Source organism: Cognataquiflexum rubidum (assembly GCF_022538115.1).
Taxonomy (GTDB): domain Bacteria; phylum Bacteroidota; class Bacteroidia; order Cytophagales; family Cyclobacteriaceae; genus Cognataquiflexum; species Cognataquiflexum rubidum.
Map to the genome: position 1 here is coordinate 1 of NZ_JAKZAL010000007.1, position 57,671 is coordinate 57,671.

Below are 57,671 nucleotides of genomic sequence, written 5' to 3' on the forward strand. Positions count from 1 at the left end.
ACCAACTCAGGAACAACAGGAACTAATATCAGCTATCATGAAAAATTAGCTTGGGTGTCCCATCGCACAAAACAGGACAAAGGGTCAGGTTCAGAGAAACTGTCGATCTGGTTTGCAAAATTCTGCCGGTTTCGATGATTTATGTGAGTCATTATGAGGAGGATATTCCGCAATGCGTAGATAAAACTTTTAGATTAAAAGGAGGAAAAGCGGCTTTTTGATCCTCAGAGGAGGTCGCTTGCTTCTGTTGGAATTGAAACAGTCTCTATAAAAGTCCCATCATCTTCTAATCTGATTCCTGTCAGGCAGACACCCCCATAAGCCCCAGTGTCAATGTTCCAGGAATTTGATTCCTTGCTGTATTTGGGGACTCCGTCCCAATTTGGTGTATGCCCGATTACCTGAAGTTTCCCCGTGTTGATCAAAGGCTTTCTGTTCCATAAAAGCCCATTGGTGTTTTTTTGGTCATAGGGATTTCCAATTCCTGAAAACCCTGCATGTGTTACCTGCACAGAGTCGTTTTCCCATATCAAAGGAAGGTCTGTCAACCAAGTCGAGTAGTTGTCCGGATCTATGTGGGATTCTTCAAACTGGCGGAGGGTTTTGTTTCCCCCATTCGACAGCCACACTCCCAACCTGTCTTCCCCTTTCATGTAGTCAATCATCAGCTGCTCGTGGTTGCCTCTCAAAAAATGGGCTTCTTTTCTAAAGTTCATCTGTAGTTCAAAAGCCAGATGGATAACCGAGGGTGATAATGACCCTCTGTCTACCAGATCGCCCAACTGGATCAGGGTTTCAGATTTCGGATCCCAATGGTCCAAAAGATTCAAAAAGGTATTGAGGCATCCGTGTACGTCACCAACAACAAATATTCCCATAAATATTAAAAGTTTGAAAATTAAAGATTTTGTGGAATTGTAAAAAAACCTATAAATGATTCTATTATTTTCTTGTAATGGTCAATAAATTTAACTATAATCACTTCATAATCAATTTTATATAAATAAAACATTCTAGTCGCAAGAGAGTTCTCATTTTAAACAAGTTATATTTCCTCATAGCCATTTACCCTTTGTTCGTTAAACGATTTTAAATCTTTGAAAGGTTATTAATTATGAAAAAATCAGCTCTATTTCTTTTTTCCCTTGCTGTTGCATTTTCTGCCTGCATGAGCCAAAAAGATTACATCGCAGAATATGATTTTAATTATGCGGGTAATTTTAAAAGATACAAAACTTTCGGTTTTGTCAACAACCCATTTCCCGATACGACTACCCATCATTTGGCTATAGAAAGGACAATAACCAATAGATTGGGTTCACAGGGATTTAAATTACAGCCCGAGAAGCCCGATATTTTGATCAATTACAAAGTATTTACCGACGCAGTGAAATACCGGGGATATGAACAACCAAATTTCGATTATTGGGTGCAGAGAAGAAGTGTGGAAGTAGAGTTGACCGAACAGCAGGAAAAAGAAAACCGGGAGAAAGATGAAAATTACAATCAGGTAAAATTCACAGAGAACAGTGGTATGTTAGTAATCTTTGTGATCGACAACAAAAGGGGAAACACCATTTGGCAAGGATATACTCCTGCGAGTTTTGATTTTTATTCCCCTGAAGTCAACACCGAACTCACCAAGGCCACCTATCGGGTAATGGATCAATTTAAGATTTTGACAAGAAATTAATTACGATCAGTCAAGCTTGCCCTCTGCTTCAATTTTCCCCAAGAAGTGGAGGGCAGCTGTTTTTTGGGCAGATTCAAAATTTTGGAAGGCACAGATGACTTTACCAAATTTTTGAAAATCACCGATTTCATTCAGTGAAAGGGGAGACCCGAACAGATAGAGTTGACAATTTTTATTTTCAATACAGATCATAAGCTTCTTGATCATTTCGATGTCCATCCCAAAATGATTCACAGGCTTGGCCGAGGGTACAAAAACTGCGATCAGTAAGTTGTCAAAATCCTTTAATTTTTCCCAGCTAGGGTCGGTGGTAGTTGAAGTCAAGCCTATTGATTGAGACGAAGCGACTTTATCCAATTCTGAAAAGAAAACATTTTCTTTCTCATGAAACAAGGAGACTTTGGCAAACTTGGCATCTGATAAATCAAGGGAGGTTTGCGGGTTTTGGTTGGAAATTTCAGTGATATAATGGCGTGGAAGCTTGTCATTGAAAGTAATATGACCTAACCAGTCGAATCCATTTTCTTTCGGAATATAATCAGAATTGATCCCGAGTTTTTCTTTAAGTAGGATCACTTTTCCAAAACTCTCCAATATCTTTTCTTCTGTTCCATTTTTCAAAATCATTTCAATTCCTTGCTCCACATTTTCAGAAAAACAGAGCAAATCATTTCCTGCAAAGAATGCTTCCCACTCCAACTGTCCCGGTTCGGGAAAAAGGTCAGAGACACTTTTCATATTCAATGCATCGGAAACCACGATTCCTTTGAAACCCATTTCCCCTTTTAATAAATCAGTAATGATTTCTTTGGAAATGGATGCAGGAATGGTTTTTCCGTTGGAAAGCGCCGGTGCAGCCAAGTGCCCCACCATGATCATTTCGATACCCGCTTTGATCCCCTTTGCAAAAGGATAAAGTTCTTCAGAAATCAATTCTTCTTTTGTTTTATTAATCACAGGAAGTCCAAGATGGGAATCAGTGTCTGTATCTCCATGTCCAGGAAAATGCTTGTAACAGGCCCCAATTCCGGCTTTCTCCAAACCTCGATACATGGCCAAAGCAAATCTGCTTACCTTTTCTTTGTTGGGTCCAAATGACCTATATCCGATCACAGGATTTTTGGGATTGGTGTTGATGTCTGCAACCGGGGCAAAATTCAGGTGAATTCCGGTCTGCTTGAGGTCTTTTCCCATCCGGTAACCTGTTTCAAAAACCAAATCCTCATGTTCAAGCGAAAGTGCTCCCAAGGTAATTGCGTAAGGATATTGGGGCGTATTTTCTATCCTCATCGCCAAACCAAACTCCGCATCAATACTCATTAAAAGTGGTTGTTTGGAAATGGATTGGTACCGGACGATCAATGCCCGAAGTTTTTCAAGGGTATTTTCATAGGTTAGCTTTTCCTGTCTTTTCTCAAAATTGGCTGCGGCACTGTGGCGGCTATGGAAAAAAGTAAGGCCACCTATATGTTGGTTTTTGATCAATGACTCGATTTTCAAATAATTTTCTTCCGTATCGTGGATAAATGCCGCCGGCGAAAAAAGCTGACCAATTTTTTCTTTTAAAGTCATTTTTGAGAAAATTTTTGATTCATTATTAAATCCATTTTAAAGACTTCTCTCTGCGTTCGAAGTGACAAGGAGAAATTTTTTCTTCAATTGGGCTTTTTTACTAAGAGTTGCTCACCCCTTCATCCTTCAACCTTTATCCTTCATCCTTTAAAAAGACTTCCCTCTGCGTTCGAAGTGACAAGGAGAAATTTCTTCTTCAATTGGGCTTTTTTACCAAGAGTTGCTCACCCCTTCATCCTTCAACCTTTATCCTTTAAAAAGACTTCTCTCTTGGTTCGAAGTGACAAGGAGAAATTTTTTCTTCAATTGGGCTATTTTACTAAGAGTTGCTCACCCCTTCATCCTTTAACCTTTAGCCTTCATCCTTTAAAAGACTTCTCTCTGCGTTCGAAGTGACAAGGAGAAATTTTTTCTTCAATTGGGCTATTTTACTAAGAGTTGCTCACCCTATTCATCCTTCAACCTTTAGCCTTCATCCTTTAAAAAGACTTCTCTCTGCGTTCGAAGTGACAAGGACAAGTTTTTATTATAACCAACTAAATCACCTCTTTCAACCCCTCTATTCCTCTTACCTTTCACCTCTAACCTTTTACCAACCTTCCACCTCACTACTTCGAACTTCCAACTTCATCCTTCGTCCCTTCTTTTTTCTTCCCATATTCCTTCGGAAATTTCACGTACCTGATCATCAGAATTCCCGGGACTGCAGCCGCGACTACCCAAAGGAAGAACCCTTCATACCCCAACCATTCCTGCACAAAACCACTTGCCATCCCCGGTAGCATCATTCCCATTGCCATAAAACCTGTAGCAATGGCATAATGGGAAGTTTTGGAAGGGCCTTCGGAAACATATATCAGGTACATCATAAAAGCCGCAAACCCAAACCCATAACCCAACTGCTCCACGACTACCACTGCGCCTGCCCAAAAGGCGGATTCAGGTTGGAAATAGGCCAAGAGATAATAGAAGAAGTTGGGCACGTTCAATGCCAAAATCATCGGCAACATCCATTTGCCCAAGCCATCTTTGGATATGACGACACCTCCGATGATGCCTCCAAGAGAAAGTGCAATAATCCCAAATGTCCCATATATCAAACCTACATCTGTGGTGCTGAGTCCGAGTCCGCCATCAGGTCTACTGTCCAAAAGGAAAGGAGAGGCCATTTTCACCAATTGTGATTCTCCCAAACGATAGAAAAGAATAAAGGCCAATGCTGCCCAAATTTCTTTTTTCTTAAAAAAGGAGCTAAAGACTTTCCCAAAAGTCAATTGAACCTCTTTGACATACGCGCTGCTCTTTTCGATATTGGGGGTGGTCCAAAGGTTGATCAGCGTCAATATAAACATCAGACCAGCTACCATGACCATGGTCAGAGACCAAGCTTTGGCATTGTCTCCGTATTTGACTTCAAGATATCCAGCTACGATGACAAACAATCCTTGCCCTGTAACCATCGCCACGCGATAGAATGTGCTTCTCAAACCGATGAAAAACGATTGTTGTTCTTCCTTCAAAGCCAAGAGGTAAAACCCATCCGAAGCAATGTCATTGGTCGCAGAGGCAAAAGAAGCCAACCAGAAAAAAGCCAGAGTCAGTACAAAAAACTGATCTGTAGGTACACTGAGGCCAATGCAAAGAAAGGCAAAAGACAATACCAATTGCATTGCCAAAAACCATTTTCGTTTGGTCCCATAAAGGTCCACCAATGGACTCCAAAGTGGTTTGATGACCCAAGGGAGGTAAAGGAAACTGGTGTAAAGTCCAATATCAGAATTGTCCACCCCCAGTTTTTTATACATGATGACAGAAACCGTAATGATCAATACATAGGGAATTCCTTCGGTTAGGTATAGTGGCGGAATCCAATACCATGGATTGTTTTTGATGTTTTTGCTCATGGTTTCTTTCTGATGAGGTTTTGGTAAATGCTGATTTCAGAACCTTCGATGATACTTGCCCCAACAGTATTTTTATAAAAATCAGCAGGTCCCACACCCCCGATGACGGCATAGGCATATCCCATTTCCTTCATGGATTGAAGGCTTTTGACCAAAAGGACTTTTCCTATTCCTTTTCCCCTCATAGCTTCCAGAGTGCCTGTTGGCCCAAAAAAGTTCTTTGCAGTAGATTCAAAACAGGCAAAACCCAAAATCTCATTTCCTTTTTGCGCAATCCAACAGTTTACAGGAAGATAACTAAAGGCTGACTCCACTTCATTTGCCCAGTAAATACCGAAATTTTCAAACACCCATTCCCTGACAAATGATTTTTCAGGAGGTATCGGTTTTCGAAACACGATATTCTCCTTAGCCAAAATGGCTTCATTCTCCGAAATATCCGGGAGTTCCATCAAGCGGACAAGCATGTCTTTCATGGGATTTGGGTTTTTGGGTTAGCCTGAATTTCGAAAACCTGTGGGTTTGATTCTTTGCCAAAACGGTCCAAGAAACTGATGGCCACGAATTTTTGGTTGATTGAATTCAAAACCGGAAGTAACATCCTGTTGCTTTCATCCAGATAGATCCTTTGGGCGGAAACATTCTCTTTGCGTTTTTGCAGATCAGGGAGGGTCGGCGCGGTGTAGATCAATGCAAACCGAAAATCAGGCTGTATACCCCGCTCAAACTGAAAAGCAAATCCGTCGCCATGTGGGATCAGAACGGGAGTTTGGCCTGTAGGATTGCCATTGGGATTTGGAAGTACATCAGGAGGCAATGCCGTGAAGTGGTAATGGTTTTTGTGAAGCAAATCGGCGACATCCTTATTTTTTACATACATCGATTTGGCGCTGAAGTAAGCGTTGCCGGATATGTTTGGAGTGATCTTGGACAGTCCCACCTGATTAGAGATTTCCATAGGGTTTTCCCAGGCTTTGTCCGCATTGTCCCGGATTTTGTAGGGGCCATTTCCGATATAAATTTTGGTGTTGTAGTGGTTTTTTGACCACCAGTTTACCAATTCCCTGTGTGAAGCAAGGTTATAATCCATGCTCCAGTACAATTGGGGAATGAGGTAGTCAATCCATCCGTTTTTCATCCATGTCAGGACATCGGCAAAAAGATCGTCGAAGTTGGTCTGTCCGGCTCTGGTTTTGGATCCTGATGGGTCTTTGTCGATGTTTCTCCAGACACCGAAAGGACTGATTCCGAATTGAACCCAAGGCTTTTCTGTTTTGATGGTTTCATTTACTTCTTTGACCAAAAGATTGACATTTTCTCTTCGCCAATCATCGAGTTTTTGTCCTGGTTTTCCATACTTTTTGAAGGAAGCGGCATCGTTAAAGACTTCCTTTTCCACTTTGTAAGGATAAAAATAGTCATCAAAGTGGATGGCATCAATATTGTAATTTTGGACTACTTCTTTGATGATTTCTACCAGATGAGCCCTTACTTCGGGCAAGCCGGGATTGTAATAATACTTGATGGCATATTTGATCATCCAATTGGGATGCTTGACAAAATCATGGTTTGGGCTGAGGTCTTTGGTTTCCATGGTCATGGTAGCCCGGTAAGGATTAAACCATGCATGGAATTCCAATCCCCGTTTGTGCGATTCCAATATCATCCAAGAAAGAGGATCTTCCATGGTGTTTGGCTTTTGGCCTTGTTTGCCTGTCAGGTATTTGGACCAAGGGGAATATTTGGATGGATAAAATGCATCGCCGGCTGCCCGAACCTGCACAATCACCGCATTGAAATTGAGTGATTTGTAATAATCCAGAAGCTTGATAAAATCCTCTTTTTGCTTGGAATATAGGTCTGTTGAAGAAGTTGGCCAGTCAATATTGGCGACTGTCGCGATCCAAACTCCTCTGAATTCCCTTGGACTCGGTCCCAATTCAATTTCCAAAGGTTTGTAAAAAGAAGGAGGACTTGGTGTAGTAACGGTTTTGGGAGGATAGTTGCTGTTGCCGTCAGGTTTAGCAGTTACAGGGACTTGCGGACTTGTTTTCGTTCTGGAAGTAGGGATCGGTGTCACTGTCTTGCAGGACTGTATTCCCATGACTATGGCAAGAAGGAAGGCTAAATGAAATATTCGGGATTTATTCAATTTGAAAGGAGGCTTCATGTTTGGTCAAGGATTGCTTTTGAAATTCAGATCTGCTAGTTTTTTTCTTAGCTTTTTCATGAATTTTGGACCTGGATCCTGTTTTTGGGTCAGGTAGTTGGGGTCAGTTTCTTTCCAAATGGGTGTTCCCTGAAAGGCATAATATTCGTGGTGTCCGATGACATAGGTCAGCTTGTATTTTCTGTTGAGGTACCTGATCAATGCTGCATTGGCCTTGACCTGCGCTTTGGTCAGTGGCGCATCCGGGCCCCCGATATTCTCGATACCTATTGCAGTATAGTTGAGTCCAATGGTATGTCTTGCAAAGGTCGTGTCAGGAAGTAACCTGAAGATAGTTCCGTCCCTGTCAACCAAAAAATGCGCCGAAACATTGAGGTTGCTCGCGGCAGTCAGTTCGGGTCGGCCACCAAGATAAACCGGATTGAAAACATCAAAAGTCGATTCCAAGGAATTGATTGCAGTCCAATGCACTACGACCATGGTCGGAACAATTGTCGCGGTTTCCTTTTCAATCCCGTGTCTGTTTTTCAGGTATTCTATAGAGAGCTTTTCTCTTTCTTCGTCAAAAATAATGGGCTTGTCAAAGATCCGAAAAGTCTGCGCTTGGACTGCTGATATCAAAGAAGTAATTAAAATGACCGATAAATAGACCAAAAGACTTTTTTTATTCATGGTTGTTGCTGTAGGGGTGTTTATTCTCAATTTTTACTCAAAATAAAGGAATTTATTGGTAGGTATATTCCAATCATCAAAACTTTGGACAATACAACGATATTCCAAAAACAAAAAGCCCCAGCCTATAAGGCTGAGGACTTGCATACGTAGGAAAAAATCTTAACCTACCGAAATGGCCTTTTTGGGTTTGGCACTTTCAATAACCTTCTTGGGGAGGACTACATTTAAAATGCCGTTGTCATATTTGGCATCAATTTTTTCGTCCATCACATTCTCAGGAAGACTGAATGAACGCCTGATACTAGAGTAGGAGAATTCTTTTTTACGGTAATTTTCTTTTTTCTCCTCTTTCTTCTCTTCTTTTTCGGCGCTGATGTTCAGCATTCCGTCTACTACTTCGACTTTAAAATCTTTTTTGTCAAAGCCCGGTGCAGAAAGTTCAAGTTTGAACTCTTTGTCATTTTCAATCACATTGGTGGAAGGAATTTCCACGCCTTTTTCAGGAAGCCAGAATTTTTCATCTAAATCAAATGGGTTTTCTGTTCCAAAGAAATCCTGGACCAATTTTGGCCAAGCGCTTCCGTTTTGCTTAGTTAGTAATCCCATGGCTATAAGAATTTAGGGTAAATTGGATTTATTTAACAGTACCAAATTAATATTGTTCCAATTAAAACCACATGACAATAGTCACATTACCAACTGATTGTGATCAAAAAATGCAATTCAAGAAAGCTTTCTTACAATATATTCAATACATTTTGAAGCCAATCTTGCTGTGCTGTTGTCTTTATCAAAAATCGGATTGAGTTCGACAATATCCATGCTGATTAGCTTACCTGTTTTGGCCAAATAATCGAATATCCTGAAAGCCAACTCAGGTGAAAATCCCAAAGGAGAAGGCGCACTCACCCCAGGCGCATAGGCTGATGAAAAACCATCAAGGTCAATACTGAGGTATATTTTATTGACCTTTAGACAAAAATCATCTAAAGTTTGTGCAATGGTTTCCCAATTTGCCAATGTGAATTCCTCCATTTCCATCCATCGGACTTTATGTTTTAAGGCAGTTTCAAAAAGGACTTTTGGATTGGATGATTGTTGGATACCAAGGCATAGGTAATGGAATTGGCTTTGGTAACCATTGGCCAACTGAAAAAATGGTGACCCTGAATGTCCTTTGCCGCTGTTCATTTCCCTTAGGTCAAAATGTGCGTCCAGATTGATGATGCCTAATTTTTCTCCTTTGGGAATCAAATACTCCATTATCCCGCGACCATGGGCAAAAGCAAGGTCGTGTCCGCCACCCAATAAAACAGGGAAATAGTGGTTTTGGAGTAATTCGGTGACGGTTTTGGAGATAAGAGAGTGGCTGGATTCCATGTCTTCACCTTCTGTGATAACATTCCCCAAATCATAAATCCCAACTTCCTCAGGCAGGTGAAAGGCCATCGGGCCCATCATTTTTCTGATAGATTCCGGACCTTTGGCTGCACCCGTTCTTCCCTGATTTCTACGTATGCCTTCATCTCCTGCATATCCTAGGATTGCAATCCCTTTTCCATTTGCAGGTTGATCGATGTGCAGATTATCCATACAGGTCACAGTCTGATGCCAATATTGTAAGGAATCTGACGGACGGCCTGTCCAGATATGCGGCGGGGTAGGATGGTGAAGAAGAGTCATTTTTAAGGATTGATACCGGTTTTCTTTTAAAGTTTTACCAAAAAAATCGGTTATGATTTGGCAAGATAAAGGTTGAATTCCAAGGCATTGCCGGCTACAAATTCATCCACGGCGAGGTCTTCCATGATTTCATCATCAAACTCCATTTCGGTTTTTTCCACTTTTCCGTCAGGATGGATAATCAGTTCAGTCCCAGTCCAATCCTCAGGATTGACCTTGACCAATACCTGGTAATCATCAAAGACTCTTTTGAAATATTTGGGCATTTTGCTCATAGCTTAATTTTTATATTCAAAATTACCGATAATTTTTATTCAATTATTTTTTGTTAAGTAAAATGCATTTTTAACTTTGTCCCACTGAAAAAAATGAAAACAACTCAAAACACATATTGGTGGTGGCATTGGACTTCTAAAATAGAAGAACCAGTTGTTGTTGCCTAAATTTTGTGTTTCTATAACATATCGAAAGGGCTTACTGGTTTTTCCAGTGAGCCCTTTTTTTATTTCTTAAACCTATTGTCATGGAAAACTTTAAAATCATTACCCATCATAAAAAGCGCTTGGCTGATACCATCACGCCGGTGAGCATTTACCTTCAGATCAGGGACAGGTTTGCCAATCCCATTTTGTTGGAGAGTTCTGATTACCATGGGCAGGAGGACAGTTTTTCCTATATCTGTTTCAATCCGATCGCGTCATTTTCTTTCAATGCCGGTCTGGTAAAGGAAACACTTCCTTTTGGCGAATCGAAATCTTATGACGTTGGACCAGAATTGAATCTTGTTGATGCGTTGCGAAAGTTCTCTGGTAGATTTCAGGATGACAACGGGAAGTATAAATTCATCAGCAATGGCCTTTTTGGATATATGCAATATGATACTTTGGCTTATTTTGAAGATATCAAGCTGGGCAATTCTTCTCCGGATTCGGTTCCGATGCTGCATTATGCGGTTTACCAAAATGTGATTGTGGTCGACCATTTTAAAAATGAAATGCATCTTTTTGAACATCAGGTGGAGGGAATCGAAACAGAAGTGCAGCTTCCGCTTTTGGAGACTTTGCTCAACAATAAAAACCTTCCATCTTATTCTTTCAAATTGGTAGGAGAGGAGTCTTCCAACTATACCGATTCGGAATTTTTGGATATCCTCAAAAAGGGACAGGAGCATTGCTTCCGTGGCGATGTGTTCCAGATAGTGCTTTCGAGGAACTTTTCCACCCAATTCAAAGGGGATGAGTTCAATGTCTACCGCGCACTCCGCTCCGTCAATCCTTCGCCTTATCTCTTCTATTTTGACTATGGATCCTATAAGGTTTTTGGGAGTTCACCCGAGGCGCAGATTGTGGTAAAAAACAACAAAGCCACGATTTATCCTATTGCCGGGACTTTCAAACGAACAGGGAATGACATGGCTGACGCAGACTTGGCAAGGAAACTCTATGACGATCCTAAGGAGAACTCCGAACATGTCATGTTGGTGGACCTTGCGAGAAATGACCTCAGCCGGTCCTCCGAAAAAGTGGAAGTGGAGGTTTTCAAAGAAATCCAATATTATTCCCACGTCATACATTTGGTGTCCAAAGTGACCGGTATCCTTCCCGAAGGCACCAACCCACTGCAATTGGTGGCCGATACATTTCCTGCTGGTACGCTGTCAGGCGCTCCCAAGTACCGGGCGATGGAACTCATAGATCAGCTGGAAAATACTTCACGAAAATTCTATGGAGGCGCTATCGGATTCCTGGGATTCAACGGAGACTTCAACCATGCCATTTTGATCCGTTCATTTGTCTCCCAAAACAACAGACTGCGGTTCCAAGCCGGTGCCGGAGTCGTAGCCAAATCTTTTATCCAATCAGAATTGCAGGAGGTAACCAATAAACTGGAAGCTTTAAGAGTAGCCCTGAAAGCAGCAGAAGGGATTTAAAAAATTTAAAAGTTGCAAGGTTCAAAAGTTTTAAAGTTGGTTTGATGTTCAATTAAAGAAGATATCGTAATGGCAAAGATTGATTCATTTGAAGACTTGAATGTGTGGAAAGAAGCAGTAAGGATAGCTGTCGAAATCTATCGAATAGCTGACATTGCGCCTATAAAAAATGATTACAAATCTAGAGATCAGCTTATCGGTGCCGCTATTTCTATTTCAAATAACATTGCCGAAGGTTTTGAATACAATAACAACAAGGTATTTGTGAAATTTCTACATTATTCAAAAGGTTCAGCAGGGGAGGTTAGAAGCCAACTTGCCGTATTAGTAAAAGCCGGAAGAGTAAACCAAGAGGAATATTTAAAACTTAAATCAGAATTAATTGTCCTATCAAGTCAAATCAAATCCTTCATCAACTATTTGGTTTCGCTTGAAAAAAAACCAAACCTTAAAACATGAACCCTATAGTCATTAAGGGCCAACCTTTTAACCTTCCAACTTTAAAACTTTCCCAATGCGCATCCTCGTCCTCGATAATTACGATTCATTTACATATAACCTGGTGTACATCATCAGAGCTTTGGGCTATGGTCCACAGATGGATATTTTCCGGAATGATAAAATCAGCCTTGAAGAAGTCTCCAATTATGATAAAATACTCCTTTCACCCGGCCCGGGAGTTCCGGCTGAAGCTGGGATTATGCCCGAATTGCTGAAAAAATATTCCCCTACCAAGGATATCCTCGGCATCTGTCTTGGGCATCAGGCGATCGGTGAGGCATTTGGCGGGACTTTGATCAACCTTTCAGAGGTGGTTCACGGACTTGCTTCTGAAGTGAAAGTCGCCGACGATCTGATCTTCAAAGGCCTTCCCGAAAAATTCAAAATCGGCCGATACCATTCTTGGGTGATCAATGAACAGACAATCTCCTCTGATTTGGAAATCACCGCCAGAACACCCGATGGACAAATCATGGGGGTGAGGCACAAAGAATTCAAAGTCCGCGGTCTTCAGTTCCATCCTGAATCTGTATTGACAGAACATGGCGTAGAGATGATGAAAAATTGGCTGGAAAGCTAGGGGAGGTGGGAAGGTTGGAAGTAGGGAAGTAGGAAGTAAGGAGGTATGGAAGTATGGAGGTCGGGAAGTTTGGAAGTCGGGAGGTAGGAAGTCGAGAGGTAGGAAGTCGAGAGGTAGGAAGTAGGGAAGGAGTACCAAGTATGAAGTGTCCAAAAATTAGACCCGGCCATAACCATTAACCATTAACCTGATAACTTTGACAACCTGACAACAACTAAAACAACTACAACCATTACAACAACTACAACCGCTTCACCAAATAACCTATTAACCATTAACCAACCTCCATGAAAGACATACTCAACCACCTGATAGAACACCGGAGCCTTTCGAAAGACCAGGCAAAGGAAGTTTTGAAAAAAATCACTTCAGGTTCATACAACTCCAGTCAGATAGCGGCTTTCCTGACCGTGTACCTGATGAGAAGCATCACCGTAGAGGAATTGGGTGGATTTAGAGAAGCGATGTTGGAGTTGTGCATTCCGGTGGAGATATCCGAATACGATGCCATGGACCTTTGCGGTACAGGCGGTGACGGAAAGGATACTTTCAATATCTCTACCCTTGCCTCCTTTATCGTAGCAGGTGCAGGACAAAATGTAGCCAAACACGGAAACACCGGAGTGTCCTCGATCTGTGGTTCTTCAAACCTTTTGGCGCACTTTGGATATGAGTTTACAAATGACATCGGCAAGATCAGAAAGAGCCTCGATGAAGCAGGAATCTGTTTTTTGCATGCGCCGCTTTTCCACCCTGCAATGAAAAATGTCGGTCCAATCAGAAAAGAATTGGGTGTAAAGACATTTTTCAATATGTTGGGTCCGATGGTCAATCCAAGTTTTCCTAAAAAACAATTGGTAGGGGTTTTCAGTCTTGAGTTGGCGAGGCTTTATGCCTACCTCTATCAGGAGCACGATGGCAACTTCAGTATTTTACATGCCTTGGACGGATATGATGAAATTTCTCTCACAGGGGATTTCAAGATGATTTCCAATTCGGGTGAAAAACTCCTCAGTCCGGAGAGCATTGGCTTGCCCAAAATATCTCCCGATTCCATTTTAGGGGGAGAAACCGTCGAAGAGTCCGCCAGAATATTTGACAATATATTGAAAGGAAAAGGTACAGTTCCACAAAATTCTGTTGTCCTTGCCAATGCTGCTGCGGCGCTGGTAACGGCAGATCCTGAATTGGGATTTGAATCTGCCCTGGAAAAAGCCAAAGACTCCCTTTATGGAGGAAATGCCCTGAAAGTTTTCAATGCTTTGGTCAATCCAAAAACAACTGTTTCATTTTCAAACTGATCATGATGAATATTTTAGATAAAATTATTGCCCACAAAAAATTAGAAGTTGCAGAGAAAAGCAGCTTGGTACCTGTTAAGTTGCTTGAACAAAGTGTCTACTTTGACAGCAGTGTCGTGTCGATGAAAAAGTATATCAAACACGAAGACAAAACAGGCATCATCGCAGAATTCAAAAGGAAATCCCCTTCCAAAGGAGCCATCAATACCAATGCCTCGGTGGAGACTGTCAGTATTGGTTACATGCAGGCAGGAGCTTCTGCATTGTCCATTTTGACTGACAAAGAGTTTTTTGGTGGAAAAAATGAGGACCTGACTACTGCTAGAAAATTTAATTTCTGTCCCATCCTTCGAAAGGATTTTATCATCGATGAATACCAGATCATCGAAGCCAAATCCATCGGAGCAGATTGTATTTTGTTGATAGCGGCCGCATTGGAACCAAAAAAACTTAAAGAATTGGCAGTTTTTGCGCATTCTTTGGGGTTGGAAGTGTTGATGGAAGTACATGATGGCGATGAATTGGAATCTTCACTCAACGAGCATTTGGATCTGATCGGAGTCAACAATAGGAGCCTGAAGACTTTCGAAGTTTCTTTGGAAACTTCCTTTGGACTTGTGGATAGGATTCCTAAAGATTTTATCAAAATCTCAGAATCGGGCATTTCCCAGCCCGAGACCTTGATATCGCTGAAAAATGCGGGATTTGATGGATTTCTTATTGGGGAAAATTTCATGAAATCCGCGCGTCCTGAGCAGGCGGCTTATAACTTTATGACGGAATACAGAAGGTTATTGGTAGAAAATCAAGCAATTTCTCAATAAAATGAAGCTAAAAGTCTGTGGCATGCGAGAATCCGCCAACGTCAGAAATCTGTTGGGCCAAGTCCAACCGGATTGGATGGGGCTGATTTTCTATCCGGCTTCGCCAAGGTTTGTGGACGATATCCAATCTGATTGGATCAGAGACACAGACATCAGGAAAGTAGGCGTATTTGTTGATGCCTCTCTTTCAAATATTGCAGACAAGGTCCAAAAGTTTGGACTTTCCACTGTACAGCTTCACGGAGATGAAAGTGTCGAGGAAGTAAGAGAAATCAAGGAAAAAACCGGTCTGGAAGTTTTCAAGGTATTCTCCATCGACAAAAACATCGATTGGAAGCATTTGGAGGGTTATCTTCCACACGTGGATTATTTCCTCTTCGATACTTTCACCCATGCCTACGGTGGTAGTGGCAAAACCTTTAATTGGCAAATTCTATTAGATTATCCTTTTGACAAACCCTTTTTGCTTAGCGGTGGTTTAACCTTAGGACACTTGGATGCCATCAGGGATCTGAAGTCCAAAGTTCCCCAATTGACAGGCTTGGATATCAACTCCAAATTTGAAATTGAACCCGGACTCAAGGACATTGACTTAGTCTCTGAATTCAAAAAGTCATTTACAAAAACCCTATTTAAATAAGGTTTAAAAAACCAAAATAACGAAGTCTCAAATCTCAAATCTCACGTCTCATATCTATCTATAAAAATGATCAAAATCGACGAAAAAGGCTTTTATGGAAAATTCGGCGGGGCGTATATTCCCGAGATGCTCCATCCCAATATTGAGGAACTCAGAGAAAACTATGAGCAAATTATTGCCACTCCGGAATTTCAAAAGGAATTCAGAGGTTTGCTCAAAGACTTTGTCGGAAGACCGACTCCATTGTATTTTGCCTCCAGGCTCTCCGAAAAGTATGGTGCCAAAATTTATCTCAAAAGAGAAGATCTTTGCCACACCGGTGCACATAAAGTGAACAATACTGTGGGTCAAATTATCATGGCCAAAAAACTCGGAAAGAAGCGCATCATTGCAGAAACCGGTGCCGGACAACATGGTGTGGCTACCGCTACAGTCTGTGCGTTGATGGGGATGGACTGTACGATCTATATGGGTGCAGTGGATATCCAAAGACAGCGGCCCAATGTCGAGCGTATGAAAATCCTTGGTGCTAAGGTTGTTCCTGCGACTTCCGGCAGCCAAACCCTCAAGGACGCCACCAATGAAGCGATGCGTCAATGGATCAACAATCCTGTCGATACACATTATATTATCGGTTCGGTGGTAGGTCCACATCCATACCCTGAGATGGTGGCAAGGTTTCAGTCAGTGATTTCAGAAGAAATCAAATGGCAATTGAAAGAAAAAGAGGGAACCGAAAATCCTGATATTGTCATCGCCTGTGTAGGTGGTGGGAGCAATGCTGCAGGAGCATTTTTCCATTATTATAATGTTCCCCAAGTAAGGTTGGTGGCTGCAGAAGCTGCAGGCTTGGGAGTGACTTCAGGAAAATCCGCAGCTACGACTGTTTTGGGAACATCAGGAATCCTGCACGGCAGCAAGACTTTGTTGATGCAGACAGAAGATGGACAGGTGGTAGAGCCACATTCCATTTCTGCGGGCTTGGATTACCCCGGAATCGGACCTGTACATGCGCACCTTTTTGATATCGGAAGGGCCGAATTCGTAGCCGTGGAGGATGAGGATGCCATGAAGGCCGGAATCGAACTCAGCCGTACCGAAGGAATCATTCCCGCTATAGAAACTGCACATGCGATCCATGCTTTGAACCTCATAGAATACAGCAAAGATGATATCATCGTCATCAACCTATCAGGAAGAGGAGACAAGGATTTGGATACTTATATCAAGTGGGGAGGTTATTAGGAAGGAAGAAGGGGGAAGTAAGAAGTATGAAGTTCGGAAGACGAATAGTCATAAGTTCTTCATCCCTCATCCCTCATCCTTCCTCCTTTTCAAGTCTCATGTCTCAAATCTCACGTCTCACGTCTTAACTATGAATCGGATAGATAATTTATTTCAAACCAAAAAAGAGCGAGTGCTCTCTATATATTTTACTGCAGGTTTTCCAAAACTCAAGGATACACTTCCTATCATGCAAGCCATTGAGTCGGCCGGTGCTGACATTATCGAAGTGGGAGTTCCCTATTCCGATCCGATTGCCGATGGCCCTACCATTCAGGACAGTAATCAGATTGCCTTGGACAATGGCATGAGTCTGAAAAAGCTTTTTGAGCAATTGCAGGACATGCGCCAAACTGTTTCTTTGCCGGTGGTCTTGATGGGCTATCTGAACCCCATCATCCAATACGGGATGGAAGCTTTTTGTAAAAAATGTCAGGAAATTGGCGTGGATGGACTGATTCTCCCTGATCTGCCTATGCAGCAATACTTGGATGAATTCAAGGAGGTTTTTGACAAGTATGACCTTCGCAACACATTTTTGATTTCTCCGCAAACAAGTGAAAAGAGAATCCGGGAAATTGATACCCATTCCAATGGGTTCATTTATATGGTTTCTGCGCATAGTATCACTGGTGCAAGGACAGGGATTTCCGAGGAGCAGATTGCTTATTTTCAAAGAGTGGAGGCCATGAACCTTAAGAATCCGAGATTGATCGGGTTTGGGATTTCCGATTCAGAAACTTTCACCACCGCTTCCAAATATGGAAACGGAGCCATCATTGGCAGTGCTTTTATCAAAAAAATCAAAGAAAGTCAGAACTTGAAATCCGACATTGAATCTTACATACAGTCCGTAATCCATTGAAATTATGATTGTCCAGTTAAAAGAAGAAATTACCGATTTGCAAAAAGACAAACTGATCAACGAGATCAGTCAGATCGGCTACAAGATCACCGAAGTCAAAACCCAATTGGGAGATTATCTGATCGGGATCGGTAAGAATGATTTTGACATCCGCAAAATCGGTCAGCAGGAAGGTATCAAAGACATTCATATCGTTTCGGATGAATACAAATTGGTCTCCAAAAAGTGGAAAGTCAAACCGACTTCGATTGACCTTGGCGATGGCATATTCATCAAAGATGGCGATATGGCGATCATGGCCGGACCTTGTTCCATTGAGTCGGAGGACCAAATCGTCAAAATCATCAACCACCTCAAGGCCACCGGCATCACCATGATGCGTGGCGGTGTCTTCAAACCACGTTCAAGTCCTTATGCCTTTCGGGGACTGGGAATTGACGGCTTGAAATTATGGTATGGTTTGGCCAAAGAAGCCGGAATCAAAATCGTCACCGAAGTCATGCAGGTTTCACAGATCGAGGAAATGTACCCTTATGTGGATGTGTATCAGGTAGGGGCGAGAAATACCCAAAATTTCAATCTCTTGGATGAATTGGGGAAAGTGGACAAAGCCGTAATGATCAAAAGGGGGATTTCAGGTACCATTGAGGAATTGCTTCAATCTGCAGAGTATGTTTTTTCGGGAGGAAATGAAAAGCTGATTCTCTGCGAAAGAGGAATCCGTACCTACGAAAGGGCAAGCCGGAATACCTTGGACCTGAATGCAGTTCCGATTTTGAAAGCTAAATCTCATCTTCCGGTGATCGTGGATCCTTCGCACGGGATTGGGATCAGGGAATATGTACCCCAAATGGCACTTGCGGGTGTGATGGCAGGAGCAGACGGGATCATCTATGAAACCCATGAGATTCCTGAAAAAGCCTATTCAGATGGCCAACAGACTTTGGATTTTGCACAAAGTGCCTTGTTGGCAGATTGGATCAGGAAGACTTTTGCTATGCGGAAATCCTTTACCTTAATTTGATTGGTAATAATTTTCGATTTTGGGTAAGGTTACAGGTTTTGTTAATTTTGAAAAATTGGAATCAAATAGACGGATCTTTGAATGGGAGAATTGAAATTTTGAATTCAAAAAAACGCTTCCTTCATGACTCAAACAGAGGTTTTGAATCTCATAAAGACGGGCAGTCGACTGTGGACTATGGACTATTGACATAATGCCTCTGAACCACAATCAGGTTAAGAATTAAAATATACAACCCAAATATAGAATAATGAATAAACCCAAAGACTGGGTCTTTTCAGACCCGAGATTGCAAAAGTTGGAGCAGGATTATGCTGCTTACAGAAAGGAGGATTATGAAGTATGGCGGATTCTTTTCGAAAGACAGATCGTCAACCTTCCCAAAGCGGCTTCGATAGCCTATTTGGAAGGAATCAAAGAAATCAACTTCACTGCAGACAAAATTGCGGATTTTGAAGACGTCAACAGAAGATTGGCCAACACCACAGGCTGGCAAATCCAAGTGGTTCCGGGTTTGATTGACGATGACCTTTTCTTCGGCCTGATGAACAACAGAAGATTTTGTTCGTCCACATGGCTGAGAAAAATGGAACAGCTCGATTACCTCGAAGAGCCTGATATGTTTCATGATTCCTTTGCCCACATGCCGATGTTGACCAACCAACCTTATGTGGATTTTCTTGAAAATCTTAGTGGATTGGCACTGAAGCATATCGATAACAAATGGGCGATCGAATTGCTTTCGAGAATCTATTGGTTTACAATAGAGTTTGGATTGATCCGAGAGGAAGGCCAAATCAAAATCTATGGTGCAGGAATATTGAGTTCTGCAGGCGAAACCAAATACAGCCTTTCGGATGTACCCGCCCACTATGAGTATGATGTCAAAAGGATTTTGAACACCCCTTATTGGAAAGACAAATTCCAGGACAAATACTTTATCATTGAAAGCTATGAGCAGTTGTTCGAATCATTGCCTGAGATTGAAGAAGTCTTAGAGGAAATGGTGGCTGAGGAAGCGGGAAAATAAGGATGAAGGCGGAAGGATGAGGGTTGGTAAAAGGTAAGTGGTGAAAGGTAAGAGGAATGGAGAGGTTGGGTGTATAGATTTGGCTGGTTACAGGAAAAAATTATCCTTGTTACTTCGAGTGTTTAAAATGGCGAATGGTTTTCCCGTCATCCTGAAGGAGGTACTGCCTGTCCCGTTTTTACGGGAACTGAAGGATCTGTTTATATTAGGAGAGACTCTTCGCTTCACTCAGAGTGACGGCTCCGACAATTTCTTCATCGGTAACGTAGAGAAAAGTCTTTTGCATTTTTACCTCAAGAATATAAATCTGTTAAATTAAAATTTAGGCTCAGTTTAGGGATGTCTCACATCTCAAATCTCCTGTCTCAAATCTAAAATATGAAAGTAGCAGTCATCAAGTACAATGCCGGTAATGTGCAGTCCGTCCTTTATGCTTTGGAGCGGTTAGGGGCGGAGGCAGTGCTTACCGATAATTTGGAAGAAATAGCCAAAGCTGACAAAGTCATTTTCCCCGGACAGGGAGAGGCGAGTACCGCCATGCGCTACCTGAAGGAAAAGCAGTTAGACAAACTTATCCCAAAACTTACCCAACCATTCTTTGGCGTTTGTCTTGGCCAACAGCTGCTTTGTGACTATTCAGAAGAGAATGACACAACTTGTTTGGGTGTATTTCCTGTCAAAGTCAAAAAGTTTATACCCGAAAGCTATGTAGACTTTAAAGTTCCTCATGTGGGTTGGAACAATCTTTTTGATTTGAAAACCCCATTGTTGGAGGGACTGAGTGACGAATCCTTTGTCTATTATGTCCACAGCTATTACTGCGAATTGAGCGATTTTACCATTGCCAAAACCCACTATGTGCTTGATTTTGCGGGATTGATGCACAAGGATAATTTCTACGCCATGCAAGCCCACCCCGAGAAAAGCGGTAAAGTAGGGGAAAGGATATTGGAGAATTTCTTGAGGATTTGAAAATTGAAAAATTGTAAGATTTGAAAATTGAAAAATTGAACACACTCATACCCTTTACCTTTTACTTCCAACTTCCATACTTTCTACTTCCCAACTTCCCAACTTCCTAACTTCCCACTTCCCGACTTCCCAACTTCCCCCTTCCCCATGAAAATCATCCCAGCCATAGACATCATCGGAGGCAAGTGCGTCCGGTTAACTCAAGGAGATTACAGCCAAAAAAAAGAATACCATGATAGTCCTTTGGAGATGGCAAAGCGTTTTGAGGGAGTCGGAATAGAACGTCTTCATTTGGTTGATTTGGATGGAGCGAAAGCAAAAAAAATCGTCAACCTTGAAGTCTTGAAAAGTATTGCCGAAGGAACTTCCCTGAAAGTGGATTTCGGTGGGGGTATCCAATCCGATTTTGATATCAATCTGGCATTTGAATCCGGTGCACATCAGGTCACAGGTGGAAGCATAGCTGTCAAAAATCCTACTTTGTTCGAATCCTGGATAGCAAACTTTGGTGGAGAAAAAATCATTTTGGGAGCAGATGCCAAAGACCGAAAAATAGCAATCTCAGGTTGGGAGGAAACCACAGCGATGGACCTGATCGAGTTTATCAAATCTTACCACGCCAAAGGAATCCAATATGTAATCTGCACTGACGTGGCAAAAGACGGATTATTACAGGGTCCCTCAGTGGAATTGTATCAGGATATTTTGGCTGAAATTCCAAGTATTAAATTGATTGCAAGCGGGGGAGTGGCAGGATTAAGGGATTTGGAAGAACTTCAGAAAATTGGGGTTTACGGGGCGATTGTAGGAAAGGCATATTATGAAGGGAGGATTTCTTTGGAAGAGTTGGGAATTTTAGCAAATAAATAGTGGTTGTTTTTGATTTTTTTTCTCAAATTAGGTTTAAAGTTATTGACCAATTTTTAAAAAAAATATCTTTGCCCTTCTAAACTCCAAAACAAAAACTATGAAAAACAGACTTACGATTTTAGTGTTTGTTCTCTCTTTACACTTCGCTTTTGGCCAAACTGACACGAGTTTTCATGCAAAAGGAATTGAGGGATGTTATACAGATTATTATATTGCCTTCACCGAAAGAGGCGCCAATCCCGTAACAGACGGCCAACATGATGTGGTCATATCGGTTATCCACCAAGGAAAAAGTGAATGTTATTTCGGAAAAGCTACTGTAAAAGATGGCAAATTCGTCAACCCTGTCACTATTCAAAAAGACGATATGTCTTTCGTTCCTCTAAATACAATGTTTAAAAGCCTTGATCAAAACTGGCTAGAAGAACAAGATATGTCTACAATCAATGACATTAACGATGGAATGACCAATGTCTTTTTGACCAAAGATAAATATGAGTTGAGGATGTTTTTTTACACTTTTGTACATCCAAAACCAAGGGCAAACAGGAAAGCGCCTCCTGCTGATGTATTGCTGAAAAAATAAATTTGGGAGTCTCACAAACCAAAAATTCCCTGCCTCAAAAAATAGGATTGAGAGGCAGGGAATTTTTGTTTTTAGTTCTTTTCTATTTTTTCATAAGAAGCCAACACGCCCCGCACCATGGCTGCAGAAAAACCCTGATGCTCCATTTCATTGAGTCCGACGATGGTACAGCCTTTTGGAGTTGTGACTTTGTCGATGGCTTCTTCGGGATGGATGTTTTTTTGGATCATCAATTCCGCTGCACCTTTTACTGTTTGGTTTACGATTTTGCTTGCAGTCTTGGCATCAAATCCAATTTGGATTCCCCCTTGAATCATCGCCCTCATAAATCTCAGTACATAAGCAATTCCGCAGGCACCAAGGACAGTAGCCGCTTCCATCAGACTTTCATCAATGGTGATACTGAACCCGACACTGTTGAATAAATCCTTCACTTGTGTTTCAGTCGATTCGGTGATATTCCTTCCGCAGATGCAGGTTACGGATTCACGGATATCGGCAGCGATATTGGGCATGGCCCTAAATGCAGTCGTCTTCGGGTCTATTTCCTGAAATATTTCATCCAAAGTGATACCTGTCGCGACGGATACGATAATCTGTTTTTTGGGGTCGAGTGCCGGTTTGATTTCTTTCAAAATAGCCGAGACATTATATGGTTTCACGCCAAGAATAACGATGTCCGATTCCTTGGCAGCTATCAAATTGTCCGAATGAACCCGTACACCTTTGTCTTGGAGATAAAGGAGATTGGCAGGATTTCTTTTGGTGACGTGGAGATTTTGTGGCAAAAAATCATCCTGTTCCAGCAAGCCGTTGGCGATGGAGGTCCCGAGATTTCCGCAACCTAAGATTGCGATTCTGATATCTTTCAGCATGTGGTGTTTTCGGTGTTTTAGGTTTGAGCCTCAAAGGTAACTAGGAATACGTGTTTTTTTGGTGTTTTCCTTTCAATTAAAACAGACGATCGGCAAATAGCCTACTTGATTTTTTTTTGTTTAAATAATTTCATTTAAAAATATTTATCAAATTTGTTTGACTATATGTAAAACAAACCTTACATTTGGTAAAAATATCTTTACAATTATGAAAAATGATGATTTAATGTATGTGCCGATGTTGGAAAGGAAGTGGAGGCCTTTGTCGTTTCTGTTTTTTCCATTGCCGGTGGTTATCGTGATTGTCTTGGCTTTATTGCAAGTGGGATTGAGTCCTGACAATGCAGCCGAAATTATCTATGGAAGTTGGGCGGTGGGTTTTACGCTGTTGAACCTTAGCAAAGAAAAAATAGAGGATGAGATGGTCAAGACCTTTCGGTTGCAGGCATTTCAGACCGGATTTTTTTGGTTGATGTGTGGCTTGGTCGCTATCATGGTGGTCAATTACCTTCGGTTTGGAGAATTCAGACAGGAGATATTTTCCGCACCCCTGGTATTGTTTCTACTCAATGCCTATGTATTTGCCGCCTTCGAATATCAAAAATGGAGATCAAATCAATAAAATGTAAATCAAAACTATATGCTGACTAAATTACTTTTGCCTTATCGTTTAAAATTTATCGGTTTGGCGCTTTTACTTCCAATGACGCTTTTGCTCATTCTTTCGGGTGTTTATGAATATGAATTATCATGGTTGACCTGGGATGGTTTCAGAAAAACAGGTGATTTGTTTTATGGTTCAGATGAAAATTTTACCTACGAGTTTGCGTATATAGGGACATTTTTGTCTATGTTTTTGATTGCTTTTTCAAAAGAGAAAATTGAAGATGAATACATTCAAAAACTCAGACTTGACAGTCTTCTGTTGGCTTTTTATTTGTATTCCTTGATTTCCATTTTGGGGACATTGGTCTTTTACAGTTTTGATTATTTGCTGTTTATGGGTTACAATACATTTTCTCTGCAGCTGGTGTTTATCATCAGGTTCAGATGGGTGATGTATAGACAACAGAAAACCCTTACTTTGATTTAAACTTGGCAATATGAAAAACACAGTCAAAGTAGAACGTGCCAAGAAAGACATGACCCAACAGGACCTTGCGGATAAGATCGGAGTCTCCCGGCAGACGATCAATTCTATAGAAGCGGGGAAATATGTCCCCTCAACTGTCCTTGCGCTCAAAATTGGCCGGGTATTCCAGACGCCTTTGGAATTGATTTTTGAATTGGAGGAAGGGGATTGAGGATCAGTTCACAGTTAGAAGTCTGCAGCGTGCGGAAAATAGCATAGGAACTTTTCTCCTTATGTATTAGTGTTTCGAATAAAAGGGAATGTTTCTATTGTGGATTTAGGTGATTTTTATAATTTAGTTTTATGAAAGAAAACAAAGCCATAATTTTTATCCTATTGACCTTCCTGCTGATTCCGATCGTGATTTCATGTGAATCAAAAACCAAAGGGGATGCTAAGATTATAAAGGTGGATGTGGATGCCGCTAAAAAGGGAAAAATATCAGATCATTTCGAATCCATTGAATACATCCTTTTGGACTATCCGGATAGTCTTCCGATTGTTGGTCCCTATAAAATGATATTGACCGATGATCGAATTTTGGTCGAAAGCAGGGAAACCGCTGCGGTTTTTTTTTTTGACAGGAAAGGGAATCTTCAAAATGTAATCCGGGATTATGGTGATGGTCCAGGCCAGTTCCGGTTGATTGATGACATGTTTTTGGAAGGGCATCTCCTACGGATCCATTCTACTTATTTGAAAAAGTACATGATTTTCAGTCTTAAGGGGAAATTGATCGAGGAAGGGAAAATGGATATAATTGCCGACCGGAGTTTTCTTGGAAAAGACTTTTCCCTTTTCCAAATTCAAAAAGGTTACGGAACTGAGAAATTTACAATTATCAGAAAAGGAAACGAAAGTGAGATTCAGGGATTTTTACCGCTAAGCAAGGATCTTGAGGATTTTTATAGTTTTAATAATATCCACGGATTTCAATATGATCCATACCGCGATTCATTTTATCTCACAAGTATGCTTGATTATAAAATTCCAATATTTGATGGCAAAGGATTTTTGAAACAAACAATTGAATTTGACTTTGGGAATAAAAATTTCCACATCAATAAATGGAAGGAAATGCGTGAAAATCCTCGTGGATTGAACACTTGGATTTCTGATAATGGAATAGTTCAATCTATCAGTTCCTTTTTTCCATTTAAAAATAAAATTCTAGTCAAGTTTAATGAAGGGATCAAGACACCCCATTTTTTGTTTTTGGATAACAATTTTGACATCATTTACCATGTCGATGAACTTGAAAATGATTTTGATGGAATGAAGCTTAAAATGTGGTCTTGGGCCTATTCAGAAAATGAGATCGTTTATGCCTTGGATTCTAAGCAGTTTTATAACGATTACGTCGAAACCTTCAATGATAAGAAAGTCACAGTAAAAAAAGGCGATATTCATGATTTTTTTAGGAACAATAAAGAAAAACTGAAGGAGGAAAAATATGTGTTGGTGGTAATGAAAGTCAAAGAATAAACACTTTGATTTTGAAACAATCCTTTTGACTTTTTTGAGATTTTTTCCTGTCCCAAAGCAATAAAAAGTTATCTTTGGCATTTTAAACGCAAAAAACTGAATGTCAAAAATCATCCGAATCACCACAGTACCTATTTCATTAAAGCTTTTACTTTCAGGACAAATGAAGTTCATGAAGGATGCAGGGTGGGAGGTAATTATGGTAAGTGCTGATGGCAAAGAAATAAATGAGGTAGTCAAAAAGGAAGGATGCCAGCATGTTATGATTCCTTTTACCCGAAAAATCACCCCCTTTCATGACCTCACCTGCTTGTGGCAGCTATATAACCTGATCAAAAGAGAAAAGCCTGATATCGTCCATACCCATACTCCAAAAGCCGGGTTGTTGGGAATGTTGGCAGCTAAAATGGCAGGGGTCAAAACAAGGATTCATACTGTGGCAGGTCTACCTTATATGGTGGCCGAAAAGCAGAAAAAGAGCCTTCTGGTCAATATCGAAAAGCTTACCTACTCATGGGCTACCCAAGTATGGCCCAATTCGCCTTCTTTGAAAAAATTCATTGTCGAGGAAGAATTGGTTGGACAGGAAAAATTGAAGGTAATTGGCTTTGGTTCCTCTAATGGGATTGATTTGGAGAAATTTAACCGTGGGATTCTCAAAGAAAACCACCTTGTGGCCGCCACCATGAGAATCATGCCCGGAGACAATGATTACATTATCCTTGCCGTTGGAAGGCTGGTGAAAGACAAAGGGATAGAGGAACTCGTAACTGCGTTTTTGGAATCCAAAATCTCCGATAGGTCTAAGCTTGTATTGCTCGGTTCTTTTGAACAGGAACTAAATCCGATAGATGAGGAAATAGTCCGAAAGATCAAAGACCATCCAAGGATTGTCCAAATCGAATGGACGGATCATGTCGCGCATTATCTCGCATTGGCCGATGTTTTGGTTCACCCGTCGCACAGAGAAGGATTTCCCAATGTGCTCTTGGAAGCAGGCGCTATGCAGGTTCCGATTATTTGTTCGGACATCATCGGAAATACAGACATCGTGACCAACAAAAAAACTGGGTTGGTGTTTCCTGTTAAAAACAAGGAGTTTCTAAAAGATGCCTTGGAATTTGCTTATATCAAAAGGGATTTTATGCAAGAATTGGCAGATAATCTATATAAGGAAGTGGAAGGAAAATACCAAAGAGGAAAAATACATCAATTGATTTTGGAGGAATATAAAAACTCTTTACGCTCAGTTGAAGGAAATTAAATTTGCCCAAAGTAAAAATTCTTAGAAATAAGGAGGGTTTAGGTAAATTAATTTAAATTTTATTCGTTTTTTAGCAAATTATTAAAAAAAGAAAATGAAATATCTCGTTACAGGTACTGCAGGTTTTATCGGCTTTCATGTCGCATTGTATCTTCTCAATAGGGGAGAATCTGTAGTAGGGGTTGACAATATCAATGATTACTATGATGTCAATCTTAAGTATCAAAGGCTTGCTGAATGCGGCATAGTCCGTGAAAGTATTTCAGACAATAATAAATCGGTTTCTACGAAATTTCCCGATCATTCCTTTTACAAGATGGACCTTTCTAACAAGGCTGTTTTGATGGAAATTTTTGAGAAGGAAAAAATAGATGTTGTGATCAATCTTGCTGCCCAAGCAGGAGTAAGGTATTCACTGACAAACCCTGATGCCTATATCACAGCCAACATTCAGTCATTTTTGAATATTCTGGAAGCCTGTAGGGCGTATCCTGTCAAACATTTGGTTTATGCTTCTTCCAGTTCGGTATATGGCGCCAATACCAAAATGCCTTTTTCAACTTCTGACAACATTGACCATCCGGTAAGTCTGTATGCCGCCACCAAAAAATCAAACGAATTGATGGCGCATACCTATAGCCATTTGTTCAATATTCCGACTACAGGACTGAGGTTCTTCACGGTTTATGGACCTTGGGGCAGACCTGATATGGCTTTGTTTTTGTTTATCCAAGCCATTGAAAAAGGCGAACCCATTCAGGTTTTTAACCATGGGAAAATGAAAAGGGACTTCACCTACATAGATGATATTGTAGAAGGCATCATCAGAGTAGCTGATAGACCTGCCAAGCCAAATCCTGCATGGACAGGCCAAGATCCTGATCCGGGATCTTCTTATGCCCCTTTTAAAGTATATAATATTGGCAATTCCCAACCTGTGGAATTGATGGATTACATCGCAGCTTTGGAAAAAGCGATGGGTAAGGAAGCTATCAAAAACATGTTGCCTTTGCAGCCCGGAGATGTACCTTCCACTTATGCCGATGTGACTGACCTCAAAAGGGATACCGGCTATCAACCCCAAACCTCAGTGGAAGAGGGCGTTGCCAAATTTGTGGCTTGGTATAAGGAATCCTACGGAAAATAATCTGAACCAAAATTTCATTCCAAAAACGAACTTGGTGAATTTTAATTTATTCATCCAATTTCTCAATCTTTCTAATTCGCAATTATGAAAAAGAACATCCTCATTACAGGAGGCGCAGGATTCATAGGCTGTCACGTCGTACAGCTTTTTGTGCAGAAATATCCCCATTACCATATTATCAATCTGGATTGTCTGACTTATGCAGGCAATCTTGAGAATCTCAGCGAGATTGAAAATGCCAAAAATTACACTTTTGAGAAAGTGAATATTTTGGATGTGGAAGCTTTGACTTCTGTTTTTGAAAAACATCAAATCACAGATGTGATCCATTTGGCAGCAGAATCCCACGTGGACAGGTCTATTACCGATCCTTTGGCTTTTGTCAAAACAAATATCATCGGTACCGTCAATCTACTGAATGTCGCCAAGTCTTATTGGAAAGATCTGGAAAACCATCTTTTCTACCATGTATCAACAGATGAGGTTTACGGATCCTTGGATCATGGAGGATTCTTTACAGAAACTACACCTTACGATCCGCAATCTCCTTATTCTGCTTCAAAAGCGGCTTCCGATCATTTTGTAAGGGCTTACAGCAATACTTACAAATTAAAAACCGTCATTACCAACTGTTCCAATAATTACGGGCCAAACCAATTTCCTGAAAAGTTGATTCCGCTTTGTATCAACAATATCAAAAATAACCGACCGCTTCCTGTGTATGGAAAAGGAGAAAATATCAGGGATTGGTTGTATGTCGTGGACCACGCAAGGGCCATTGACATGGTGTTTCACAAAGGAAAAAGCGGAGAGACATACAACATTGGCGGTTTCAATGAGTGGATGAACATTGACATTGTGAAGCTGCTATGTCAAAAGATGGATGAAAAGCTCGGAAGGGAAATAGGAACATCTGAAAAATTGATCACCTATGTCAAAGACCGGGCAGGACATGACCTGAGATATGCCATAGATGCTTCCAAAATCCAGAAAGAATTAGGGTGGGAGCCAAGTCTTCAGTTTGAGGAAGGAATCAGTAAAACCATAGATTGGTATTTGGAGAATGAAACTTGGCTTGATAATGTGACTTCGGGGAATTACCAAAAATATTATCAGGACCATTATGGCAAATGATTTTCCCATTTGACGATAAACGAAAAACACCCGACCAAATGGCCGGGTGTTTTTCGTTTTATAGATAAGTTGCAATTATTTTACCTCTACTTTTTCTATTTCCTTGAAGATATCAATTTGGGTTGCTTTTGCTTTTTCCTCAAATTGTTTCCAATCATTTTCGAAGAAATCAGTCCAGACTTTCATTGCAGATTCTGCACTTTCTTTTGCATGCTGCAATAACCTCATTTCAGTTGGTCCAGGTGCGGAGTTTGAAGAATTGGCATAGCTTCTAGGTGCAAATAGCCTTGTCATGGTGCTTGGATAAAGGTTTCGCACAATTCCCTGACCTTCTCTCGTTGGCCCGTAGAATGCCTCTCTCGTTATATCCACCTTCTTTTTGGTCTCATTGGCTAATTTGACCAAAGCTTTCACTTCCTCATTGTCCACATCTTTGGCATAAGCCAATAGCTTGTCTATTGTCTTTTTGGCATCATCCAATTGTCTGGTTGCTTTCATGACATCACCTGAAAGGGCTTCAGTCTGTTTGATAAATTCTTCTCTGGCTTTCAGGTCGGTCAAATTTGTTTTGATTCTCGGGTCTGAATAAACCATAATGGAAGTTTCAGCAGTGTTTTCTCCATATTTGAGTACCACCTTGTATTTACCCGGAAGTGCATCACCGCCGCTTGCTTCATAGAATCCTCTAGCTCTTGCACCTTGGCCACCGCCACCACCTCCACCACCAAATGATGGGGTTTCCACAGAAGATTTTCTGTCAAGGTTCCAAGTAAATTTATTAACACCTTGAGTAGGGAGTCTCTTGATGGTTCTTATCTGTTCTCCTTGTTCATTGAAGATAGAAACTACCACAGAATCCATTTTTTCTTTTCCCGGATCATTGAGAATAAAACTCAGTCTTCCACCAAAATCCCTGTTTTCAGCTGCGTACTTACCGCTTGCAGGAAACCTTTCTCCATGTGGCTGATGGATTTCTGCCTGATAAGCATCAGGTGCAGTAACTGCTGTTAACTTTTCAATTGGCGTTTTACCTGCATTCTTAGCAAAGATTCTCAATGGCCTGATATCGTCAAGGACATAAATAGACCGGCCAAAAGTCCCAATTACCAAGTCAGCTTCTCTTTCTTGTATGACCATATCATAGGTGGATACAGCATTAGGATAGCCATGTCTCCATTGATTCCATGTTTTGGCATTGTCAAAACTCACATAAAGGCCATACTCCGTACCCAAGAAAACCAGATTCGGTTCTACAGGGTCCTGAACAATGGATAATGTATAACCCCATACTTTGCTGTCATCAGCAATCCTTTCATAAGACGTACCATAGTTTTTGGTTATATAGGCATATGCGGAGAAATCATTGTTCCTGTAGTTATTCGCAATGATCCAAGCTTCACCCGCATCATATTTGGATGCTTGGATTTGTGGGATCCAACTTGCTTTTGGAAGGCCGGTCAGCTTAGCAGCGGTATTGGTCCAGGTTTTTCCTCCGTCTTTGGTTATTTGGACATTGCCGTCATCTGTACCTACCCAAATCACATTGGGATCTACGGGACTCGGTGCGATGGCGATAATGGTAGTATGATTTTCTGCACCGGTGACATCAAAGGTCAAGCCCCCTGTTTCTTGTTGCTTTTGTTTTTCAGGGTCATTGGAAGTCAGATCGGGAGAAATTACCTCCCAGGTTTCACCACGGTCCGTACTTTTATGCAAAAACTGACTTCCATAATAAATCGTGGTTTTGCTATGGGGATCTTGCGCAATTGCCGCATTCCAGTTGAATCTTAGGAAGACATCTTTATCAGGATGGGTCGGTCTGACAATTCTTTTATGTCCGGTTTCTTTGTCATATCTGGCGACATTTCCTCCCTGAGACATGGCATAGCCATACCTGGAATCAGCAGGGTCAGGTACTACATCAAATCCATCACCGAACATGATTTCTTGCCAATAGGTGTTCCTGACGCCATCTTGTCTCCAAACATATGCTGGACCAACCCAGCTACCGTTGTCCTGAAGACCTCCATAAATATTATAAGGTACTTCATTGTCTACATTGATATGGTACCATTGTCCTACAGGGATGTTTTCGGCAAAATACCAGGTCTTTCCACCATCACGGGTAATGTTTAATCCTCCGTCATTTCCGTCAATCATTAATTTTGGATCATTAGGATTGATATACCAAGCATGGTGGTCAGGGTGTACGCCTTCATAGGATAGCAACTGCGAAAACGATCGTCCGCCATCTTCACTCATTCCAACTCTTGAATAAAGTGTGTAGAGACGGTCAGCATTTTTTGGATCGGCGTAGATCTCAAAATAATAAAAAGGCCTGTCTCCGATCTCGGCTTTGTCGTTGACCAACTTGAAGTTGCTTCCACCATCCTCAGATACATATAATGCATTTTTGGAAGACTCAATCAAAGCATAAACCTTTTGACTGTTGGCTTTGGACATGGCCAATCCCATCCTTCCAAGATCTCCTTTAGGCAAACCGTTTTTGTCATCCAGTTTTTTCCAGGTTTCTCCCCCATCAATGGTCACATGAAGTCCTGAAGAAGGACCTCCTGATTTGAAAAACCAAGGATACCTTCTGTGTTCCCACATGTTGACAAAAATCTTGTTGGGATTATTGGGATCCATGATCATTTCACCGACGCCTGTTTTGGTATCGATGTAAAGGATTTTTTTCCAGGTTTTGCCACCATCTGTGGTTTTGTATACGCCACGGTCCTCTTGCTCTCCCCAAGGAGAACCGATGGCACCGACATAGACTGTATTGGGGTCATCAGGGTGTACAATTATCCTGTGGATGGCCTTGGTTTTTTCCAATCCCATTGATTGCCAAGTCTGACCTGCATCCATGGATCTATATACACCGAGACCCATGTTGAGCGAGTTTCTAGGATTTCCTTCACCTGTACCTACCCAAATTATATTAGGATTTTTTTGATAAATGGATATTGCGCCGATTGAGTGTACTTTTTCTTCATCAAAAATCGGGGTCCAGGTTATTCCTCCTGAGGTTGACTTCCACAAGCCACCGGACGCAGAACCTGCATAGATGATCTGAGGATTGTCATGAATGGCATCTATTGCAGTGATCCTTCCGCTCATGGCTGCAGGTCCAACACTTCTTGCTTTCATGGATTTAAATTGTTCCATGTCAACTTTCTGTGCAAACAATGCTGATGTTGGGGCAAACATTATCAGCATTAACAAGCAGAGAAAGCTCATTTGGGTAAGTATTCTTTTTTTCATAAGGACATATTTTGTTTCTAACATATCAAATAAATTCAAATTAGTCGGGTAAAATATTCTTTTGATATAAGGGGGTTAATGATTTGATGGATGGAGTATTTGGTTTTTCCATTTTCAAAACCGAAATTTTTCCGATAAATATACCTACCGGGATATAGAGGAAGTATACTTTTAGTGAGAGGGATTAGGTATAAAGTTTGAAAAGTGAGACCATAAAATTCCTGTTTCTTATTTTTTTTTAAGCCTTTACCGTTATAATAAACCTACTTTTACCCGTTGGTAGTTTGGGCGAAAGATTGTCCTAGGCAAGTGTAAGTTTCCTTGCAAATGAAAAAATAAATCTGAACTTTGTACGCAAATACGTAGGTTACATATACATGAAAAAGATTGCAATTTTAGGATTTTGTCTGGCTTTTGGGTTTCAGGTCAATGCAAAAGAATTAGTATCAAGGGATTCGGTAGGGATAGAAAAAGTGGGTAACAAGACTTTCATCATCCACCAAGTTGATGAAAAGGAAACACTTTTTGGGATATCAAGAAGGTATCAGGTTGCGGTCAGCGATATTATTGAAAACAATCCTTTGCTTTCGGAGGGAATAAAAATCGGGCAGCGCATCAGAATCCCTTTTATACCCAAAACTGCTGTACCGTCAGGGTCAACTCTCCATAAAGTTCTTCCGGGTGAAACGATGTTTTCCATTTCTAAAAAATATGGCGTAACAGTAAGCGATATTTTGGGATGGAATACCCTCGAAGGCACTGACATCAGTGTCGGTCAATCCTTGATCATCAAAGGTGTAGAACCAAAAGCTGCTCCCGTTCAATCCGAGGTTCAACCTGTCGTCCAACCTAAAGAGGAAAAAGCAGCACCAATTATTACCCCGCCTGCTACTGTGAAAACTGTTCCGGAACCTAAAAAAGAAATTGCCAAAGCTTCAACTCCCGCTCCTGTAGCCGCAAGTCCCGCAAAGACTGCTACACCTTCAAACCTTCCGGGTGATTGGATCACACATACTGTAGCTCAAGGCGAGACGCTTTTTTCTATTTCTCAAAAGTACAATGCAAAAGTGAATGACATCCAATCTTGGAATGGATTGGGATCAAACAATATTTCCGTAGGACAGAAACTTAAAGTGGGTCGGGAGTCTAACTCCAATGTTCCTGTGGTTACTTCCACCGTGCCTGTCATCATCAACAACGAAAAAACAAATGCAACCTTAAGCACTACAAAACCCGAGTTGGGCGATACCGATGCAAGTACTGCCTACAAAAACATCAAGGAAACAGGTCTGGCAGAGGTAATCGAAGGTACATCAAACCACAAAAAATACCTTGTTCTTCACAAAGAAGCCCCCGTTGGGACAATCATGAGGGTAAGGAATGAAGAAAATGACATTACCATATTTGCCCGTGTGGTAGGCAAACTTCCGGATACCGGGGACAACAGCAAGCTAGTGGTCAAGCTGTCAAAAGCTGCCTATGACCAACTTAGGGCTGTCAATCCAAGGTTTCCCGTAGAAATTTCTTATTGATTTCCAATGAATAAAGCCCAACTGATATTTCATCACTTTTTCAGATTTATCTGGAATTCCATCTTCGTGTTGACATATCCGATCTTGGCGACATTTGGATTGTTGTTCGTTGGGATTACTTACCTCTTTTCTCTATTGTCCAGGGTTTTTGCAAGCTTAAGAAAAGGGAAAACCGCCGAAGTAATCCTAGACTCAGATTGGCTGACATTGCCACAGACAGAAGGGTTGTTGGAGGCCAAAATGTATAAGCAGATCATGTTTGGTCCTTCCTGCTTTCAGCTGAGGAGGACTGACGGTGTGCCTTCGGTGATTCAGGATCATTATTTTGGAAACAAGGTAAGGTTTATCGAAGAGGGGATTTTGCTCGAAAAATGGAACAGTACTGATTCAAAGGAATTGCCTGATTTTGATATTTGCCTTTATAATCCTGACACGGACAGCCTTACTTCTCTGACCAATATTAAATGCTTTGATTGGCATCTTTCGGAAAAAGAGAACAAAAACCTGTCTTTCAAATGGTTTGACGGCATTCAGGGCGGAGAGGTCAAAGTGGCCATTTGAGATGGATTTAAAAGAATTTTTGGATCAAAAAGTAGCGCACTTCAATCAGCCTGATTTTATAACGCTGGACCCTATTTCTATCCCCCATCGGTTTTCTATCAAGCAGGACATTGAAATTGCCGGTTTTTTTGCGGCCACCCTTGCTTGGGGTCAACGAAAAACCATCATCAGCAAATGCCTGCAATTGTTGGAAATGATGGATAATGCTCCCTACCAATTCATGCTGCACCATTCCGAATCTGATTTGAAACCGTTCTTGAATTTCAAACACCGAACTTTCAATGACCTTGACACGCTGTATTTTATTCAGTTTTTCTCCACGTTTTACAGGGAACATCAATCTTTAGAAAGTGCATTTGTTATTGGTTGGAATGAGGAGGAAGACATCATGGCTACACTCCTGAAAAATTTTCACCACTATTTTTTTCAATTCCCCTTTGCTCCAAACAGGACAAAAAAGCATGTCGCCACTCCTGACCGAAATTCTGCCTGTAAGCGGTTGAATATGTTTTTGAGATGGATGGTGAGAAAAGATGCCAAAGGAGTGGATTTCGGTATTTGGGAGACCATTAAGCCTTCTCAGCTGGTATGTCCCTGTGACCTGCATGTGGACAGGGTTGCGAGAAAATTGGGATTGATCACGAGGAAGCAGACAGATTGGGGTACTGCTATGGAACTGACCCAAAGACTACGGGAATTTGATCCCGTGGATCCTGTCAAATATGATTTTGCTTTGTTTGGGTTAGGAGTTGAGGAGAAGTTTTAAATCACTTCTCCTAACAGACATCCTTATTTCGGCCATTCTGCCGGATTTTTTCTCCATTCTACAAGGGAGGCCAGGGTATAATCGTCAATGAAATCATGCGCAAGCGCCTGTGGAAGCATGGAGGAATAATCACTCAGACAAATCAATTTGACACCGGCTTCTTCAAAGTTTTGATTGGCAATCTCGAAACCGTACGTAAAAATAGCGACCATTCCCAACACCTCGAAACCTGATGCCCTAAGGTCTGCCACTGCCTTCAGGGAACTTCCTCCGGTGGATACCAAATCTTCAATAACTACGACTTTTTGGCCGGGAGTGACTTTTCCCTCGATCATATTTTCCATGCCATGTCCTTTGGCTTTGGACCTGACATATATAAATGGCAATTCCATATGATCTGCGATAAGTGCCCCTTGGGGAATGCCCGCGGTAGCAACTCCGGCTATTGCTTCCACATCATGGAAGTTATTTTGGATGGCCTCAATGAGTTTCTTTTTGATGAATTTTCTAACCTTGGGATAGGATAAGGAAAGTCTGTTGTCACAATAGATTGGGGATTTCCAGCCTGATGCCCAAGTAAATGGATTGTTGGGCTGAAGCCTGATCGCCTCAATTTCCAAAAGCTTTGCAGCCACCTCAGAGGCAGTTTTTTTGTCGAATATTTCCATGGTCTAAAATTAAGGTATAAAATCCAAGCGGGGATTGTGCAGGCTTAAAAATTTTATGCATTTTTGACCATCTTACTATCAAAACCACGGAATAGAATTTTCATCCAATGAAGATTTTTATCAACGACAAACCTCTTGAGCTCTTTACGCCCGAGGAACTGCCGAAAGACAGAACTTTTGAAGTGGTCTATGACCATCCCGTAGACATTCCGGCGACCGGTGAATTTCATGATGATGTCCTGATCATCGAGCCTTCAAAGGATGTGATCATCAAATTACTCTATCTGCTAAGGACCCGAAAGCTTAAAAACCTTGACTCCGTAAGTATTGTATGCAAAGAAAAAACTGACCTTAAATCCTTTATTAAAAGTAGGTTTACTGTCATCAAAGCAGCCGGTGGCATTGTGGTCAAAGATGAAAAGGTACTTTTTATATATAGGTTGGGAAAATGGGATTTGCCTAAAGGGAAATTTGATAAGGGAGAATCCCCCGCCCAATGTGCATTAAGGGAAGTGGAGGAGGAGTGTGGTATCAAAGTCAAAATTGGACCAAAAATCACCAATACCTGGCATACTTATACCCAAGACAGAAAAAGTATCCTCAAAAAGACATATTGGTATGTCATGGAAAGCACCAATGATGCCGGGATGAAGCCACAAAAGGAAGAAGGAATCGTGGATATCAGATGGATGGGACATCAGGAAGCCAAAACAGCCTTGGTTAATTCCTATCCTTCGATGCGGTATTTATACAAGCAATTTTTAAAAATTATTCCTAAAATTCATAATTGATACGGAAGGTATTCTGATACATCACCGTTGTACCGGTGCACTTCACGGATGATGGTCGAACTCACCGCCGCATACTTGGATGAGGTAATCAGGAAAACCGTCTCCAAATCAGGATTAAGGTTACGGTTCATCTGACTGATGGTATTTTCGTATTCGAAATCAATGATATTCCTCAATCCTCTGACCAAAAAATTTGCCCCTTGTGTTTTTGCCAAAGAAGAGGTCAATTCATTATATACCAAAACTTTGACCCTGTCATCCCCAAGATAAAGGCTGCTGATTTTTTCAACCATCATTTCAATTTCGAAATACCGGTTTTTTTTTGCTGAATTATATCCAATAGCTACTATCACTTCATCAAAAAGTTTTAGACTTCGTAGTACGATGTCATGATGACCTTTGGTGAAAGGGTCAAAAGAACCCGGAAACAGCGCAATTTTTTTCATCTTGGTTATTTTTAGGGAAGTACCCAGAAGGATTCAAATATCTCGGGTTTTTGAAATACCTCAGTACCTTCTTGATATTGGATGTTCGAAAAAGGAATTGAAATTCTGAAATTTTTAAAATAAAGATTTCCCCATTCTTCTTCGATACGGTAAAAAGAGGTGTCACCAAATACCGAAATCCTACAAAACATCCTGTTGAAGTTAAGTTGATGGATCATACCTAGGGTATATTTCAAAAAATCTTCTTTGTTTTCAATCTCAAACTTATTGAACAAAGTCAATTCTTGATTGGTAAATGCGATTAAATAGAAAAAGCCTTTTTGGATCAAAACCATGACCTCTTGATTCAGCAGATTGAATTTTTCTTTCAAGGCAAAAGAAAGAAAGGAGGAGCCACCATGGTGAAATGTAATATCAGATTTATCTTCTGACAATAATTCGGCGAGTTCTTTTCTGATACTGCCGACCAAATGCAGGTTGTTACTGGCTAATGTTGTGTCGAAAACATGCATGTTTTCTTTTGGTTTCTCTGCAAAAAACAGAAAAATCGGGGACAATGGACTTTCAAACAACATACCAGGAACCAATGAAAATGGGGAAGCATGGTTGAAAACCCGTATCGGGATATCGAGTTTCAGAAGTTTTTCATCCTTAAGTTTGAAAGCCAACAATCTTGGGCTTTCATAGGATTGGCTGTGAATGGCTAAGATTTTCCCGTTTTGGTCTTTAGCATAATAAAAATAAAAACCATCAAATAAGAAAAGCGATAAATTTGACACCGCGTGGATGTCAAACTTATCGCATTGAATTTTTTGTAGGGTATTATTTTCTGTCTGGCTAGCCAAAATTACTCCCAGTTACCTGAAGTCGAAGAATCGGTTCTTGATCCAACTCTAAGAGCTTTCTCGTTGTTATTCGCCCTTCTTTTTGGATTCATTGGTTCCGGATCCCTGATTTCAAATACAGGAATCTCTCTTTGGGTTCTTTCGACTTTGTCAGCAAAAAACTCAAACTGCTTGCCACCGGATCCTGGGACAATGTGCATGTTGTCAATATTAAAATTCGGATACTTCCTTTCGTTAAACAGGGAATCAATCACATTGACGGAACCGAGTGTATCGTATTGTACCGAAATCTCTTCTTTGCCATATTCAAGAAGTTTGGTAGTCTCTGTTCTTTGAACCAACCAGATTTTTCCATCTTGGATAAATTTCTTTAAATCATTCCAATTGCCGGCGTATACCCCGTTGGAAGCCAAATATGCACTTTGAGCATCTCTCAGCATTTGGAGTTTTTCAATAATCCTAGCTTCGGTTGCTATGATCAGTTTTTCTTGCTGCATTACATCGTCCACACTTTTGTAGAGGAAATACCCAAGGGCAAGTGCGAACATTAAGAAGACAATCGATAAAATTCTGGATAGTGTCATTTTTTGGATTGATTAGAACTTTTAATTAGGTTGATGGTGTATAATCAAGATGCTATTTTATAGAATTATTTTCAAAATTAAAATAACCTTTCCATAATCTCGCATCATTCACGGATTTTATTCCCCAAAAAAGGCGGTGTTTCTCCTCATTTTTGATGGATGACAATATATCGATGTCGAGAAACTGTATTTCGGTGATCAGCTGTTTGTCATCTGGCAATTCTGGATCCTGTCCCATGGTCATATTCCCTCCAATTTTCCTTACCTCAAAGTATAATTCAACAGCATGTAGAGGCGGATTCAAATATTCATAATTGCAGAGGAATTTTTCTACCTCAATTTCTAATCCTGTCTCTTCCATGAACTCACGCTTGAGGTTTTCTGAACTTGAGCTTCCGTATTTCATTCCCCCACCGGGTACATTCCAAAAGTATTTGCCGTTTCCCATGTTGTGCTTGATCATGAGGATTTTTTCATCCTGGATCAAAACCCCATTTACTCTTGTCCTCAGCCTTCCTCCGAATTTCTCATGAAGTTCCTTTTCCGAAATTGTCATATTAGCCTTAGCTTCGTCAAGATGATTGGTAAAGATAGTCAAGACAGCTTAAAGCCTTCCGCCTTATTGAAAAGAAATTTCCCTTTTGAACCTACTTCGGGTCAAATGGATTTTTTTTTGCACATGGATGGATTTTTAACCCAAAAATCAACGGGAAGCAAGGCTTTTTTGCTCAGGGGTTATGCCGGTACCGGCAAGACATCCCTTATATCTGCCTTGGTCAAAACCCTGCCCAAGGTTAAATTCAAATCCCTTCTACTGGCACCGACAGGACGTGCAGCAAAAGTCATGGGCAATTATAGCAATAAAGCTGCTTTTACCATCCATAAAATCATTTATAAGCCAAAAGGGGAGGCTGGGGATTTGGGTCAGGGTTTCGTACTTCAAAAGAACTATTTCAAAGACACTTTATTCATAGTCGATGAAGCTTCGATGCTTTCTGATGATACGACATCTGGTAGAAGTTTACTAAGGGACTTGATCCAGTTTGTATTCCAGGAATCGACCAACCAACTGATCTTGGTGGGTGATATGGCCCAATTGCCTCCTGTAGGGAGTTCATCCAGTCCGGGATTGGACAAGAACTACCTGATCCGGAATTTCAGACTGGAGGTAGATGGCGTAGAATTGAAGGAAGTGATGAGGCAGCAGTTGGCTTCAGGCATTTTGTACAATGCCACACAACTGAGACAAACACTTACCAAAGAAACCCCGACTGTGGAGATGGTGACTTCCGGGTTTCGGGACTTTTTTAGAATGACTGGGGAAAGACTGGAAGATGGGCTGCGCTATGCCTATGAAAAATATGGTATCGAAAATACCACAATCATCACAAGATCAAATAAGTCCGCTGTCCAATACAACCAATACATAAGAAGAACAATCCACTTCTTTGAAGATGAGATCTCAGCCGGGGATATGCTGATGATTGTCAAAAACAATTATGTATATATGGCCGAGTCAGAGAAAGTAAACTTTCTTGCAAACGGTGATTTTGCGGAAGTGGTCAAGATCAGGTCATTTGAAGAAATGTATGGTCTGAGATTTGCAACCTTGGAACTCAGGCTGATCGACTATCCCGATGAACCTTATTTTGAAGCAAAAGTAATCTTGGATACACTCTACAGTCCTTTTCCGGCATTGAGTCCGGAACAATACAAGGATCTATACCGACAAGTATCGGAAGATTATGCCGATGTGGCAAACAAGACTGAAAGAATGGAATTGATAAAAAAAGATTCTTATCTTTCGGCTTTGCAGGTCAAGTTTGCGTATGCATTGACGTGTCATAAAGCTCAGGGTGGACAATGGGACGCCGTATTTGTAGATCAGGGATACCTGACTGACGAAATGGTAAACCAAGATTATATCCGATGGCTTTATACCGCAATGACCAGGGCAAAGAAAGAACTCTTTATGGTGAACTTTCATCCCAAATTTTACCTTAAAGGAAATGATTTAGAAGTTTAACACCTAAATACAATTAAAAATGAAAAAAACCCTTTTATTCGTGGTAGCTGTCCTGATGGCATTTACCGTTTACTCGCAAGATCAAAAAGGACCGGTAATCGAGTTCCAAGTGAAAGAAAGAGACTTTGGCACCATTACCCAAGGTGAAAAAGTAGAACACGTCTTTACTTTCAAAAACACGGGTGATACACCGCTCAAAATCCAAAACGTGGCAGTCACTTGTGGTTGTACTGCTCCCAATTGGCCAAAAGATGCGATCGCTCCAGGTGCAACAGGAGAGTTGAAAGTAGTGTATAACTCTGCAGGCAAAATGGGCACCCAAAACCCAATTATCAGGATTTATTCCAACGCCTCTGAGCCGATCGAAAAAGTATCTTTGAAAGTAAATGTGGTGCCCAAAGGGCAGTAAAGAAAAAAATAAATAATAAAGCCGATAGCATTCAGTGTTATCGGCTTTTTTTTTACATTTTTTTTTAATCCATCTTGAGCAATATCATCAACGGAGTGCCGTCAAGTGTGGCCAAATAAAGCCTGTTGTTTTCAATCTTGTATTTTTTGATTTCTTTCAAAGCCTGCGTCACTCCCCTTTCCAAAATCATTTCAGCTTGGGGACAGGCCATCATCGTACTCATCAGATTTCCAAATTCGATCTCTGTTTCTGTCAGTTTTGTGATGGGTCCCCTTACCGTGTTACAACCCGAAAACCCAAAAATACCTCTTTCTGCAGCATTGAATTCGAAAATCAAGGGTTTGTCCATTCCAGTGGGATTTTTCATTTCACCAATACTTTCCAACCTCCAAATATCCGTTATCCGCAAGGTCAAGTCTGGTTTTTGAGAAATTACCTCAAGCAAACTGTATTTGAGGCTTGAAGCATCTGCAGGAACCGGGGGAGGGAGTTGAGTCACATTGACTTTGATGCGGTAAATGTTTCCGGGTTTGTAATCAAATCCTTCGATATTACTGAAAAAATTCAACCATTTTCCTTCCTCGATTTCTGCACCTTCCTGGATCTGAAGGCAAGTCACCGGACCCACTCCCTGACAGGGAAGTTTGGTGCTGTTTATCCAAAATACTTTTTCTTCCATATTCTGGTTTTCAGATAATTTAGTTGATTTGCAGGAATACATTGTAATAAGAAATATTCCAAAAGAGAAGATCAGAAGACGTTTCATTTTTATGCTATTTGGTTTGTTCTTGATCCAAGACGAAGGTTACCCCTCTTTTGATTGGAGATTTTACCCTTCAGAAAGTTAAAAAGTCCTAAATGCGATTTTCCTTAGAAGGTCATATCAGTGAGAATCACATTTGCCAGTTTCTCTGCCCAGGATTTGTAAACCAATTCACTTGGATGGAGTTTGTCTTCGACGACCATTTCGGGCAAAGCGCCGATTTTTCTGTATTCTTCCGTGATATCGATGTAATACACGCCCAATTCTTTGGAAATTCGTTCCTTGGCCATATTGTAAGCATCAATTTCCTTGGCAACTTTTCCCCTGTCTGTACCCCTGTCAGTTGCAAAAGGAGTAACTCCCCAATCGGGAATGGAAATAACCACTACATGCTTTGGGTTTCCTTTGGCAAATCGAATTGCTTTGGTCAGCATTTTCCTGAATTCAGTCTCGTAATCAGAGACTGGTCGCCCCCTGTATTGGTTGTTGACTCCGATCAAAAGCGTGACCAAATCATAGGTTTTTCCTTGGATTCCTGCTGCCTCAATACCTTGGTCCAGTTCGTCGGTCGTCCACCCGGTTTTTGCTATGATAGTTGGTTTTTCAAAAATCATACCTTTTGATTTCAGGATTTCTACAGCTTGGTTTGGGTATCTTCCTGATTCTTCGACTCCCTCACCGATTGTATAGGAATCCCCCAAAGCCAGATAGGTGTATGTTTTTTCTTCCATTATGTCTGTTTTTTCTTTTTCTATGCAGCCTAGATAAAGGCCTGAAATCATCAAAATGATGAATACAACTGGTTTCATGTTAAGATTATTAAGATTTAAAAATACTTTCTGTCAAGGTAAAAGTCCCTTCATCAGCATCCATTTCTACATTTGCGCCGCAGGGAACAATAAACTGCTTCGCAACATGCCCGATCATCGCACCCCGGTAGGATGGGATATTCAGCGGAAGAATGTAATCATCCATGATATCATCCAAAGTCAAGGATCCATAACCTCCACCGGGATTGCAATCCGTACATTGCCCAAAAATAAATCCTTTGATCTTGGCCAATGTCCCATTGAGTTTCAATGTGCTAAACATCCTGTCGATCTTATATGGATCTTCTCCGATATCTTCCACAAAGAGGATTGCATCTTTGAAATCAGGATAATAAGGTGTCCCGGATAAGGAACTCAACACGGTCAGGTTTCCTCCCAAGATCTTTCCTGAAGCTTTTCCACCTATTAATGTCTGGATCCGGTTTTGCTTCACTATCAAATCATCTCCTTTGACTTGTTCATTCTGAAATACAGGCAATGTTTTGTCAAAGAACAGTTTTTGAAATTGGCTTACATTGAAATTGTTCCAGCTACCCGTACCGTTAGGTCCGTGGAAAGTGATCAAACCTGTCTGTGAATGGATGGCACAGTGTAAAGCGGTAATATCCGAATAACCCAAAATGGGTTTTGGGTTCTTTTTGATCACGTTGTAATCGATCAGATCCAGGATTCTCGCAGCACCTGAACCTCCCCGAATGCATATTACGGCTTTGACTTCAGGATCGGCAAACATTCCGTTGAGATCATCTGCGCGCTCCTGATCTGAACCTGCAAGGTGGCCTCTCCGGTTTTTGAGGTTTTCACCCAGTTTGACCTGAAGGCCCAAAGTTTCCAAAGACTCTTTTGCAAATTCAAACTGAATACGCTCTGAGGTAGCGGCAGAAGGACTGACCAAACCAACCATATCACCTTTTTCAAAAGGATTAGGGAAAAGTCTCTTTTTTGGGTCTTCTGATTTGGGTAGGAATGAAACAAGAGGTAAAGTACCGACACCAAGGAGGGCTGATTTTATAAAATCGCGTTTGTTCATAATTTTCGAGGTAATCATTTACTTAAATATTCTATTATTTTTAATCATTAGTGTGGTATATCAAAAAAACCAAAAATAATTTCACTTTGGACTATAAAACTTACAAAAAATTTAATATTTTACACAATTAAATAAGTAGACCTTTAATGCAATTATATTTTTCACTTGGATTTAAATGTAATGAGACATCCTGACCAATTATACATTTATGGACTACTTGCTAATGATAAAAACGTAATCGAAAAGATTTATCAAAATTTTTTTAGCAAAATAAAGGGGATGATAATTAAAAATAATGGTTCTTCAGATGATGCTTCGGATATTTTTCAAGAAGCATTGATTACTATTTATAATAAAGCTAAAAAGACTGATTTCGAGTTAACTTGTCCATTTGAAGCGTTCCTTTGGCTGATCTGTAGGAAAAAGTGGATTAATGTTCTAAATAAAAATAAAAACTTTAGGGTAACAAATATTGACGAAGAGGGATATAACTTTAAAGAAGATAGTCTTCAATTAGCAGAAGAAACTATTTTACAAGAAGAAAGGTTGAAGCTATTATCAGATAAATTAGCCTTGCTTGGAGATGCTTGTCGTCAGTTGCTCGAATATAGTTGGCAAGGATTTTCAATGCAAGAAGTTGCAGATCATTTTGGCTATTCATTTGGTTATGCAAGGAAAAAAAAGTCTATATGTGTTGCAAAATTGATTTCTGAAATAAAACAGTCACCCGATTATAATATTCTTAAATGGTAATTTCATGGAAAGTAAATGGAAAGAAAGATTTGAAAGTAAATGTATAGAAGTATTTGAAGAATATTTAAATGATAAACTCAATGAACAAGAACGCCGCAATTTTGAGGCGGAACTTAAATTAGATAAGGATTTAGAAAATTCCTTTTTGATATATAAGGCTATAGAGCAGGATTTGGGAAATAACATAAAGAATAAGTCAAAAGAAAACGAATTAAGAAAAACGCTTGAATCACTTTCAAAGCAATATTCAGAAGCACCAATAAAAACCTCATTTAAAAAACAAAACAGGGTTATCAAGTTTATTGGTTTTGTTTCTGCCGTTGCAGCTTCTTTTCTTTTGATATTTTTTGTTTACGAGAATTTTTATTTGGATAAGTATGATTCTCAAAGAATTGCTCAGAATTATTTTCAGTCAGAATTAGGTCAGCTCGGACAAACGATGGGTAACGTTGAAGATTCTTTACAATTAGGCATTGTTTCATATAACCAGAAGGATTTTTTTCAAGCAATTATAATTTTCGAAAGCATACTTGAATCTGACCCGGATAACTCTGAAGCCATTAAAAACCTCGGATTGTCGTATTTAGGTTTGGAGGAATTCGATAAAGCTATCCAACAATTTCAAAGATTAAGCCAATTAGAGAATTTGTATGCTAACCCCGGATTGTTTTATCAGGCCTTAGCATTACTTTTGAGAAATGAAATAAGGGATAATGATCAAGCCAAATTATTGCTAGAAATAGTAATTGATCAAAACCAGGAAGGAACTAAAAAAGCAAAGGAATGGCTTGAGAAATTGTAAGAAATTAATTTGGATAAATAATTAGCGGCATGGCCGCTTTTTTTGTTTTAAAGAGGGTAACATTTTTTGAAATCTCTGATATATGAGCAATAATCGAAAATTGCTATGAAATCAACGAGACCTTTTTTCCTAAAAATGGACACCCGAGTATTTTTATTTATGGGTATAATTTCCATGTTTTTCATAATTGTTCTTTCCCTACGATTTAAACAATACCAACCATGTATTGGCCCCACTATTTCAACTAAAAAAGACAAGCTGTATGCGGGAGATATAATACAATTTAAAACTCAGGAAAATGAAAAAGGAACAAATTTAGAATGGGATTTTGGCGATAATTCTCCAATTACAAAACTTGGATCTGCAGTAAGTCATGTCTATCAAAACCCAGGCAGATATCAAATCAGTGTTAAAATATCTGATAATTGCATGGCGTTTTCGACAGTAATAATCGAAAATCATCCCCCTGTGGTAAATGAAAAATTGCAAGCCAATTTCTCGGGACCAGAAACCATTGAAGTAGGCAAGCCTGCCAATTTTATTGATCATACCGAAAATGCCACAACATGGGAATGGAGGTTTGGTGAATCCAACAAGGTGGATGCTACAAGTCAAAAGCCAAAATATACATTTAAGAAGGCTGGTACCAAAAAAATTATTCTGACTGTTAATGGAAATATTACAGGTGAGAAAATCATCCTAGTTACAGAAAAGGCAATTGTAAAACCAAAACCAAAGAATGAACCCGTAGCTCGTGAGAAACCATCTTTAAAAATTGAGCATCCAAGTGTTGCCAAAATAGAAAAACCAAGCGACGTTGAGAAAACCCCTGAAACTATCAGTGTTACAAAAACAGCAGATGATGAAGAGATAAATGAATTCTTGAAACAGCTAGCAACCCAAGGGCAAAGTGTAATCAGTCTTTCTAAATATTTTTGCGATCCCAAAAAACTTAAATTCTTTTTTAAAAATGAATCTATAAAAGAAGCTCAATTGGATAAAGAATTAAAAAAAGTCATGAAGAGTGGTAAAATTCAAAATTTAAAAATACAAACAAATAGAAGCGGTGAAAACAATTGTGTCAACGTACTTCAAATAACTCTTGATAAGTAACGAAATATTTAAGAAAAAGCTAAAAACATCATGGAAACGATAGAAATTCAATGGAAAATGTCTGATGAAATTAAAGGAATAATCCGGATAGCCCAAGCTTTGGCCAAAGAGAACATGAATGTAACATTTGGCCCCCCACATTTGCTGAAGGCTACCTTACACAAAGAATCAGGGTTGAGATTTCTGTTGGATGAATTAGGCCAGGATATTTTTTATCTAGAGGATTGGGCGGATGTAAGGATTGAAAACTGTCCAAAAGGATTTCCAATACCAAACATCATAGAATCCTCCAATAACAATTCTGAAATTTTTCAGGAGGCAGAAGACCTAAGATTAAAATTTGGACTTGAGGAAATAACCCCAATGATTTTACTTATCGCATTGGTCACTCCTGGAGTTGCTTTTTCATTTGAACAACTAAAAACACTCCCTCTTCAAAGGGAAGTATTGATGGATTCATATAGGAAAAATGTCGAAATCAACTCAATTGTTGCTCCAAAAACCAATTCTCCCAAAAATGAAAATCAAGTAAAATCCAGTCAGGCATTGTTAAAATATTGTATCGATAAATCCTCATTGGCAAAACAGGGAAAGTTGGAATCGATTGTGGGAAGGGAAAGTGAAGTTAGAACTATATCTGAGATTATTTGCCGTAGATCTAAACCGAATGTGATGCTGGTAGGTGAGCCCGGAGTAGGAAAATCTGCTTTGATAGATGGCTTCGTTTTATCCTTGGAAACAGGAAATTCACCCGGCATCCTTAAAAATTCCAAGGTTTTTGAACTTGATCTAGGATCGTTGGTGGCCGGTGCCTCCTATAAAGGTGAAATTGAGGAAAGACTCAAGCAAATTTTAAGTGAAATTAAGCAATATGACAAAACAATTTTGTTTATAGATGAAATCCATGTTTTACTTGACAGGCAGAGCAATGCAGCAGGTAGTGCTAATTTTTTAAAACCCGAATTGGCAAGGGGTGAACTCACAGTTATAGGGGCTACAACTCCGGAAGAATACAGAAAATTCATTGAATGCGATGAGGCATTTAACAGAAGGTTTGAAATGCTTACAGTAGAAGAACCTTCCAAAGAATCATGCTTCCATATGATAAAGGCGATCATACCAAGGTATGAAAAGCATCATGGTTTGACAGTACCGGACGATTGCATTTTAGAATCAATCAGCCTCGCAAAAAGATATACTAAAGAAAGAAAACTTCCTGATGTAGCCATAGATCTTTTGGATCGGTCTCTTGCTGCTCTCAAAATGATAAATGAAACAGGTGAAAAAACTATTCATGTCATTAATGAACAATTTTTAAAACACACTCAAAAAGTTGATGAGAGCCTGGATTTTGGTATTGAGGATTGGAAATGGTTTTTAGAGCAAATCAAACAACAGATAAGCCCAATCTTATGGAGTACGGCTTTATCTACTCAGCCAAATGAAAATTTGAATGATAAAGATTCAATAATTCAAAAAATTCGGGAAAACTTGGATGAACTTCAAAAAACGGTTTCCCTGCCAACCCACACTTTGTCAATTTCAAATCTGAAAGCTTTGATGTCTGCAAAAACTGGAATTCCATTAGGTAAGCTCCAGACTGAGGAAAAAGATAGACTGTTAAATATGGAAGAAAAGCTCAAAGAAAGGGTAATTGGTCAGGACCATGCAATAAGTTCAATTTCTGATGCTGTATTAGAATCCCGAGCAGGACTTGGGAAACCTGGTCAACCCATTGGATCTTTTTTCTTTCTGGGACCTACAGGCACAGGAAAGACAGAACTGGCGAAATCCTTGGCAGAATTTCTATTTCAGGAAGAGTCAGCGATTTTAAGGTTTGACATGTCAGAGTTTAAAGAGGAACATTCAGCAGCTTTGCTTTACGGCGCCCCTCCTGGATATGTCGGCTATGAGGAAGGTGGATTGTTGGTCAACAAAATCCGACAAAAGCCATACTCTGTGGTATTGTTTGATGAAATTGAAAAAGCTCATTCATCTGTCTTTGATATTTTCCTCCAGATTTTGGATGAAGGCAAATTACATGACAAATTGGGTAAAGAAGGTGATTTTTCGAATGCACTGATCATTTTCACATCCAATATAGGGAGCCAGTTTGTAGTCCAAAAATTTAGTGAAGGTGAAATTCCCAAAACATCTGAACTTTTGGATAAAATGTCAGGATACTTTAGGCCTGAGTTTTTAGGCCGTTTGACAGAGATTGTACCTTTTTCCCCTATGAAAATGGAGATGGTCCAGAAAATCCTAAAAAATCAATTAAAGGATATTTTCAACTTTTTAGGTAAAGAAGGTATTACGCTTAATATTTCACAGGAAGCTTACGGAAAGCTTGCAGAATTGGGCTTTAATCCAGTCTATGGAGCAAGACCTTTGGCTGGAGTCGTAAGGTCTGAGGTGCGGAGACCCTTATCCAAAATGATAATTAAGGGGGAACTGAAAGCAGGAAATTGTTTGGACTTGAACATTGCCAATGGAGGGAATTTCCACTGGGAGATCAAGTAGAAGTCAAACAGACTAGTTTTTTTAAAAAAACAAATAAAAGTAGGTAACAACCTGCAAATGAACTTGATATAATCATATAAACCATTTTAAATAAATATCTAAAATCATGGCAACAGAAAAATATAGCATTGGGGGAACTGTACTCGAAAATGAAGCTTTTGAAGCTTTTGCAGACATTCCTCAAAACAGGGTTCTTTTAGCTGAAAAATTAACGAACCGAGCTCCTGTTAGACCCGAAATAGTAGGAGGCCTAACTAACCTAGAAGAAGTGTTTGGACATTTTAAACCGGAGGTTGAGGTTGAATTCGAAACCGAGGAAGGCACTTCGCAAAAAGAGACTATGAGATTTAGAGGCTTAGGGGACTTCGGGATTAAGGGAATTACCCCACAAAGCACAATGTTAAACGACCTCACTTTGAAAAGGGAACAATTCCAAAAGATCAATAAACAGCTCAAAACCAATAAACTTTTGAAACAAGCACTTTCGGACACTACAACCAAAGAAAGTTTAATCATGGCTTTGAATGCATTGATCCAAGAATTGGAAACATCAAAATAATAGACGATTAAATACATCTAAAATAAAGAGATATGGAACAAAATCAAAGTACCAAGTCAGTTTCTGATGACCTAAAAGAACTGAATTATAAGCCAGGCGAGATGTTGTCCACGGCCACCGAAAGCCTTGAGAAATTCGGTGGTTTTGACATCTTAGAAACTATGATTGAAGGAGTGCAAAATTTAAATCCGGAAAGAAAAGCCAGAAAATCAATTTTTTTGGCAGAACCATCCCGAAAGGCGGACAGAAACCAATTGCGTAAAGCCTTACAATGGTGGAAACAAGTACTAGAAAATTCTACTGATATCTCTGAGATGGTACAGTTCTGTGAACAGACCTCCAATAATGCAGAAACACTTTTGAAGAAAAATCTAAAAAGTGCCATAGAACAAACCAGAGAAATGGAGAAATCTTACCGTTCGGTTGCTCTATTTTATAAAAACACGGAAAGTCAGAAAATCAAGAATATTTCTATTATCAACGTAGATGCTGAACAACTGAAAGACCTTGAGAATACAAGATTCATCGATGCCATTCAAAACGAGTTGGTAGAAAATTTTGACAGGTTAGATCTGTCAAGTAATTATAGTTTATTGGTTTTACCCGGTTATTTGGGATCCAATAAGGTTGTCGAAAAATGGGCCAAAATAGCGTATGAGAATAAAGTATTGTTGGTCACTGACTTTGAAAACCTTGACAACCCGGATGATGTCATGGAAATGTTTGATGGTGCAAATCTTACAGGAGGAGATATTTACCGATCCAATATTATTATGGCCTGCAATTGGCTAGTAGGGCGGGAAAAGTTCAGTGAAATCGGCGAGGAGGAAGAACTTTTTGTGCCACCATCTTCCGCTTTGGCCGGAAAAATTTACAATACCTTGATGTCTCAAGTGACTGCAGGAAAGAAATATGGTGGACTTAATGAAGTTGATGGTGTCAAGTTTGATTTGAAGAAAAGTGAAATAGCAAATATTGAAAAATTGGGGTTGGTCCCAATGGTAAAAGAATATGGTAAGGTGATGGCTTTTTCTGCCAAAACACTTTTTAGCGGGGACAATCTCGGACTTCAGACTTATTCGGTAGTTAGGGTTTTTGATTATGTTTCCAAAGTGATGATGGACTTTTTGAATAGGAGGGCATTTGAAAACTTCACTGCAAGCAGTCGCAAAGAATTGATGGGACAGATTGTAAAATTTTTAGATAGCATCACAGGACCTACCAAATTGATTGAGAATTTTTCCATCAAGAGGTTTGAGCAGGATCCGGTCCAAAAGGACAGGATCTACCTGGACATCCACATGAAACCCTACTTCCCTGCCAAATCCTTCCTGATCAAATTGGACGGTCAAAAAGGAGATGATGGCAACGATTGGGACTCAGAATACCAACAACAGTGATTATGCTAGGATTTCGGGTTTTTCCGGATGATAAAACATAATATTTTAACTAATTATTATCTACTAAATTTTAAAGCTATGTCGTTTAAAGCTAGATTAAAAGTAGCAGGGAAAGATGTCCCTGTATTAGACGCGTCCTATGAATTGAAAAGAAATGTGGACGCTACCGGCAGACCTTCTGAAGATGTACGGGGAGGTAAAATCACTTTGACTGTTGAGTCCACGGGTGAGACACCATTTTTTGAGTGGATGTGCAACAGTTTTGAGCGGAAAGATGGTTCGATTGTATTTACCAAACGGGATACCGATGCCACTATGAAAGAGCTGTCATTTACAGAGGCCTACATGGTTTCTTATTCTGAAAGCTTCGACAGTGATAGTGCACGACCTGTAAGGGAGACATTTACGATCAGTGCCAAAACCATTAAGTTGGGGAATGGAGAGCACAAAAACGAATGGCCTGTTTGACAGTCCATTTAAAGGTGATGGGCACACCATCACCTTTTCTCCTTAAAAATTTAAGTATAAATGATCAATTAAAACTGTTTTGACATGTCCTTTTTAGCCACACTTAAATTAGACGAAGAGGAGTACAAAATCTTGTATTGTTCCTTTGCTTTCCATAAAGAAATTGACCCCACAGGAAAACCCATTTCCATTCCATTAGGCGGAATTTTGGATATCAAGCTAGAAAGCAATAGAAAAACGAATTTTTATGATTGGATGATCAGTCCGACACTCGTGAAGTCAGGAACAATCACATTTTTTCGGAGAGATGAAATGAGCCGGCTCAAAAACCTGGAATTTAATGACTCACATTGTATTGCCTACAAAGAAACTTTTGACCATTTGGGAGAAAATCCTATGATGATTGAACTGAAATTAAGTGCGCGGGAGCTGAAAATAAATGATTCTACTTTTTATAACAATTGGCCAGACTGACCTAAAACAAACTTTGCTATGCCACAAATAGTCGTCACAGGAATAAAAATTGATAACAAACCCATCAAACAATTTACTTCATTTGTTTTGGACCAAAAAATCAATGAGCATCATTCCTTTAGCTTGGTGTGTCCGACTGAGGCTATAGATGGAACAACCGGTGTGATTTTTAACCAATCAAAAAATCTCATTGGCTCTCCAATATCTGTTCTGATGGAATCCTTGGGTACTGCGGGACAAATGGAGTTCTTGGGATTGGTTACCCAAGTGGAGACTTCCAAATTCAGCGGTCATTCCGGTGAGATTATCCTGTCTGGTTTTAGTCCTACGATACTTCTTGACCATTTGCCACACTGTCAAAGTTGGGAAGAAAAAAACATCAAAGATATTGCTACAGATCTTACTGTAGCATTTCCAAAAGAAATCCTTTCTGCTCAATTAGAACCTGCTTTCAAAGAAAAACTGCTCTATACAGTTCAGTACAAAGAAACCTCATGGCAATTTTTGAGAAGAATCTGTAGCATCCATGGAGAATGGCTTTTTTACAATGGGAAAAAACTGGTTTTGGGGTCTCAGAAGAGCAAAGCTGTGAAACTACAGTTTGGCAATAACCTCAGCAATTTTAAAATGGCCCTTGAAGTCAAAGCCTCTGCTTTTCAAATGGTAGCATATGATTATCTCAACAATGAGGTCTATAAATCAAACCCTAAAAATATGCCTTCTTTCTCTGGGCTTAATGACTTGGGGAAATTTGTCTTTCAAAAGAGTGAGTCATTTTACCCCCAAGACGCAAAATATTGGAACAACAATGATTTAACCAATAAAAAGCAGCTGGATGATTTTGTGCATACGCGTTCTGCTATGCAAAATAGTCATATGGTCCAAATGAAAGGTCAGAGTGGACATCCGGGATTAGAAGTTGGAGGTCTTGTCGATATCAGTGGAAAAAATGTATTCAATCTCTCAGATGAGTCATTTGGGGAATACACAGTGATTTCGATCATGCATCATTGTGATGGACAGGGAAACTACAGCAATGAATTTATCGCCATTCCATCTTCACTGAAAATGCCCCCTACCCACAGAATAGAGGAACCTGTATGTGAAGCACAGAGTGCAATGGTGACCGACAACAATGATGAAAAGGGCCTGGGTAGGGTGAGAGTAAAGTTCCATTGGATGGAGGGGAATGAAAAGAGTCCCTGGCTTCGGGTGACTACACCCCATGCAGGTAGTGGCAAAGGCATGTTTTTGATGCCTGAGAAAGGAGAGGAAGTGATTGTGGGTTTTGAAGGAGATAGCCCAACCAAGCCTTATGTGATTGGCAGCGTCTATAATGGCAAAGCCAAATGTTCTTTTGCAAATGGAGGAAATGATGTCAAAGCCTTACAAAGCAATAGCGGCAATAAGCTAGTTCTGAACGATAAGGACCAAAGTGTATTGATAGAGGATGCCAAAGGAAATATGTTGATGATAGATGGGAAAGGGAATATTAATATAACCTCTTCCGAGAGTATTAAACTTACCTGTGGTGAATCTAATGTGGAATTGAAAAAAGATGGCTCAGTATCTATTAACGGTAAAAATCTGAAATTTGGAGCAACTGAAAATTTGGATGCATCTGGAGGAAAAAAAGCCACCATGTTTAGTGGTCAGGCTTCTTTCTCAGCAGACGGTGGATCCAATGATGCAAATATGTCAGGAAAGAATGCCAATATCAGCGGAAGCATGGAAACCAATGTCAGTGGTGGATCAAAAACAACAGTGAGTGCCTCGGGAAAAGTGGCGGTACAAGGTGCAATTGTAGCCTTGAATTAAATAGAAAGGAACAAAACATTATGGGGACTCAAGTAAGTAATCCTATTCAACAACGAATGGACCTTCTTCTGGAAAAATGGGAAGTGGCTGCTGAAAACGTGGACAAACCAATAGTCAGAATCCATGCAGAAGAAAATGAAAATGGTATGATAGAGGCATTCCATACTTACCTTTTAGGTACCGACACAGGAAACCTAGACGTGCCTATTATTTTTGATAGAGTTTTTAGGGATGAAGATTCTTATTCGATTGGGTTGCTCAAAGACCTTGATGAATTGATCAACACCTGGAACAATTCTAACAAAGAAAATCTTGCATTTGAAGCCCCTCCAATCTTATGGACAGTCGACTTTTCATTAAGGGACACCAATAATCCTGCATTTATTTTTGTAGAAAACCTAAACAGACTCTCCAAGTTTCTGAAATTAGGAAAAGGGAAAAATTTGGTTGCCATTTTTAAGGTCACACTAATTAATCTTAGTGGATTCATCAATTGGCTTGGTTTTATTTTGAAATGTGAGATTGATCCTTCTGTTAAGCTTTTGATTGATGATACTGTAGATGAACCTCTTTTTGAGGCATTCTGCAAAAAACATTCTTCCCAGACTATCACAATTTTTCCGGAATTGGATATGGACAATGCCATGCAACAGTTGGCATCTATGGGTAAACCAAACGATCCTGCCGTGAATTACCGAAAATCCTTTGTCAAACTCATGCAGGCTATTTCAAAAAGAGAGGAAAAAGAAGCCTTAAAAAATGCAAATGATTGTCTCGATATCGCTATCGACAACCTAGAGAAAAACCCCTACTGGATAGGTCAGGTAATTGCAGTTTACTCTGCCTTGGCAAATGATCAGATTGGATATAAAAATTTTCAAAAAGCAATAGCTTATGCCTCGGAAGCAGTGGAGGCAGCAAATGCCTCAGGAGATTTGATCGGGGATGAATATATCCAAAAGAAATTTTTAGGACAATCTTTGATGCTCCGCGGAGCTTTGTTTACTACACAGAAGATTTGGGACAAAGCCATTGATGATTTTGCTAAATCAGCAAGCTATTACAAATATACACAAGACCATATCCTAGGTATTGAAGCAAATAGGATGACTGCTTATTGTTATCTAAAGTACGGAGACCGCTCATCAGCTTGCAGACAACTGGCGCCCACGTTGGCAATAGCCAAACATCTTTCTGTAGAAACAATTCAAGCTTCAACTTTTGCCGGAGTATTGGAAATTCTTTTGGATTCAAATGATCAAAAATGTGTGAGCGATCAGGAAGTCGAAGAAATCGGACTTTTATATTTTGGAAAAAATTGGATGAAAGAAATCAGAAACTGGAAAAATCCAGAATACGCTCCTGAAACCGAGGCAGCTTTAACCTAATTCCTAAAAAACTAAATTTTTTGTTATGCCTGAGGTAATTAATAGAAATCAAAAAATAGCAATCGCTGCCCAAAGAGCCAAAGAGCAAAGGGGGGAGGATTCCGAAAGCGGTGAAAAGAAGTCAACTGTTGGCCAGATTATCGATGGCGCCAACACTGCCTTGGGCGCTTACGGAGATGTGATGGGATTCACAAATAACCTCAGTGAAAAAGCTTTACTTCCAGTCCTGCAGCAATTGAGTTTTATACAAGGTATTGCTTGTCTACCGGCAAGTTCCCATATGGATCCTGTGACAGGTATAGATGTGCATCTTGTCATGATTCCACCATCTCCATCTCCTATTCCCATGCCACATCCATATCTGGCAATGATTATGGATCCCAAAGATTGGTTGAGCTGTGCGGTGATGACAGTGGCAGCTATGGCAGCCCCAGTTCCTACAGGAAACGAGGATGCAGATGCCGCAGCCAGTCTTGCATTTAATGTTGGTACCATGGCTTTGGGCATGACAGGAATGGATGCTACAGTAAAATTGGGCGGATTTACCCCAAGGACCACCAGTGGAGTCAAAAATAAAACCATACCGCATTTTCCCATGGGAGCCAGTTTTGCTCCCCTACCTGTGAAAAAAAATTCAGGACATGCCCAGTTTGGAAGTCTTTTTTTGAATGCGGATAGCAATCCTTTTACCGGGATGATGCACCTCAACAACGATTGTTGGGATATTGGCTTGATGCAGTTGAAGAGGAAGCAATACTCCCCTGAACCGGGAAGTTTTTTTATGCCTACAGGGTTTGTAATGGCTATCCCTTCCCACAATGTCATTGTCAATCCTGTTCCGACTCCGGTTAATCCTGTTGCCGCGGTTACCAAACTTTTAAATGCAGGGTTTGCCAAAGTACTTCATGGTGCCACCAATAAAATGGTAAAGGGGAATCGATCAAACAATGCAATCCATAAAGCCATTTGCCATGTCACCGGACACCCTGTTGATGTAGTCAGTGGCATGTTCTTTACAGATGAAGAGGACTTTTCACTTCCTGGGGTAATACCTATTTCTTGGGAAAGATCATGGTTTAGTGACAGTGAATATGATGGACCTCTTGGCCGGGGATGGCATCATGAATATGATATGGGTTTTAGGATAGATGTAGTCAACAGGGCCATTTTGAGATTGAATGATGGTAGATTGGCTGTATTTGACAATCCCAGTCCAGGGAAATTCTCATTTAACCGAGAAGAAAAACTCTTTTTGCATGCAGATGAAAATGGAACCTATTATATAGTAGACAGTGAGGGATTACATTACCGATTTACTGAAAAGGCTTTTGGAAAAACCAAAAGCGATGAGGAACACCTGCTTCAAAGCATCTCGGATCGTGCAGGCTATGCCATTAGATTTATTTACAACAGACTTGGGAACCTGATCCGCATTATAGATAGCGCAGGAAGGGAACTTCTGGTTTCAAACGACATGGTAGGAAGAATTACAAAGATCCTTGCCCCTCATCCCGAGCTGGAAGGGGAGTTGTTCCCTATCGCCCAATATACCTACAGTGATGAAGGGGATATGATAGTCCAAACAGATGCGCTAGGCCAGCAGATGTTGTTCGAATACAACAACCACATGATGGTAAAAGAAACCTGGAGGGACGGTCAGGAATGGCATTTTGTTTATGAAAAACCCATCACAGGTAGCCGTTGTATAGAAACGTGGGGAGAGGATGATCTTTATCACCATAAACTCAAATACTATGAAGGGCTGACCGAAGTGGAAGATAGTCTGGGATATCTTACCCAATACTATCACAAAGATGGACTTCCCTATAAAAAAACCGATGCGAACGGAAATGATTGGCTATATAGATACAATAAATACCATGAACTGGAATGGGAAACCGATCCCTTGGGCAATCAGCATGCTACAGCGTATGACAAGTGGGGCAATGTATGCAATACCACAGATCCATGTGGAGGATTTACCCATGCAGAGTATTTCCATCCGGATTTTAGACAGTTGCCTACTGAGGCAATGGACAAATCAGGAGGTATCTGGAACTGGCATTATGACGAAAAGGGAAGGGTAACCAAACTGACCAACCCTCTCAAAGCTGTATCCAGGTATAAATATGATGACGGGCTAATGGTTCGGTTTATGGCTGCATCGGGTGCGGAGACTGAATTTCAATATGATAACCATCAAAACCTGATCGGTATTTTGGATGGAAACGGCGCCAATACACTTTTCCAATTTGACAGATTGGGTAATTGTATAGGAGTGACCAATCCCAAAGGAGCCAAACAAAACATAATGTTTGACCTAAAAGGCAGGGCAACCAAAATCCACGATTATGATGGCAACGTAATCCATTTGGAATATGATGGACTGGACAATGTGATCCGCTATAAAGACAAACAAAAAGAAGTCAACTATACCTACAAAGGTCTCTGGAATTTGACAAGCAGAACCGAGTCAGGTGCTACCTTTTTTTTTAATTATGATACCGAAGAGCGTCTTCAAAAACTGGTCAACGAACATGGACACCCTTATAGATTTACACTCGATCCTGTAGGAAATGTCTTGGAAGAAGTGGGATTTGACGGCATTACAAGGAACTTTGAAAGGAATGCATCTGGATGGGTGACCCGAATCAAACGTCCAAATAATAAATTTACCCTAAATACCCATGATCCATGCGGAAGGATTACTGAAGTCA

General features: G+C 40.3%; 58 protein-coding genes (1 of these 58 running past the window's edge). 38 read left to right on the forward strand and 20 right to left on the reverse strand.

Features of this window, described 5'->3' with window-relative positions; all coding sequences use genetic code 11:
- Nucleotides 1–224: 224 nt before the first annotated feature.
- Complete coding sequence (locus MMU05_RS09235) at nt 225–878, reverse strand: metallophosphoesterase family protein (protein WP_241141395.1); 654 nt, start codon at nt 876–878, stop codon at nt 225–227.
- A 236-nt stretch (nt 879–1,114) separates the two neighbouring features.
- Between MMU05_RS09235 and MMU05_RS09240 the strand changes: the two genes are divergently transcribed.
- Nucleotides 1,115–1,693: a DUF4136 domain-containing protein gene (locus MMU05_RS09240; RefSeq protein ID WP_241141396.1), complete on the forward strand. Its 579-nt coding sequence runs from the start codon at nt 1,115–1,117 to the stop codon at nt 1,691–1,693.
- 6 nt (nt 1,694–1,699) lie between these two features.
- On the opposite strand, the gene MMU05_RS09245 is transcribed toward MMU05_RS09240, so the two are convergent.
- The 8 genes from MMU05_RS09245 to MMU05_RS09280 form a co-directional block, all read right to left on the reverse strand.
- The gene (locus tag MMU05_RS09245) at nt 1,700–3,265 is read right to left on the reverse strand and encodes a glycoside hydrolase family 3 protein (protein ID WP_241141397.1); all 1,566 of its coding nucleotides are present in this window, start codon (nt 3,263–3,265) and stop codon (nt 1,700–1,702) included.
- 608 nt (nt 3,266–3,873) lie between these two features.
- A complete protein-coding gene (locus MMU05_RS09250; protein ID WP_241141398.1) occupies nt 3,874–5,169 on the reverse strand; it encodes an AmpG family muropeptide MFS transporter in 1,296 nt (431 codons plus the stop codon).
- Entirely contained in the window at nt 5,166–5,645 is a 480-nt protein-coding gene (locus MMU05_RS09255) for a GNAT family N-acetyltransferase (protein WP_241141399.1), read from the reverse strand. Before MMU05_RS09255 ends, MMU05_RS09250 begins: the two co-directional genes overlap by 4 nt.
- On the reverse strand, nt 5,642–7,339 hold the full coding sequence (locus MMU05_RS09260) for a glycoside hydrolase family 10-like protein (protein ID WP_241141400.1): 1,698 nt from the start codon (nt 7,337–7,339) through the stop codon (nt 5,642–5,644). Before MMU05_RS09260 ends, MMU05_RS09255 begins: the two co-directional genes overlap by 4 nt.
- Nucleotides 7,340–7,345: 6 nt before the next feature.
- Complete coding sequence (locus MMU05_RS09265) at nt 7,346–8,011, reverse strand: N-acetylmuramoyl-L-alanine amidase (RefSeq protein ID WP_241141401.1); 666 nt, start codon at nt 8,009–8,011, stop codon at nt 7,346–7,348.
- Nucleotides 8,012–8,173: 162 nt separating this feature from the next.
- The gene (locus MMU05_RS09270) at nt 8,174–8,620 is read right to left on the reverse strand and encodes an Hsp20/alpha crystallin family protein (RefSeq protein WP_241141402.1); all 447 of its coding nucleotides are present in this window, start codon (nt 8,618–8,620) and stop codon (nt 8,174–8,176) included.
- 117 nt (nt 8,621–8,737) lie between these two features.
- On the reverse strand, nt 8,738–9,697 hold the full coding sequence (hutG, locus tag MMU05_RS09275; RefSeq protein WP_241141403.1) for a formimidoylglutamase: 960 nt from the start codon (nt 9,695–9,697) through the stop codon (nt 8,738–8,740).
- 50 nt (nt 9,698–9,747) lie between these two features.
- The gene (locus MMU05_RS09280; RefSeq protein ID WP_241141404.1) at nt 9,748–9,972 is read right to left on the reverse strand and encodes a hypothetical protein; all 225 of its coding nucleotides are present in this window, start codon (nt 9,970–9,972) and stop codon (nt 9,748–9,750) included.
- 248 nt (nt 9,973–10,220) lie between these two features.
- Here MMU05_RS09280 and MMU05_RS09285 point away from each other — a divergent pair, with 248 nt between their 5' ends.
- The 3 genes from MMU05_RS09285 (at nt 10,221) to MMU05_RS09295 (ending at nt 12,708) form a co-directional block, all read left to right on the forward strand.
- Entirely contained in the window at nt 10,221–11,627 is a 1,407-nt protein-coding gene (locus MMU05_RS09285; protein ID WP_241141405.1) for an anthranilate synthase component I family protein, read from the forward strand.
- Between the two features lie 69 nt (nt 11,628–11,696).
- The gene (locus MMU05_RS09290; protein ID WP_241141406.1) at nt 11,697–12,086 is read left to right on the forward strand and encodes a four helix bundle protein; all 390 of its coding nucleotides are present in this window, start codon (nt 11,697–11,699) and stop codon (nt 12,084–12,086) included.
- Between the two features lie 55 nt (nt 12,087–12,141).
- Entirely contained in the window at nt 12,142–12,708 is a 567-nt protein-coding gene (locus MMU05_RS09295; protein ID WP_241141407.1) for an anthranilate synthase component II, read from the forward strand.
- Here MMU05_RS09295 and MMU05_RS09300 read toward each other — a convergent pair.
- Nucleotides 12,705–12,878, reverse strand: coding sequence for a hypothetical protein (locus MMU05_RS09300; protein WP_241141408.1), 174 nt, complete (start codon nt 12,876–12,878; stop codon nt 12,705–12,707). The two genes, MMU05_RS09295 and MMU05_RS09300, sit on opposite strands and share 4 nt — an antisense overlap.
- A 117-nt stretch (nt 12,879–12,995) precedes the next feature.
- Between MMU05_RS09300 and trpD the strand changes: the two genes are divergently transcribed.
- The 10 genes from trpD to MMU05_RS09350 all read left to right on the forward strand — a co-directional run bounded on the left by trpD (nt 12,996) and on the right by MMU05_RS09350 (nt 22,104).
- A complete protein-coding gene (gene trpD, locus MMU05_RS09305; RefSeq protein WP_241126667.1) occupies nt 12,996–14,009 on the forward strand; it encodes an anthranilate phosphoribosyltransferase in 1,014 nt (337 codons plus the stop codon).
- 5 nt (nt 14,010–14,014) lie between these two features.
- Nucleotides 14,015–14,833 (forward strand): indole-3-glycerol phosphate synthase TrpC, encoded by an 819-nt coding sequence (gene trpC, locus MMU05_RS09310; RefSeq protein WP_241141578.1) that lies wholly within the window; start codon nt 14,015–14,017, stop codon nt 14,831–14,833.
- 1 nt (nt 14,834) lies between these two features.
- Nucleotides 14,835–15,473 carry a phosphoribosylanthranilate isomerase gene (locus MMU05_RS09315; protein ID WP_241141409.1) on the forward strand — a complete coding sequence of 213 codons (639 nt, stop codon included), beginning with the start codon at nt 14,835–14,837 and terminating at the stop codon, nt 15,471–15,473.
- A 66-nt stretch (nt 15,474–15,539) separates the two neighbouring features.
- Nucleotides 15,540–16,718: a tryptophan synthase subunit beta gene (gene trpB, locus MMU05_RS09320; RefSeq protein ID WP_241141410.1), complete on the forward strand. Its 1,179-nt coding sequence runs from the start codon at nt 15,540–15,542 to the stop codon at nt 16,716–16,718.
- Nucleotides 16,719–16,848: 130 nt separating this feature from the next.
- Nucleotides 16,849–17,622, forward strand: a complete 774-nt coding sequence (gene trpA / locus MMU05_RS09325; RefSeq protein WP_241141411.1) for a tryptophan synthase subunit alpha — start codon at nt 16,849–16,851, stop codon at nt 17,620–17,622.
- A 4-nt stretch (nt 17,623–17,626) separates the two neighbouring features.
- A complete protein-coding gene (gene aroF / locus MMU05_RS09330; RefSeq protein ID WP_241141412.1) occupies nt 17,627–18,646 on the forward strand; it encodes a 3-deoxy-7-phosphoheptulonate synthase in 1,020 nt (339 codons plus the stop codon).
- A 250-nt stretch (nt 18,647–18,896) separates the two neighbouring features.
- Nucleotides 18,897–19,676, forward strand: coding sequence for a phenylalanine 4-monooxygenase (locus tag MMU05_RS09335; RefSeq protein WP_262917656.1), 780 nt, complete (start codon nt 18,897–18,899; stop codon nt 19,674–19,676).
- Between the two features lie 378 nt (nt 19,677–20,054).
- The gene (gene hisH, locus MMU05_RS09340) at nt 20,055–20,648 is read left to right on the forward strand and encodes an imidazole glycerol phosphate synthase subunit HisH (protein WP_241141413.1); all 594 of its coding nucleotides are present in this window, start codon (nt 20,055–20,057) and stop codon (nt 20,646–20,648) included.
- A gap of 147 nt (nt 20,649–20,795) precedes the next feature.
- A complete protein-coding gene (gene hisA / locus MMU05_RS09345) occupies nt 20,796–21,518 on the forward strand; it encodes a 1-(5-phosphoribosyl)-5-[(5-phosphoribosylamino)methylideneamino]imidazole-4-carboxamide isomerase (RefSeq protein WP_241141414.1) in 723 nt (240 codons plus the stop codon).
- Nucleotides 21,519–21,615: 97 nt separating this feature from the next.
- Nucleotides 21,616–22,104, forward strand: a complete 489-nt coding sequence (locus MMU05_RS09350; RefSeq protein ID WP_241141415.1) for a hypothetical protein — start codon at nt 21,616–21,618, stop codon at nt 22,102–22,104.
- 71 nt (nt 22,105–22,175) lie between these two features.
- Here the strand turns inward: MMU05_RS09350 and proC are convergent, their stop codons facing one another.
- Complete coding sequence (proC, locus tag MMU05_RS09355) at nt 22,176–22,979, reverse strand: pyrroline-5-carboxylate reductase (RefSeq protein ID WP_241141416.1); 804 nt, start codon at nt 22,977–22,979, stop codon at nt 22,176–22,178.
- 208 nt (nt 22,980–23,187) lie between these two features.
- On the opposite strand from proC, the gene MMU05_RS09360 reads away from it, so the two are divergent.
- From MMU05_RS09360 to rfbB, 7 genes are all read left to right on the forward strand, one after another.
- Nucleotides 23,188–23,601: a hypothetical protein gene (locus MMU05_RS09360; protein WP_241141417.1), complete on the forward strand. Its 414-nt coding sequence runs from the start codon at nt 23,188–23,190 to the stop codon at nt 23,599–23,601.
- 18 nt (nt 23,602–23,619) lie between these two features.
- Nucleotides 23,620–24,072: a hypothetical protein gene (locus tag MMU05_RS09365; RefSeq protein WP_241141418.1), complete on the forward strand. Its 453-nt coding sequence runs from the start codon at nt 23,620–23,622 to the stop codon at nt 24,070–24,072.
- A 10-nt stretch (nt 24,073–24,082) separates the two neighbouring features.
- On the forward strand, nt 24,083–24,283 hold the full coding sequence (locus MMU05_RS09370) for a helix-turn-helix transcriptional regulator (RefSeq protein WP_113924503.1): 201 nt from the start codon (nt 24,083–24,085) through the stop codon (nt 24,281–24,283).
- Nucleotides 24,284–24,414: 131 nt separating this feature from the next.
- Nucleotides 24,415–25,596 (forward strand): 6-bladed beta-propeller, encoded by a 1,182-nt coding sequence (locus MMU05_RS09375; protein WP_241141419.1) that lies wholly within the window; start codon nt 24,415–24,417, stop codon nt 25,594–25,596.
- Between the two features lie 100 nt (nt 25,597–25,696).
- Nucleotides 25,697–26,860, forward strand: coding sequence for a glycosyltransferase family 4 protein (locus tag MMU05_RS09380; protein WP_241141420.1), 1,164 nt, complete (start codon nt 25,697–25,699; stop codon nt 26,858–26,860).
- A 94-nt stretch (nt 26,861–26,954) separates the two neighbouring features.
- Nucleotides 26,955–28,007, forward strand: coding sequence for an NAD-dependent epimerase (locus MMU05_RS09385; protein WP_241141421.1), 1,053 nt, complete (start codon nt 26,955–26,957; stop codon nt 28,005–28,007).
- Nucleotides 28,008–28,091: 84 nt separating this feature from the next.
- A complete protein-coding gene (gene rfbB / locus MMU05_RS09390) occupies nt 28,092–29,141 on the forward strand; it encodes a dTDP-glucose 4,6-dehydratase (RefSeq protein ID WP_113924507.1) in 1,050 nt (349 codons plus the stop codon).
- A gap of 75 nt (nt 29,142–29,216) precedes the next feature.
- Here the strand turns inward: rfbB and MMU05_RS09395 are convergent, their stop codons facing one another.
- Nucleotides 29,217–32,384: a VPS10 domain-containing protein gene (locus MMU05_RS09395; RefSeq protein WP_418884467.1), complete on the reverse strand. Its 3,168-nt coding sequence runs from the start codon at nt 32,382–32,384 to the stop codon at nt 29,217–29,219.
- Between the two features lie 401 nt (nt 32,385–32,785).
- On the opposite strand from MMU05_RS09395, the gene MMU05_RS09400 reads away from it, so the two are divergent.
- The 3 genes from MMU05_RS09400 to MMU05_RS09410 are packed head-to-tail and all read left to right on the forward strand — an operon-like array spanning nt 32,786 to nt 35,267.
- Entirely contained in the window at nt 32,786–33,940 is a 1,155-nt protein-coding gene (locus MMU05_RS09400; protein WP_241141422.1) for a LysM peptidoglycan-binding domain-containing protein, read from the forward strand.
- Nucleotides 33,941–33,946: 6 nt separating this feature from the next.
- Complete coding sequence (locus MMU05_RS09405) at nt 33,947–34,501, forward strand: hypothetical protein (protein ID WP_241141423.1); 555 nt, start codon at nt 33,947–33,949, stop codon at nt 34,499–34,501.
- Nucleotide 34,502: 1 nt separating this feature from the next.
- On the forward strand, nt 34,503–35,267 hold the full coding sequence (locus MMU05_RS09410; RefSeq protein ID WP_241141424.1) for a TIGR02757 family protein: 765 nt from the start codon (nt 34,503–34,505) through the stop codon (nt 35,265–35,267).
- A gap of 23 nt (nt 35,268–35,290) precedes the next feature.
- Here the strand turns inward: MMU05_RS09410 and pyrE are convergent, their stop codons facing one another.
- Entirely contained in the window at nt 35,291–35,935 is a 645-nt protein-coding gene (pyrE, locus tag MMU05_RS09415) for an orotate phosphoribosyltransferase (RefSeq protein WP_241141425.1), read from the reverse strand.
- 107 nt (nt 35,936–36,042) lie between these two features.
- Between pyrE and MMU05_RS09420 the strand changes: the two genes are divergently transcribed.
- A complete protein-coding gene (locus tag MMU05_RS09420; RefSeq protein WP_241141426.1) occupies nt 36,043–36,726 on the forward strand; it encodes an NUDIX hydrolase in 684 nt (227 codons plus the stop codon).
- Here the strand turns inward: MMU05_RS09420 and coaD are convergent.
- From coaD to MMU05_RS09440, 4 genes are read right to left on the reverse strand one after another with little or no spacing between them, the layout of a single operon-like run.
- Complete coding sequence (coaD, locus tag MMU05_RS09425; RefSeq protein ID WP_241141427.1) at nt 36,717–37,172, reverse strand: pantetheine-phosphate adenylyltransferase; 456 nt, start codon at nt 37,170–37,172, stop codon at nt 36,717–36,719. The genes MMU05_RS09420 and coaD overlap by 10 nt on opposite strands.
- A gap of 11 nt (nt 37,173–37,183) precedes the next feature.
- Entirely contained in the window at nt 37,184–38,017 is an 834-nt protein-coding gene (locus tag MMU05_RS09430; RefSeq protein WP_241141428.1) for a DUF3822 family protein, read from the reverse strand.
- Between the two features lie 2 nt (nt 38,018–38,019).
- Complete coding sequence (locus MMU05_RS09435; RefSeq protein WP_241141429.1) at nt 38,020–38,601, reverse strand: hypothetical protein; 582 nt, start codon at nt 38,599–38,601, stop codon at nt 38,020–38,022.
- Between the two features lie 52 nt (nt 38,602–38,653).
- Entirely contained in the window at nt 38,654–39,157 is a 504-nt protein-coding gene (locus MMU05_RS09440; protein ID WP_241141430.1) for an NUDIX domain-containing protein, read from the reverse strand.
- A gap of 21 nt (nt 39,158–39,178) precedes the next feature.
- Here MMU05_RS09440 and MMU05_RS09445 point away from each other — a divergent pair, with 21 nt between their 5' ends.
- Entirely contained in the window at nt 39,179–40,627 is a 1,449-nt protein-coding gene (locus MMU05_RS09445) for an ATP-dependent DNA helicase (RefSeq protein WP_241141431.1), read from the forward strand.
- 19 nt (nt 40,628–40,646) lie between these two features.
- Entirely contained in the window at nt 40,647–41,036 is a 390-nt protein-coding gene (locus MMU05_RS09450; protein WP_241141432.1) for a DUF1573 domain-containing protein, read from the forward strand.
- 64 nt (nt 41,037–41,100) lie between these two features.
- Here the strand turns inward: MMU05_RS09450 and MMU05_RS09455 are convergent, their stop codons facing one another.
- The 3 genes from MMU05_RS09455 to MMU05_RS09465 all read right to left on the reverse strand — a co-directional run bounded on the left by MMU05_RS09455 (nt 41,101) and on the right by MMU05_RS09465 (nt 43,659).
- On the reverse strand, nt 41,101–41,715 hold the full coding sequence (locus tag MMU05_RS09455; protein WP_241141433.1) for a DUF4377 domain-containing protein: 615 nt from the start codon (nt 41,713–41,715) through the stop codon (nt 41,101–41,103).
- 191 nt (nt 41,716–41,906) lie between these two features.
- Complete coding sequence (locus tag MMU05_RS09460) at nt 41,907–42,608, reverse strand: SGNH/GDSL hydrolase family protein (protein ID WP_241141434.1); 702 nt, start codon at nt 42,606–42,608, stop codon at nt 41,907–41,909.
- A gap of 10 nt (nt 42,609–42,618) precedes the next feature.
- Nucleotides 42,619–43,659, reverse strand: coding sequence for a S66 peptidase family protein (locus MMU05_RS09465; RefSeq protein ID WP_241141435.1), 1,041 nt, complete (start codon nt 43,657–43,659; stop codon nt 42,619–42,621).
- A 180-nt stretch (nt 43,660–43,839) separates the two neighbouring features.
- On the opposite strand from MMU05_RS09465, the gene MMU05_RS09470 reads away from it, so the two are divergent.
- The 11 genes from MMU05_RS09470 to MMU05_RS09520 form a co-directional block, all read left to right on the forward strand.
- On the forward strand, nt 43,840–44,412 hold the full coding sequence (locus MMU05_RS09470) for an RNA polymerase sigma factor (RefSeq protein WP_241141436.1): 573 nt from the start codon (nt 43,840–43,842) through the stop codon (nt 44,410–44,412).
- 4 nt (nt 44,413–44,416) lie between these two features.
- Nucleotides 44,417–45,214: a tetratricopeptide repeat protein gene (locus MMU05_RS09475; RefSeq protein WP_241141437.1), complete on the forward strand. Its 798-nt coding sequence runs from the start codon at nt 44,417–44,419 to the stop codon at nt 45,212–45,214.
- A gap of 105 nt (nt 45,215–45,319) precedes the next feature.
- Entirely contained in the window at nt 45,320–46,327 is a 1,008-nt protein-coding gene (locus tag MMU05_RS09480; RefSeq protein WP_241141438.1) for a PKD domain-containing protein, read from the forward strand.
- Between the two features lie 30 nt (nt 46,328–46,357).
- Nucleotides 46,358–48,847 carry an ATP-dependent Clp protease ATP-binding subunit gene (locus tag MMU05_RS09485; RefSeq protein WP_241141439.1) on the forward strand — a complete coding sequence of 830 codons (2,490 nt, stop codon included), beginning with the start codon at nt 46,358–46,360 and terminating at the stop codon, nt 48,845–48,847.
- 106 nt (nt 48,848–48,953) lie between these two features.
- Nucleotides 48,954–49,406 carry a type VI secretion system contractile sheath small subunit gene (locus MMU05_RS09490; RefSeq protein WP_241141440.1) on the forward strand — a complete coding sequence of 151 codons (453 nt, stop codon included), beginning with the start codon at nt 48,954–48,956 and terminating at the stop codon, nt 49,404–49,406.
- A gap of 32 nt (nt 49,407–49,438) precedes the next feature.
- Nucleotides 49,439–50,806, forward strand: a complete 1,368-nt coding sequence (locus MMU05_RS09495) for a DUF5458 family protein (RefSeq protein WP_241141441.1) — start codon at nt 49,439–49,441, stop codon at nt 50,804–50,806.
- 78 nt (nt 50,807–50,884) lie between these two features.
- A complete protein-coding gene (tssD, locus tag MMU05_RS09500) occupies nt 50,885–51,274 on the forward strand; it encodes a type VI secretion system tube protein TssD (RefSeq protein ID WP_241141442.1) in 390 nt (129 codons plus the stop codon).
- A gap of 84 nt (nt 51,275–51,358) precedes the next feature.
- Nucleotides 51,359–51,748, forward strand: a complete 390-nt coding sequence (tssD, locus tag MMU05_RS09505; RefSeq protein ID WP_241141443.1) for a type VI secretion system tube protein TssD — start codon at nt 51,359–51,361, stop codon at nt 51,746–51,748.
- 18 nt (nt 51,749–51,766) lie between these two features.
- Nucleotides 51,767–53,566, forward strand: a complete 1,800-nt coding sequence (locus MMU05_RS09510; RefSeq protein WP_241141444.1) for a type VI secretion system Vgr family protein — start codon at nt 51,767–51,769, stop codon at nt 53,564–53,566.
- 56 nt (nt 53,567–53,622) lie between these two features.
- Entirely contained in the window at nt 53,623–54,954 is a 1,332-nt protein-coding gene (locus MMU05_RS09515) for a hypothetical protein (protein ID WP_241141445.1), read from the forward strand.
- Nucleotides 54,955–54,979: 25 nt separating this feature from the next.
- Nucleotides 54,980–57,671, forward strand: the 5' portion of a protein-coding gene (locus tag MMU05_RS09520) for a DUF6531 domain-containing protein (protein ID WP_241141446.1). The gene runs 1,628 nt beyond the window's last position; only the first 2,692 of its 4,320 coding nucleotides appear in the window; it begins with the start codon at nt 54,980–54,982; its stop codon lies beyond the right edge, outside the window.

Coding starts and splice junctions, on each gene's coding strand:
- tssD (WP_241141442.1), top strand. CDS start 50,885: ATGTCGTTTAAAGCTAGATTAAAAGTAGCAGGGAAAGATGTCCCTGTA.
- MMU05_RS09255 (WP_241141399.1), bottom strand. CDS start 5,645: ATGAAAGACATGCTTGTCCGCTTGATGGAACTCCCGGATATTTCGGAG.
- MMU05_RS09490 (WP_241141440.1), top strand. CDS start 48,954: ATGGCAACAGAAAAATATAGCATTGGGGGAACTGTACTCGAAAATGAA.
- coaD (WP_241141427.1), bottom strand. CDS start 37,172: ATGAAAAAAATTGCGCTGTTTCCGGGTTCTTTTGACCCTTTCACCAAA.
- MMU05_RS09235 (WP_241141395.1), bottom strand. CDS start 878: ATGGGAATATTTGTTGTTGGTGACGTACACGGATGCCTCAATACCTTT.
- MMU05_RS09420 (WP_241141426.1), top strand. CDS start 36,043: ATGAAGATTTTTATCAACGACAAACCTCTTGAGCTCTTTACGCCCGAG.
- MMU05_RS09440 (WP_241141430.1), bottom strand. CDS start 39,157: ATGACAATTTCGGAAAAGGAACTTCATGAGAAATTCGGAGGAAGGCTG.
- MMU05_RS09485 (WP_241141439.1), top strand. CDS start 46,358: ATGGAAACGATAGAAATTCAATGGAAAATGTCTGATGAAATTAAAGGA.
- MMU05_RS09265 (WP_241141401.1), bottom strand. CDS start 8,011: ATGAATAAAAAAAGTCTTTTGGTCTATTTATCGGTCATTTTAATTACT.
- MMU05_RS09350 (WP_241141415.1), top strand. CDS start 21,616: ATGAAAAACAGACTTACGATTTTAGTGTTTGTTCTCTCTTTACACTTC.
- MMU05_RS09285 (WP_241141405.1), top strand. CDS start 10,221: ATGGAAAACTTTAAAATCATTACCCATCATAAAAAGCGCTTGGCTGAT.
- MMU05_RS09470 (WP_241141436.1), top strand. CDS start 43,840: ATGAGACATCCTGACCAATTATACATTTATGGACTACTTGCTAATGAT.
- MMU05_RS09395 (WP_418884467.1), bottom strand. CDS start 32,384: ATGAGCTTTCTCTGCTTGTTAATGCTGATAATGTTTGCCCCAACATCA.
- MMU05_RS09245 (WP_241141397.1), bottom strand. CDS start 3,265: ATGACTTTAAAAGAAAAAATTGGTCAGCTTTTTTCGCCGGCGGCATTT.
- MMU05_RS09455 (WP_241141433.1), bottom strand. CDS start 41,715: ATGGAAGAAAAAGTATTTTGGATAAACAGCACCAAACTTCCCTGTCAG.
- MMU05_RS09385 (WP_241141421.1), top strand. CDS start 26,955: ATGAAATATCTCGTTACAGGTACTGCAGGTTTTATCGGCTTTCATGTC.
- MMU05_RS09290 (WP_241141406.1), top strand. CDS start 11,697: ATGGCAAAGATTGATTCATTTGAAGACTTGAATGTGTGGAAAGAAGCA.
- MMU05_RS09480 (WP_241141438.1), top strand. CDS start 45,320: ATGAAATCAACGAGACCTTTTTTCCTAAAAATGGACACCCGAGTATTT.
- MMU05_RS09450 (WP_241141432.1), top strand. CDS start 40,647: ATGAAAAAAACCCTTTTATTCGTGGTAGCTGTCCTGATGGCATTTACC.
- trpD (WP_241126667.1), top strand. CDS start 12,996: ATGAAAGACATACTCAACCACCTGATAGAACACCGGAGCCTTTCGAAA.
- pyrE (WP_241141425.1), bottom strand. CDS start 35,935: ATGGAAATATTCGACAAAAAAACTGCCTCTGAGGTGGCTGCAAAGCTT.
- MMU05_RS09375 (WP_241141419.1), top strand. CDS start 24,415: ATGAAAGAAAACAAAGCCATAATTTTTATCCTATTGACCTTCCTGCTG.
- hisH (WP_241141413.1), top strand. CDS start 20,055: ATGAAAGTAGCAGTCATCAAGTACAATGCCGGTAATGTGCAGTCCGTC.
- MMU05_RS09465 (WP_241141435.1), bottom strand. CDS start 43,659: ATGAACAAACGCGATTTTATAAAATCAGCCCTCCTTGGTGTCGGTACT.
- MMU05_RS09365 (WP_241141418.1), top strand. CDS start 23,620: ATGCTGACTAAATTACTTTTGCCTTATCGTTTAAAATTTATCGGTTTG.
- MMU05_RS09360 (WP_241141417.1), top strand. CDS start 23,188: ATGAAAAATGATGATTTAATGTATGTGCCGATGTTGGAAAGGAAGTGG.
- aroF (WP_241141412.1), top strand. CDS start 17,627: ATGATTGTCCAGTTAAAAGAAGAAATTACCGATTTGCAAAAAGACAAA.
- MMU05_RS09475 (WP_241141437.1), top strand. CDS start 44,417: ATGGAAAGTAAATGGAAAGAAAGATTTGAAAGTAAATGTATAGAAGTA.
- hisA (WP_241141414.1), top strand. CDS start 20,796: ATGAAAATCATCCCAGCCATAGACATCATCGGAGGCAAGTGCGTCCGG.
- tssD (WP_241141443.1), top strand. CDS start 51,359: ATGTCCTTTTTAGCCACACTTAAATTAGACGAAGAGGAGTACAAAATC.
- trpC (WP_241141578.1), top strand. CDS start 14,015: ATGAATATTTTAGATAAAATTATTGCCCACAAAAAATTAGAAGTTGCA.
- proC (WP_241141416.1), bottom strand. CDS start 22,979: ATGCTGAAAGATATCAGAATCGCAATCTTAGGTTGCGGAAATCTCGGG.
- MMU05_RS09435 (WP_241141429.1), bottom strand. CDS start 38,601: ATGACACTATCCAGAATTTTATCGATTGTCTTCTTAATGTTCGCACTT.
- trpB (WP_241141410.1), top strand. CDS start 15,540: ATGATCAAAATCGACGAAAAAGGCTTTTATGGAAAATTCGGCGGGGCG.
- MMU05_RS09495 (WP_241141441.1), top strand. CDS start 49,439: ATGGAACAAAATCAAAGTACCAAGTCAGTTTCTGATGACCTAAAAGAA.
- MMU05_RS09460 (WP_241141434.1), bottom strand. CDS start 42,608: ATGAAACCAGTTGTATTCATCATTTTGATGATTTCAGGCCTTTATCTA.
- MMU05_RS09510 (WP_241141444.1), top strand. CDS start 51,767: ATGCCACAAATAGTCGTCACAGGAATAAAAATTGATAACAAACCCATC.
- MMU05_RS09445 (WP_241141431.1), top strand. CDS start 39,179: ATGATTGGTAAAGATAGTCAAGACAGCTTAAAGCCTTCCGCCTTATTG.
- rfbB (WP_113924507.1), top strand. CDS start 28,092: ATGAAAAAGAACATCCTCATTACAGGAGGCGCAGGATTCATAGGCTGT.
- MMU05_RS09240 (WP_241141396.1), top strand. CDS start 1,115: ATGAAAAAATCAGCTCTATTTCTTTTTTCCCTTGCTGTTGCATTTTCT.
- MMU05_RS09400 (WP_241141422.1), top strand. CDS start 32,786: ATGAAAAAGATTGCAATTTTAGGATTTTGTCTGGCTTTTGGGTTTCAG.
- MMU05_RS09250 (WP_241141398.1), bottom strand. CDS start 5,169: ATGAGCAAAAACATCAAAAACAATCCATGGTATTGGATTCCGCCACTA.
- MMU05_RS09295 (WP_241141407.1), top strand. CDS start 12,142: ATGCGCATCCTCGTCCTCGATAATTACGATTCATTTACATATAACCTG.
- MMU05_RS09270 (WP_241141402.1), bottom strand. CDS start 8,620: ATGGGATTACTAACTAAGCAAAACGGAAGCGCTTGGCCAAAATTGGTC.
- MMU05_RS09260 (WP_241141400.1), bottom strand. CDS start 7,339: ATGAAGCCTCCTTTCAAATTGAATAAATCCCGAATATTTCATTTAGCC.
- MMU05_RS09405 (WP_241141423.1), top strand. CDS start 33,947: ATGAATAAAGCCCAACTGATATTTCATCACTTTTTCAGATTTATCTGG.
- hutG (WP_241141403.1), bottom strand. CDS start 9,697: ATGACTCTTCTTCACCATCCTACCCCGCCGCATATCTGGACAGGCCGT.
- MMU05_RS09380 (WP_241141420.1), top strand. CDS start 25,697: ATGTCAAAAATCATCCGAATCACCACAGTACCTATTTCATTAAAGCTT.
- MMU05_RS09370 (WP_113924503.1), top strand. CDS start 24,083: ATGAAAAACACAGTCAAAGTAGAACGTGCCAAGAAAGACATGACCCAA.
- MMU05_RS09515 (WP_241141445.1), top strand. CDS start 53,623: ATGGACCTTCTTCTGGAAAAATGGGAAGTGGCTGCTGAAAACGTGGAC.
- MMU05_RS09280 (WP_241141404.1), bottom strand. CDS start 9,972: ATGAGCAAAATGCCCAAATATTTCAAAAGAGTCTTTGATGATTACCAG.
- MMU05_RS09335 (WP_262917656.1), top strand. CDS start 18,897: ATGAATAAACCCAAAGACTGGGTCTTTTCAGACCCGAGATTGCAAAAG.
- MMU05_RS09315 (WP_241141409.1), top strand. CDS start 14,835: ATGAAGCTAAAAGTCTGTGGCATGCGAGAATCCGCCAACGTCAGAAAT.
- MMU05_RS09410 (WP_241141424.1), top strand. CDS start 34,503: ATGGATTTAAAAGAATTTTTGGATCAAAAAGTAGCGCACTTCAATCAG.
- trpA (WP_241141411.1), top strand. CDS start 16,849: ATGAATCGGATAGATAATTTATTTCAAACCAAAAAAGAGCGAGTGCTC.
- MMU05_RS09300 (WP_241141408.1), bottom strand. CDS start 12,878: ATGGCCGGGTCTAATTTTTGGACACTTCATACTTGGTACTCCTTCCCT.